44 protein-coding genes, 14 tRNA genes, 3 rRNA genes, 1 other RNA gene and 1 pseudogene (1 of these 63 running past the window's edge) are annotated in these 57,671 nt (G+C 36.9%); 58 read left to right on the top strand and 5 right to left on the bottom strand.

Going from position 1 to position 57,671, the window contains the following annotated elements; genetic code table 11:
- Positions 1-52: 52 nt before the first annotated feature.
- The 3 genes from I583_RS04700 (at position 53) to I583_RS04710 (ending at position 2,156) form a co-directional block, all read left to right on the top strand.
- Entirely contained in the window at positions 53-1,018 is a 966-nt protein-coding gene (locus tag I583_RS04700) for an aromatic acid exporter family protein (RefSeq protein WP_010763426.1), read from the top strand.
- Positions 1,019-1,274: 256 nt separating this feature from the next.
- A complete protein-coding gene (locus I583_RS16290) occupies positions 1,275-1,463 on the top strand; it encodes a hypothetical protein (protein ID WP_051094839.1) in 189 nt (62 codons plus the stop codon).
- A gap of 189 nt (positions 1,464-1,652) precedes the next feature.
- Complete coding sequence (locus I583_RS04710) at positions 1,653-2,156, top strand: HD domain-containing protein (RefSeq protein ID WP_010763427.1); 504 nt, start codon at positions 1,653-1,655, stop codon at positions 2,154-2,156.
- Positions 2,157-2,208: 52 nt separating this feature from the next.
- On the opposite strand, the pseudogene I583_RS04715 reads toward I583_RS04710, so the two are convergent.
- Positions 2,209-3,575, bottom strand: a pseudogene (locus tag I583_RS04715) (MATE family efflux transporter).
- A 319-nt stretch (positions 3,576-3,894) separates the two neighbouring features.
- On the opposite strand from I583_RS04715, the gene I583_RS04720 reads away from it, so the two are divergent.
- The 5 genes from I583_RS04720 (at position 3,895) to recQ (ending at position 10,407) form a co-directional block, all read left to right on the top strand.
- A complete protein-coding gene (locus I583_RS04720) occupies positions 3,895-5,163 on the top strand; it encodes a voltage-gated chloride channel family protein (RefSeq protein ID WP_010763429.1) in 1,269 nt (422 codons plus the stop codon).
- Positions 5,164-5,218: 55 nt separating this feature from the next.
- Entirely contained in the window at positions 5,219-5,497 is a 279-nt protein-coding gene (locus I583_RS04725; protein ID WP_010763430.1) for a UPF0223 family protein, read from the top strand.
- 1 nt (position 5,498) lies between these two features.
- Entirely contained in the window at positions 5,499-6,272 is a 774-nt protein-coding gene (locus tag I583_RS04730; RefSeq protein WP_010763431.1) for an inositol monophosphatase family protein, read from the top strand.
- Between the two features lie 246 nt (positions 6,273-6,518).
- Positions 6,519-8,345: a translational GTPase TypA gene (gene typA, locus I583_RS04735; RefSeq protein WP_010763432.1), complete on the top strand. Its 1,827-nt coding sequence runs from the start codon at positions 6,519-6,521 to the stop codon at positions 8,343-8,345.
- 274 nt (positions 8,346-8,619) lie between these two features.
- Positions 8,620-10,407, top strand: coding sequence for a DNA helicase RecQ (gene recQ / locus I583_RS04740; RefSeq protein WP_010763433.1), 1,788 nt, complete (start codon positions 8,620-8,622; stop codon positions 10,405-10,407).
- A gap of 67 nt (positions 10,408-10,474) precedes the next feature.
- On the opposite strand, the gene I583_RS04745 is transcribed toward recQ, so the two are convergent.
- A complete protein-coding gene (locus I583_RS04745; RefSeq protein WP_010763434.1) occupies positions 10,475-11,254 on the bottom strand; it encodes an ABC transporter ATP-binding protein in 780 nt (259 codons plus the stop codon).
- Between the two features lie 158 nt (positions 11,255-11,412).
- Between I583_RS04745 and I583_RS04750 the strand changes: the two genes are divergently transcribed.
- The 23 genes from I583_RS04750 to I583_RS04860 all read left to right on the top strand — a co-directional run bounded on the left by I583_RS04750 (position 11,413) and on the right by I583_RS04860 (position 25,382).
- Complete coding sequence (locus tag I583_RS04750; RefSeq protein ID WP_010763435.1) at positions 11,413-11,982, top strand: YceD family protein; 570 nt, start codon at positions 11,413-11,415, stop codon at positions 11,980-11,982.
- 56 nt (positions 11,983-12,038) lie between these two features.
- Positions 12,039-12,218: a 50S ribosomal protein L32 gene (gene rpmF, locus I583_RS04755; RefSeq protein ID WP_010763436.1), complete on the top strand. Its 180-nt coding sequence runs from the start codon at positions 12,039-12,041 to the stop codon at positions 12,216-12,218.
- 245 nt (positions 12,219-12,463) lie between these two features.
- Entirely contained in the window at positions 12,464-13,885 is a 1,422-nt protein-coding gene (gene gndA, locus I583_RS04760; protein ID WP_010763437.1) for an NADP-dependent phosphogluconate dehydrogenase, read from the top strand.
- A 148-nt stretch (positions 13,886-14,033) separates the two neighbouring features.
- The gene (locus I583_RS04765) at positions 14,034-14,720 is read left to right on the top strand and encodes a response regulator transcription factor (RefSeq protein WP_010763438.1); all 687 of its coding nucleotides are present in this window, start codon (positions 14,034-14,036) and stop codon (positions 14,718-14,720) included.
- Positions 14,721-14,731: 11 nt separating this feature from the next.
- A complete protein-coding gene (locus I583_RS04770; RefSeq protein WP_034683138.1) occupies positions 14,732-16,234 on the top strand; it encodes a HAMP domain-containing sensor histidine kinase in 1,503 nt (500 codons plus the stop codon).
- A 625-nt stretch (positions 16,235-16,859) separates the two neighbouring features.
- Positions 16,860-18,420 (top strand): 16S ribosomal RNA (locus I583_RS04775).
- An 82-nt stretch (positions 18,421-18,502) separates the two neighbouring features.
- A tRNA-Ala gene (locus I583_RS04780) sits at positions 18,503-18,575 on the top strand.
- Positions 18,576-18,762: 187 nt separating this feature from the next.
- Positions 18,763-21,674 (top strand): 23S ribosomal RNA (locus I583_RS04785).
- Between the two features lie 97 nt (positions 21,675-21,771).
- Positions 21,772-21,887 (top strand): 5S ribosomal RNA (rrf, locus tag I583_RS04790).
- The 16S, 23S and 5S rRNA genes sit together here with 14 tRNA genes alongside, the layout of an rRNA operon.
- A 7-nt stretch (positions 21,888-21,894) precedes the next feature.
- Positions 21,895-21,968 (top strand) — tRNA-Asn (locus tag I583_RS04795).
- A 47-nt stretch (positions 21,969-22,015) separates the two neighbouring features.
- Positions 22,016-22,104: transfer RNA gene (locus tag I583_RS04800), tRNA-Ser, on the top strand.
- Positions 22,105-22,118: 14 nt separating this feature from the next.
- A tRNA-Glu gene (locus tag I583_RS04805) sits at positions 22,119-22,190 on the top strand.
- Between the two features lie 12 nt (positions 22,191-22,202).
- A tRNA-Val gene (locus I583_RS04810) sits at positions 22,203-22,275 on the top strand.
- 9 nt (positions 22,276-22,284) lie between these two features.
- Positions 22,285-22,358 (top strand) — tRNA-Asp (locus tag I583_RS04815).
- 13 nt (positions 22,359-22,371) lie between these two features.
- Positions 22,372-22,444 (top strand) — tRNA-Phe (locus I583_RS04820).
- A gap of 3 nt (positions 22,445-22,447) precedes the next feature.
- Positions 22,448-22,528, top strand: a tRNA-Tyr gene (locus I583_RS04825).
- Between the two features lie 9 nt (positions 22,529-22,537).
- Positions 22,538-22,608, top strand: a tRNA-Trp gene (locus I583_RS04830).
- A 13-nt stretch (positions 22,609-22,621) separates the two neighbouring features.
- Positions 22,622-22,694 (top strand) — tRNA-His (locus I583_RS04835).
- A gap of 32 nt (positions 22,695-22,726) precedes the next feature.
- Positions 22,727-22,799, top strand: a tRNA-His gene (locus I583_RS04840).
- A 16-nt stretch (positions 22,800-22,815) separates the two neighbouring features.
- Positions 22,816-22,887 (top strand) — tRNA-Gln (locus tag I583_RS04845).
- Between the two features lie 34 nt (positions 22,888-22,921).
- Positions 22,922-22,992 (top strand) — tRNA-Cys (locus tag I583_RS04850).
- Between the two features lie 16 nt (positions 22,993-23,008).
- Positions 23,009-23,092 (top strand) — tRNA-Leu (locus I583_RS04855).
- A gap of 70 nt (positions 23,093-23,162) precedes the next feature.
- Entirely contained in the window at positions 23,163-25,382 is a 2,220-nt protein-coding gene (locus I583_RS04860) for a bacterial Ig-like domain-containing protein (RefSeq protein WP_010760237.1), read from the top strand.
- An 80-nt stretch (positions 25,383-25,462) separates the two neighbouring features.
- Here I583_RS04860 and I583_RS04865 read toward each other — a convergent pair whose 3' ends face one another.
- Positions 25,463-26,008: a PadR family transcriptional regulator gene (locus I583_RS04865; protein ID WP_010760238.1), complete on the bottom strand. Its 546-nt coding sequence runs from the start codon at positions 26,006-26,008 to the stop codon at positions 25,463-25,465.
- Positions 26,009-26,133: 125 nt separating this feature from the next.
- On the opposite strand from I583_RS04865, the gene I583_RS04870 reads away from it, so the two are divergent.
- Positions 26,134-27,339, top strand: coding sequence for an MFS transporter (locus I583_RS04870; protein ID WP_010760239.1), 1,206 nt, complete (start codon positions 26,134-26,136; stop codon positions 27,337-27,339).
- A gap of 44 nt (positions 27,340-27,383) precedes the next feature.
- On the opposite strand, the gene I583_RS04875 is transcribed toward I583_RS04870, so the two are convergent.
- The gene (locus I583_RS04875; protein WP_010760240.1) at positions 27,384-30,044 is read right to left on the bottom strand and encodes a sigma-54-dependent transcriptional regulator; all 2,661 of its coding nucleotides are present in this window, start codon (positions 30,042-30,044) and stop codon (positions 27,384-27,386) included.
- A 247-nt stretch (positions 30,045-30,291) separates the two neighbouring features.
- Between I583_RS04875 and I583_RS04880 the strand changes: the two genes are divergently transcribed.
- The 23 genes from I583_RS04880 to ssrA all read left to right on the top strand — a co-directional run bounded on the left by I583_RS04880 (position 30,292) and on the right by ssrA (position 54,741).
- Complete coding sequence (locus I583_RS04880) at positions 30,292-30,627, top strand: PTS sugar transporter subunit IIA (protein ID WP_010760241.1); 336 nt, start codon at positions 30,292-30,294, stop codon at positions 30,625-30,627.
- 22 nt (positions 30,628-30,649) lie between these two features.
- On the top strand, positions 30,650-30,952 hold the full coding sequence (locus tag I583_RS04885; RefSeq protein ID WP_010760242.1) for a PTS sugar transporter subunit IIB: 303 nt from the start codon (positions 30,650-30,652) through the stop codon (positions 30,950-30,952).
- A gap of 23 nt (positions 30,953-30,975) precedes the next feature.
- Positions 30,976-32,235, top strand: a complete 1,260-nt coding sequence (locus tag I583_RS04890; RefSeq protein ID WP_010760243.1) for a PTS sugar transporter subunit IIC — start codon at positions 30,976-30,978, stop codon at positions 32,233-32,235.
- Between the two features lie 9 nt (positions 32,236-32,244).
- Positions 32,245-33,300 carry a tyrosine-protein phosphatase gene (locus I583_RS04895; RefSeq protein WP_010760244.1) on the top strand — a complete coding sequence of 352 codons (1,056 nt, stop codon included), beginning with the start codon at positions 32,245-32,247 and terminating at the stop codon, positions 33,298-33,300.
- 269 nt (positions 33,301-33,569) lie between these two features.
- On the top strand, positions 33,570-34,406 hold the full coding sequence (gene licT / locus I583_RS04900) for a BglG family transcription antiterminator LicT (RefSeq protein ID WP_010760245.1): 837 nt from the start codon (positions 33,570-33,572) through the stop codon (positions 34,404-34,406).
- Positions 34,407-34,568: 162 nt separating this feature from the next.
- Complete coding sequence (locus tag I583_RS04905; protein ID WP_010760246.1) at positions 34,569-36,452, top strand: beta-glucoside-specific PTS transporter subunit IIABC; 1,884 nt, start codon at positions 34,569-34,571, stop codon at positions 36,450-36,452.
- 40 nt (positions 36,453-36,492) lie between these two features.
- Complete coding sequence (locus I583_RS04910; protein ID WP_010760247.1) at positions 36,493-37,923, top strand: 6-phospho-beta-glucosidase; 1,431 nt, start codon at positions 36,493-36,495, stop codon at positions 37,921-37,923.
- Between the two features lie 220 nt (positions 37,924-38,143).
- Positions 38,144-39,169 carry a putrescine carbamoyltransferase gene (ptcA, locus tag I583_RS04915; protein ID WP_034682663.1) on the top strand — a complete coding sequence of 342 codons (1,026 nt, stop codon included), beginning with the start codon at positions 38,144-38,146 and terminating at the stop codon, positions 39,167-39,169.
- Positions 39,170-39,259: 90 nt separating this feature from the next.
- Positions 39,260-40,639 carry an APC family permease gene (locus tag I583_RS04920; protein ID WP_010760249.1) on the top strand — a complete coding sequence of 460 codons (1,380 nt, stop codon included), beginning with the start codon at positions 39,260-39,262 and terminating at the stop codon, positions 40,637-40,639.
- A gap of 12 nt (positions 40,640-40,651) precedes the next feature.
- The gene (gene aguA / locus I583_RS04925) at positions 40,652-41,743 is read left to right on the top strand and encodes an agmatine deiminase (protein ID WP_010760250.1); all 1,092 of its coding nucleotides are present in this window, start codon (positions 40,652-40,654) and stop codon (positions 41,741-41,743) included.
- A gap of 10 nt (positions 41,744-41,753) precedes the next feature.
- Positions 41,754-42,692 carry a carbamate kinase gene (arcC, locus tag I583_RS04930; RefSeq protein WP_010760251.1) on the top strand — a complete coding sequence of 313 codons (939 nt, stop codon included), beginning with the start codon at positions 41,754-41,756 and terminating at the stop codon, positions 42,690-42,692.
- A 116-nt stretch (positions 42,693-42,808) separates the two neighbouring features.
- On the top strand, positions 42,809-43,906 hold the full coding sequence (aguA, locus tag I583_RS04935) for an agmatine deiminase (RefSeq protein ID WP_010760252.1): 1,098 nt from the start codon (positions 42,809-42,811) through the stop codon (positions 43,904-43,906).
- Between the two features lie 11 nt (positions 43,907-43,917).
- The gene (locus I583_RS04940; RefSeq protein ID WP_010760253.1) at positions 43,918-44,715 is read left to right on the top strand and encodes a MurR/RpiR family transcriptional regulator; all 798 of its coding nucleotides are present in this window, start codon (positions 43,918-43,920) and stop codon (positions 44,713-44,715) included.
- A 745-nt stretch (positions 44,716-45,460) separates the two neighbouring features.
- Positions 45,461-48,001, top strand: coding sequence for a choline trimethylamine-lyase (gene cutC / locus I583_RS04945; RefSeq protein ID WP_010760255.1), 2,541 nt, complete (start codon positions 45,461-45,463; stop codon positions 47,999-48,001).
- Between the two features lie 140 nt (positions 48,002-48,141).
- A complete protein-coding gene (locus tag I583_RS04950) occupies positions 48,142-49,158 on the top strand; it encodes a DMT family transporter (protein ID WP_010760256.1) in 1,017 nt (338 codons plus the stop codon).
- Complete coding sequence (locus I583_RS04955) at positions 49,158-49,436, top strand: hypothetical protein (RefSeq protein ID WP_010760257.1); 279 nt, start codon at positions 49,158-49,160, stop codon at positions 49,434-49,436. Before I583_RS04950 ends, I583_RS04955 begins: the two co-directional genes overlap by 1 nt.
- Positions 49,437-49,453: 17 nt before the next feature.
- On the top strand, positions 49,454-50,404 hold the full coding sequence (cutD, locus tag I583_RS04960) for a choline TMA-lyase-activating enzyme (RefSeq protein WP_208854724.1): 951 nt from the start codon (positions 49,454-49,456) through the stop codon (positions 50,402-50,404).
- 346 nt (positions 50,405-50,750) lie between these two features.
- Positions 50,751-51,908: a histidine kinase gene (locus I583_RS04965; protein WP_010760259.1), complete on the top strand. Its 1,158-nt coding sequence runs from the start codon at positions 50,751-50,753 to the stop codon at positions 51,906-51,908.
- Positions 51,909-51,924: 16 nt separating this feature from the next.
- Positions 51,925-52,659: a response regulator transcription factor gene (locus I583_RS04970; protein WP_010760260.1), complete on the top strand. Its 735-nt coding sequence runs from the start codon at positions 51,925-51,927 to the stop codon at positions 52,657-52,659.
- A 111-nt stretch (positions 52,660-52,770) separates the two neighbouring features.
- Positions 52,771-53,250, top strand: coding sequence for a GAF domain-containing protein (locus tag I583_RS04975; protein WP_010760261.1), 480 nt, complete (start codon positions 52,771-52,773; stop codon positions 53,248-53,250).
- Between the two features lie 75 nt (positions 53,251-53,325).
- Entirely contained in the window at positions 53,326-53,748 is a 423-nt protein-coding gene (locus I583_RS04980; protein WP_010760262.1) for a VOC family protein, read from the top strand.
- A 160-nt stretch (positions 53,749-53,908) separates the two neighbouring features.
- Complete coding sequence (locus tag I583_RS04985; protein ID WP_034683140.1) at positions 53,909-54,232, top strand: DMT family transporter; 324 nt, start codon at positions 53,909-53,911, stop codon at positions 54,230-54,232.
- 141 nt (positions 54,233-54,373) lie between these two features.
- Positions 54,374-54,741: a transfer-messenger RNA gene (gene ssrA, locus I583_RS16425) on the top strand.
- 232 nt (positions 54,742-54,973) lie between these two features.
- Here the strand turns inward: ssrA and I583_RS04990 are convergent.
- Positions 54,974-55,840 carry a LysR family transcriptional regulator gene (locus I583_RS04990; RefSeq protein ID WP_010760264.1) on the bottom strand — a complete coding sequence of 289 codons (867 nt, stop codon included), beginning with the start codon at positions 55,838-55,840 and terminating at the stop codon, positions 54,974-54,976.
- 121 nt (positions 55,841-55,961) lie between these two features.
- On the opposite strand from I583_RS04990, the gene I583_RS04995 reads away from it, so the two are divergent.
- From I583_RS04995 to I583_RS05005, 3 genes are all read left to right on the top strand, one after another.
- Positions 55,962-56,537 carry a DapH/DapD/GlmU-related protein gene (locus I583_RS04995; protein ID WP_010760265.1) on the top strand — a complete coding sequence of 192 codons (576 nt, stop codon included), beginning with the start codon at positions 55,962-55,964 and terminating at the stop codon, positions 56,535-56,537.
- A 160-nt stretch (positions 56,538-56,697) separates the two neighbouring features.
- Positions 56,698-57,036: a cyclophilin-like fold protein gene (locus tag I583_RS05000; protein WP_010760266.1), complete on the top strand. Its 339-nt coding sequence runs from the start codon at positions 56,698-56,700 to the stop codon at positions 57,034-57,036.
- Between the two features lie 22 nt (positions 57,037-57,058).
- Positions 57,059-57,671: the 5' portion of an SDR family oxidoreductase gene (locus tag I583_RS05005; RefSeq protein ID WP_010760267.1), read on the top strand. 134 nt of this gene lie beyond the right edge of the window; the window shows 613 of its 747 coding nt (coding positions 1-613); it begins with the start codon at positions 57,059-57,061; the stop codon falls past the right edge of the window.

Consider the following 57,671-nt stretch of genomic DNA (forward strand, 5'->3'; position numbering starts at 1 on the left):
AAAATTACTAGTATTAAAACAAAAGATTAATCATTTTGTGAGGAGCTGTCAAATGAAAATAGGATTACGAACAGTCAAAACTGCAGTGAGTGCAACCTTATCGATGATTGTGGCAGGAAGCTTAGGGTTATTGTATCCAGCTTCAGCAGGAATCATTTCTGTATTGAGTGTCACAAATACGAAGAAAACTTCTTTATTAACAGGGCTCTATCGATTACTTTCTCTAGCTTTGGCGACAGTAATTGCGTATTTTTGCTTTTCTATTCTAGGATTCAACCCCTGGGCATTTGGTATTTTCTTACTTTTATTTATACCTGGAGCTGTTTACTTCAAGCTTTCAGATGGTATTGTAGTAAGTTCGGTTTTAGTAACCCAGTACTTAGTCGAACAAGACTTATCTTGGTCAATTATTGGTAACGAATTCTTACTGATGACCATTGGTGTTGGGTTTGCGTTACTCATGAATTTATATATGCCTGATACAGAAAAGCGTTTGAAAGAAGACCAAGAAGTTATTGAAACGATGTTTCGTAAAATATTGAATAATATGGCAGCCTATCTAAACGAGCACAATAAGGAAAGAAACTTGTTTGAAAAATGTAATGACTTAAAATCTTTCATCCGAACAGGAGAAAATTGGGCGAAAAACCATGCAGAAAATCAGCTGATAGCTTCAAATCACTATTATATCGAATACTTTACAATGCGTCGTTTGCAAAGTAACAGTTTGAAAGACATGCTACGAATTTTGGAAAACATTACAGTTGAACCAGAACAAGTTGGAAACATCCAAGAATTACTGCAATATACAGCTGAAACTTTTGCTGAAAATAATGATGGACAAGATATCTTGGATAGAATCGCTCAAGTTTATGAAGCGTATCGCAAAAAAGAATTACCAAAAACTAGAGAAGAATTTGAGAATCGTGCCCAGCTTTTTCAATTTTTACAGGTATTTCAATCATTTATAGAAATTAAAGCGGAGTTTGCAAAACAACAGAATGAAGGAAGAAAATAAGATGAATCAAAGTCAACTTGTCTAATTAGAACATACAGATGATTTGTCTAATGATATTTGCTTATATTTAGGTGAAAGATATCAACCAGTTGCTTGTCATTTCATTGAGGTTGCTGAATCGATGTGTTTTGTGAGAAACGAAAACTGCCAATGATTATTCATCAAAAACTTTCCAAGTATATGGTACAAGAAATATTTAGCATCAATTTTGTCTGCTATAGAATACCATACAACAGTTAAAAGAGAATTTACTCAGATGGATATGATCGTCTTTTTGGCTGATAAAATCAAGTGGGATCAGCTCGCTGAACTACCCTATTTGAGTGAGTTATTGTTAGCTTTAGACACGTCTATAGAAAAAACTTCATTAGTTTATCTTGATTACTTACTAAATTCTAGTCAGCAGTTATTCATCCATGGGCGAAAGAAGCACAAGATAAACTAAGAAAACAAATGAATCAAAAAGCATAAACCAACAGATTTATAAAGGAAATATTAAAGTTTAGTTACGGAATTCAAAAATCCTAGTATTTGTAAAACCAAGATGCTATACTTTCTTCAAGTTAAAAAGACTTTTTATTAAATCAATCTAAAAATAGAAACTTAAGTCTCTAAAAAGGTGGAACCAGGATTAATGACTGAAAAATGGCGTGAAGATCAAGAATATATGTCTTATGTAGAAGATTTGTTAGAAACTGAAGAAGTACAGCGTTTAGGCAACTATACGCAGCATGTTCACTCAACTCGTTTAGATCATTCAATCAGCGTTTCTTATTATAGTTATAAACTAGCTAAAAAATGGAACGGTGATGCTAGAGCAACAGCTCGTGCTGGACTTTTACATGATTTGTTCTATTACGATTGGCGTACAACTAAGTTCGATGAAGGATCTCATGCTTATATGCATCCAAGAATTGCAGTAAAAAATGCGGAGAAACTAACTGAACTTTCAGATTTAGAACGTGATATTATTATCAAACATATGTGGGGTGCAACGATTGCACCACCAAAATACAAAGAAAGCTACATTGTTACGATGGTCGATAAATATTGTGCTGTCAAAGAAGCATCTGAGCCGATGACGAATTCGGTGAAAGCGAAATGGCGTCAATATTTCCCAAGTAAACAATCTGTATAAAAAAATCGATCGATTTTCTTTTTGAGAATCGGTCGATTTTTTTGTATTTATTTTAATCGGAAAGCTGTTGTTTCATAATTGTTTGTTCGTGCTCTAATTTCTTCAACCGCTTGATTGCCTTGAAATAAGAAGCAAGCAACACAATCACGGACCCCGCCCATGCAAGTGGCGATGCTAAAGCAGCGCCGACGAATCCTAAAGAAGCAGTTAAAATAATCGCGGCAAATGAACGCATGATCAACTCCATAATTCCAGCTATTGTGGGAATCACACTTTGTCCAAGTCCTTGCAATGTATAACGAATAATAAACAAGATTGCCAATAACCAATACATACTGCCATTGACATTAAAGTAAATCTGAGAAAGGTTGAGTACTTCTGTTTCTTTTACGCTGACGAAAAGGGTCATTAAATTTTGACCAAAGAGAATTACGATTCCACCAGCTAAAATGCTAAACCCAATACTCATCACAAGGCATTGATTAACCCCTTGTAAAATTCGTTTATATTTTTTTGCGCCATAATTTTGGGCCGTAAAGGTGGCCATTGCGATACCAAATGACATCATCGGTTGCGTCGCAAATTGTTCGAGTTTGCCCGAAGCAGCTTGAGCAGCCACAACGTCGGTTCCTAGACTATTTAGGGCAGCTTGTAAAATAATTGCGCCTATTGCAATGATTGATGATTGAAAAGCCATTGGTAAAGCGATATTTAGATGCGTGCGAAATTCACGTTTATCAATGTAAAAATCTTTTTTCCGTAATTGAAGATTAGGAATTTTCCAGCGAATATAGATTACACATAAGACACTAGATATGATTTGAGCCGTAACCGTGGCAATACCAGCTCCCGCAACGCCCATATGAAAATTAAGAATCAAAATTAGATCTAACACAACATTGATGATACTAGCAATGATCAAAAATAAAAGCGGCGTTCGACTATCACCTAAAGCTCGAATCACATTAGATAATAAATTAAATGCCATAGCAGCAAAGATTCCGACAAAAATAATGGAGATAAAGATTTGCGCATCTTCAATAATTTCTGGAGGTGTTTGCATAAGTAGCAACATAGGTCGAACAAAAATCAAACTCAACACAGTCAAAATGATCGTTACGATTCCACTGATGATGATTCCTGTGGCAAAGCTCTTTTTCACCCCACGGTAATCTTGTCCACCGAACCGTTGTGAGGTTATGATAGAAAGGCCTGCTGTCAACCCTTGAGCGAAACCAATGATCAAAAATGTAATACTTCCAGTCGAACCAACTGCTGCCAAAGCGTCTTTTCCTAGCGTTTGTCCAACGATGATCATATCAGCCATATTATAGAACTGTTGGAAAATGTTACCAATCAATAATGGAATCGTAAAAAAAAAATCAATTTCGCGGGATTTCCATGTGTTAATTCTTTCAATGAAAACATCCTTTCATTACGAGAGGACAATCCGCGGAAGATTTCCTCTACAATTCTAACGAAAATAACGGTCAAATTTGATGTAATGTATATAGTAAAATTATTGAAAATTTCCTACTTATAGTAGCACAATATTTGGCTTTTGCAAGTGCTTTATCAAACCAAATTTATTTTTAGTCTAAATGAGTGTTTTTGGCTATAAAATAATGTAGAATTGAATTATTTCTCGTTTCTTTCAAAAAAATTGCTATAATTGATCAGTAGAGATTTAAGAAGTGGTATCATAGAATAGTTGATTTATTATCCAGGAGGTGACTACGTGAAAAGTGAAATAAATAGGCTGACAAAAATTAGCATTTATATGGTTAAATGGATAAGCATCGCTTCGTTGATCGGTTTAATAATGGGCACATTGTCTGCCTTTTTTTTGAAAAGTCTAGATGTAGTAACGCAAATTAGGCTAGATAATCCCTGGCTTTTATTTATCCTACCATTTAGCGGAGCGGCTTTTGCTTTCCTATATAAAAAATATGGTGGCAATGCTATCAGAGGGAATAACTTGGTGATCGATCAAGCCAACGGTGAACAAGAAAATATTCCATTACGACTTATTCCACTGACTTTATTTGGCACGATTACAACTCATTTATTTGGTGGTTCTGTTGGTCGTGAAGGGACAGCCGTACAAATGGGCGGGACAGTAGCAAATGCAGTTGGACGAGCTTTTAGACTCGATAAAGTTGAGCGAGAAATTGTTATAATTAGTGGAATCAGCGCTGGTTTTAGTTCTGTTTTTGGGACTCCTTTGGCAGGAACAATTTTCGGCTTAGAAGTCTTAGTGATCGGACGTTTAAGATCAGATGGACTATTCCCTAGTTTTTTTGCCGCTTTTTTTGCAAATTTTGTTACGGAAGCTTTCGGCGTAAGCCATATACATTATAGTGTGGGGACGATACCTGAGTGGTCATTGCTGTTGTTTGCCAAATTAATGATCGCAGGGATTTGTTTTGGTTTAGTCGGATGGCTGTTTAGTCGTTCAATTGCCTTGCTTAAAAAAGTGTATGCAAACTGGTTTGAAAACGTTGTGTTACGAAATTTTTTTGGCGGAATCTTTGTAGTAGCTGCTGTTTTTATTTTACAGACGCAACGTTATCTTGGATTAAGTTTACCCTTGCTAAAAGATGCGTTTAATGGAGAAAATTACTGGTTTGATTTTATTGGAAAGCTGTTTTTTACTGTACTGTCATTAGGCGCAGGTTATCAAGGCGGAGAAGTGACACCTTTATTCGAAATCGGCGCAACCTTAGGGAGCACTCTAGCTATGATACTTCATCTATCAATTCCATTTTTAGCTGGATTAGGTTTTATTGGTGTTTTTTCTGGCGCGACCAATACACCAATTGCTTGTTTTATCATGGGAATCGAGCTTTTTGGAAGTGAAGCTGCTGTATTTTTCTTTATGATTTGTTTAATCAGTTATATGTGCTCAGGTAATGCTGGAATTTATTCAGCTCAAAAAGTAGAAGTAGAAAAAGGTGTCTTATTCTTACCCCTCATCACCAACTGGCAAAATAAGAAGCGAAATTAGCGTATTATAGAAAAATATTCTTAGGCTATGATAAACTAGAGAATGAGGTGAAAGCATGAAAGACTATCAATATCCATTAGATTTAGACTGGACAACAAACGAAATGGTGATTGTGACAAACTTATGGTCAGCAGTAGAACAAGCGAATGAAACCGGAATAAATACCAAAGCTTTTTTGGCTACTTATAAGGAATTTAAAACGGTGGTTAAAAGCATAGGTGAAGAAAAGCGTTTAGGAAATGAATTTCAAAAAGCATCTGGTTATTCTTTATATCGAACACTCCAACAAGCAAAAAAACAAGAGTCAGGCAGATTGAAACTAGGAGCTGATTAAAATGACAAAAGAAAAAATGATCATTGAAATCAAAGAATGGTTAAAAGAAGCAGCAGGTTACATCCGTGTTAGCCTAACCAATGAACTTAAAGTTTCTCAAAAATCGGGCAGAACTGATTTAGTAACAAATATTGATGAAGAAACGCAATCATTTCTTATTAAAAAAATAAAGCAACGCTATCCTAATGATCGAATTTTAGCTGAAGAAAAAGAGTTTAATACCATTGATTCTCTAGCAGGTCGAGTTTGGATTATCGACCCGATCGATGGCACGATGAATTTCGTGATGGAGCAGGAAAATTTTTGTATTATGATTGCTGTTTTTGAAGATGGTATTGGGCAATTAGGGTTCATTTATGATGTGATGAAAGATGAATTATATTGGGGCGGTAAAAATTATGGCGTCTTTCTTAATGAGCAAAAATTACCGCAGCCAAAAGATACTTCTTTATCAGAAGGGTTATTAGGCATGAATGCCTATATGTATGGTAAAAATATTCATTCTGCCGGAGAAATGGGACACGCAAGTATGGGCATTAGGGTCAGTGGATGTGCAGGCGTGGAACTGATTGCTATGCTTAAAGGAAATCATATTGGCTATGTTTCCAATCTTAGTCCGTGGGATTATGCGGCTGGCTTGGTTTTGCTGGATGAGTTTGGATTTAAGTACTCTAATATAGAAGGAAAACCATTAGCATTTGCTGGAAGGGAATATTTTTTAGCAGCAACGCCTACAGCTTATGTAGAAATTCAGGGGAATTTTCTTCAGAAATAGAGAGAGTGTGTTTTTGGCGTACACGAAAGAAAAACCAATAAAATTTCAAGATAAGCAGTGCTATCTTGAAAGAAAACGTTGCTTTTTTTCTGAAAATATGTTATTTTTCAAAAAAAGGCAATAAAATATGAAGTTTTCACAACTTTTGAAAGCTTTAGACTATATTTCATGAAAAAAATTTGGTATAATAAAAAGTCGGATTTAATGAACAAGTGACGTAAGGCAAAAGGATAAGGAGCAATTACATTGAAATACAGAGAAGATATTAGAAACGTGGCAATCATCGCCCACGTCGATCACGGTAAAACAACATTAGTAGATGAACTTTTAAAACAATCAGATACTTTAGATGGACACACACAATTACAAGAACGTGCAATGGATTCGAATGCGATTGAAAGCGAACGTGGGATCACGATTTTAGCTAAAAATACAGCAGTTGATTACAAAGGCACTCGCATCAACATTTTAGATACACCTGGACACGCGGATTTCGGTGGTGAAGTAGAGCGTATCATGAAAATGGTTGACGGTGTAGTTTTAGTTGTTGATGCTTATGAAGGAACAATGCCTCAAACTCGTTTCGTATTGAAAAAAGCATTGGAACAAAAAGTAACACCAATCGTTGTTGTAAATAAAATTGATAAACCTTCAGCGCGTCCAGAACACGTTGTAGATGAAGTATTAGAATTATTTATCGAATTAGGTGCGGATGATGAACAATTGGACTTCCCAGTTATTTATGCATCAGCTTTAAATGGAACTTCAAGTGATTCTGACAAACCAGAAGATCAAGAACCAACAATGGCTCCAATCTTTGATCAAATCATTGAACATGTGCCAGCGCCAATCGATAATTCAGATGAACCATTACAATTCCAAGTATCATTATTAGACTATAACGATTATGTTGGACGTATTGGTATCGGCCGTGTGTTCCGTGGAACAATGAAAGTGGGCGACCAAGTTGCCTTAATGAAATTAGATGGTAGCGTGAAGAATTTCCGTGTTACTAAAATCTTTGGTTTCTTTGGACTTCAACGTGTTGAAATCAATGAAGCGAAAGCAGGCGATTTAATTGCCGTTTCTGGTATGGAAGATATCTTCGTTGGTGAAACAGTTGCTGACGTTTCAACCCAAGAAGCATTGCCAATTCTCCATATTGACGAACCAACTTTACAAATGACATTCTTAGTTAATAACTCTCCATTTGCTGGTCGTGAAGGTAAATACGTTACTTCACGTAAAATTGAAGAGCGATTAATGGCAGAACTACAAACAGATGTATCATTACGCGTAGAGCCAATTGGTCCGGATTCATGGACGGTATCTGGTCGTGGTGAATTACATTTATCAATTTTGATTGAAAATATGCGTCGTGAAGGATATGAATTGCAAGTATCGCGTCCTGAAGTTATCGAACGTGAAATTGAAGGTGTGAAATGCGAACCTTTTGAACGTGTTCAAATTGATACTCCTGAAGAATACATGGGTAGTGTTATCGAATCATTAAGCCTACGTAAAGGTGAGATGCAAGATATGATCCACACTGGTAATGGTCAGATTCGTTTGATTTTCTTAGCACCAGCTCGTGGTTTGATTGGGTACACAACTGAGTTTCTATCAATGACTCGCGGATATGGTATCATGCATCATACATTTGACCAATATCTACCAATGATTCAAGGAACAATTGGTGGACGTCATCAAGGTGCGTTGGTTTCAATTGATACTGGTAAAGCAACGACTTACAGTATTATGAGCATTGAAGAACGAGGAACAGTCTTTGTAGAACCTACAACTGATGTATACGAAGGAATGATCATCGGTGAAAACAATCGTGATAATGACTTGACTGTAAACATCACAAGAGCAAAACAAATGACTAACGTTCGTTCTGCTAATAAAGACCAAACATCTGTAATCAAAAAAGCAAAAATCCTTACATTAGAAGAGTCATTAGAATTCTTGAATGAAGATGAATATTGTGAAGTAACACCAGAAAGTATTCGTTTGAGAAAACAGATTCTTAACAAAAACGAACGTGAAAAAGCAAGTAAAAAGAAAAAATAACCAAGTAAACTAAGATTATATAATCAAGTTTAGAAAGATAGGGCAGAACTTAATAAGTTTTGTCCTATTTTTTGTGGATAACTGCTAGTAAATAATCCTAAAAAATGCGTATCTTATTTTAGAAACCTTGATAAATAGAGGGTTTGAATTTTATTAAAAACTATACTATGTTTCACAAAGACGGAATTGTTTCACGTGCGAGAAAATCCTTCCTTGAATTGCCTTATAGTGCATGCTAAAATAACAACCAGATACAAAGAACGGAGAGAATTTCATGATTGACATCAAAGACTTGCTAAAAGAAAAATTTGGATACGACGAATTTCGTCAAGGACAAGAAGACATCATCAATCATGTTTTACATAAAGAAAATGTTTTAGGTATTATGCCAACAGGTGGCGGTAAGTCTATTTGTTACCAGCTACCAGCGCTTGTCTTAGAAAATCTGACTCTAGTGATCTCACCTTTGATTTCTTTAATGAAAGATCAGGTTGATGCCTTAAATATGATGGGGATCCCTGCAACGTTCATCAATAGTACAATTTCACAGCAGGAAATGAATAGACGAGTTCAGATGGCTGTTAATCGTGAGGTTAAGCTTTTGTATATAGCACCTGAAAGGTTGGAATCATTTGATTTCCAACAATTACTTCTACATGTCCCAATCGATCTATTAGCAGTAGATGAAGCGCATTGTATCTCTCAATGGGGGCACGATTTTCGTCCAAGTTATTTACGTTTAGCCGAAATTATTGAACAGTTCCAGCAGCAACCTTCAGTCATTGCGCTTACGGCGACTGCAACACCGCAAGTAGCTGAAGATATCCTTAAACAGTTACACATCCCAAAAGATAATCAGGTACAGACAGGTTTTGCTCGTGAGAATCTATCTTTTCAAGTCGTTAAAGATCAAAATCGAGATGTTTTTCTTTTAGAGTATTTAAAGTTGAATCAAGGACAATCAGGTATTGTTTATGCAAGTACCCGTAAAGAAGTTGAACGGATCTATCATTTGCTTCAAAGTAAAAAAATAGCTGTAGGTATGTATCATGGCGGCATGAATGAAAAGGAGCGCAATCATAATCAAGAAGAGTTTTTATTTGATAAAATCCAAGTGATGGTTGCGACGAATGCGTTTGGTATGGGGATCAATAAGAGTAATGTTCGTTTTGTGATTCATGCGCAGATCCCTGGAAATATCGAGTCTTATTATCAAGAGGCTGGACGTGCCGGACGTGATGGACTCCCAAGTGATGCCGTTTTACTTTATGCACCGCAAGATCTTCAAATTCAGCAATTCTTTATTGATCAATCAGAAATGACGATTGATTATAAACAAAAGGAGTACATGAAATTAAGAGAAATGTCTCAATACGCAAATGCTCAAATGTGTCTACAAAAATTTATATTGCGCTATTTTGGAGAGAAAGGATCTGACTGTGGTCGCTGCTCCAATTGTTTAGATGAACGGGAATTAGTAGATATCACAGTGGATGTTCAAAAAGTTCTTTCTTGCGTGAAACGAATGGGTGAAAAATTTGGTAAGGGGTTAGTTGGAAAAGTGCTAACTGGTTCTAAAGATCAAAAAATCGACCAATGGCATTTTAATCGTTTACCTACATATGGTTTAATGAAGGATCGAACGCAAAAAGAAGTGAATCAATTGATTGATTATCTAACAGCCGAAAGATATTTAAATCCGTCAGACGGTCAATATCCTTTATTATCAGTTTCACCGACAGGAGTTCAAGTCTTGTTAGGCCAACAGACAGTATTTAGAAAAGAAGATCAACGTGTGCGCAAAGTTGTTGTGAATGATGGCCTTTTTGAAACATTAAGAGAATTACGGATGGATTTAGCGCAAGAAGCAGGCGTGCCGCCATATCTCATTTTCTCAGACAGTACATTAAAAGAAATGTGTGAGAAACTCCCTAAAAACTCAATTCAATTATTGCAAGTAAAAGGTGTAGGTCAGAATAAACTGGATAAATACGGGGAAAAATTTTTGGCAGCAATCGAAGTATTTAAACAGACAGAAGAAAAAGACGTTAGTTCTCAGTAGGCATTTAGACAGGATTGACTAAAAAAAGTTAGAGCAGGACTCTAACTTTTTTTAGTATCAGTTTCTATTAGTTAGGATAAACGGCAAAACGTTCATCTTTTAATGGAATAATTTGGATCGGTTCAGCGTAAAAATCTGCGAATTTTTCTTCATTAAATAGTTCTGATCGTGTCCCTTTGGCAAAAATTTCGCCGTCTTTCAACAACATCAAATGATTAAAACACGGTAGAATTTCCTCAGTATGATGGGTAACATAAAGGAGGGTAGGATGACTTTCTTGTTCAGCAATTTGCTTGATTTGTGATAAGAGCTTTTCTCTAGCGAATAAATCTAAGCCGTTACAAGGTTCATCTAGAATCAGTAATTCAGGGTTGGTCATTAAGGCTCTAGAAATCAAAACCAATTGACGTTCTCCCTGAGATAAAACTTCATATTTTTTTCCGATAAGCGATTCACCACCAGCATTTCGTAAAATAGCTTTTGCTTGCTCTAGCTCGTCAACAGTATAGTGCTGATAAATACCAATACTAGCAAATTTGCCAGATAAAACAATTTTTTCAGCTGTTTCCCAATTTTTCATCCGATACTGCAATGCCGTACTAACCCACCCTATTCGCCTCTGCAGATCGGGTATTGAGGCCTGACCAAACACTTGATCCAAAACTACTAAGTGTCCTTTTGTTGGCCATAAATATCCGCAGATCAATTGTAAGAGCAATGTTTTGCCAGCGCCGTTCAATCCAAGGATAGCCCAATTTTCACCCGTTTCAGCCGACCAACTTACGTTATTTAACAATGTCTTTTTATCCCGAATAAATGAGACGTTTTTAAATTCAAAAGCTTTCATACTAACTCCTCCTTTGCTTTATTTTACCACTAAGAATCAAGAATAGAATAGTTGTAATTGAAAAAAATTGAAAGAAGAAAATACTGTCAAGAAAATTTCATTGACAAAGCTTTCAAACCCTTGTATAATTGCTTTTGTTGCGTTATGAGGTGATGAATATGAAATGGTCTTTACTAGAACTAAACAAATACAAAGACAAACCGTGTGAATTTTCAGAGACACTTGATTTAAAGGCGTCCTTGATGAAACGAGATAATCTGATCTTAGATGTTAGTCCTGTCAAAGCAACCGGGATATTAGCTGTAGGAAAAGAAGAGTACTTGCTGCACTATAAAATCGATGTTATTGTAACAGTTCCATCTTCACGTTCTTTAACACCTGTTCCTCTTACACTTGCCATTAATGTTGATGAGGTATTTATGACCCCTGAACAGTATCAGCAAAGAGATGAACGTTTGGCGGATGAAGAAATCATTTTGTTGGAAAAACCAACGATTGATTTAGATGAATCAGTCGAAGATAACATTCTTTTGTCTATTCCAATTCAAGTATTATCAGAAGAAGAGCAAGTAAGTCAAGATATGCCAAAAGGCAATGACTGGGAAGTTCTGTCAGAAGAAGATTATGTACAGAAAAGACAAGAAGAAGCACAACAAACAATGGATCCTCGTCTTGCTAAATTATCCGAATTATTCAGTGAAACATCTGATGAGGACGATAAGCAGTAGGATTGGAATATATCGTGCATTTTATGCACACATCTTTACAAGGAGGTGGAACACCAATGGCAGTACCAGCTAGAAGAACTTCAAAAGCTAAAAAGGGCAAACGCCGTACTCATTACAAATTAACTATCAAAGGTTTGAATGCATGTTCAAACTGTGGTGAAATGAGAAAAAGCCATCACGTATGTCCAGCATGTGGTCATTACGATGGAAAAGACGTAATCTCTAAAGAAGCATAAAAACATTTTTTTGAAAATGTTAAAATCCCCTAGGCTAACCATGGAGCCTAGGGGATTTATTTTGGTTAAAAGTAACGAATTTGAGCGACAATTCTCTTGTATTGTCCAAATTCTAAAAAATAAACAAGAATAAATCAAATTAATCGAACTATTTTGTTTTCATATCAAGCATTCTACGTTATAATAATGTAGATTATAAGAAAATTCTAATGAATTTCTTTTCAAAGACAGTGGGAGGATACAAGATGACAAAACAACAATTTGGCGTAGTCGGAATGGCCGTAATGGGAAAAAATTTGGCCTTAAACATCGAAAGTAGAGGATATTCAGTTGCTCTATTCAATCGTACAGGTTCAAAAACAACGGATGTGGTTGAAGAACATCCAGATAAGAATTTTAAAGCGACTTACACAATTGAAGAGTTTGTAGACTCTATTGAAAAACCACGTCGTATCATGTTGATGGTTCAAGCGGGTTTTGCTACAGATGCGACAATTCAAGAATTATTGCCTCATTTAGATAAAGGAGATATTTTGATTGACGGTGGGAATACATTCTTCAAAGATACGATCCGTAGAAATGAAGAGTTAGCAAACTCAGGAATCAACTTTATCGGTACTGGTGTTTCAGGTGGGGAAGAAGGTGCATTAAAAGGCCCTTCAATCATGCCGGGTGGTCAAAAAGAAGCTTATGAATTAGTTGCTCCAATTTTAGAAAAGATTTCAGCTAAAGCAGAAGATGGTGAACCATGTGTGACCTATATTGGTCCAAACGGAGCAGGTCATTATGTTAAAATGGTCCATAACGGAATCGAATATGGCGATATGCAATTGATTGCTGAGTCATATGATTTAATGAAAAATATCCTTGATGTATCTGTAGATGAGATGGCAGATATTTTCAAAGAATGGAATCAAGGAGAATTAGATAGTTATCTTGTAGAAATCACAGCAGATATTTTAACTCGTAAAGATGATGAAGGAACAGGAAAACCAATTGTTGATGTAATCATGGATGCTGCTGGTAATAAAGGAACAGGCAAATGGACAAGCCAAAGCGCTTTGGACTTAGGTGTTCCGCTACCGTTGATTACTGAATCTGTTTTTGCTCGTTTTATTTCTGCTTATAAAGATGAACGTGTGAAGGCAAGTAAAGTCCTAGCTAAACCTGAAGCACCTGCTTATCAAGGGGATAAAAAAGAATTGATTGAAAAAATTCGCGAAGCTCTTTACTTCAGTAAAATCATGAGTTACGCACAAGGATTTGCTCAATTACGTGTTGCTTCAGAAGATTATGAGTGGGACTTACCATTTGGTGAGATCGCTAAAATCTGGCGTGCAGGTTGTATCATCCGTGCGCAGTTCTTACAAAAAATTACAGATGCATATGATAAAAATCCAACAATCGAAAACTTACTATTGGATGAGTACTTTATTGATATTACAAAAAAATATCAACAATCTGTTCGTGATGTTGTATCGATCGCTGTTCAGGCAGGAGTTCCAGTTCCAACATTTGCTTCAGCTATTGCTTATTATGACTCATATCGCTCAGAACGCTTACCAGCAAATCTGATTCAAGCGCAAAGAGATTACTTTGGTGCTCATACGTATCAACGAGTTGATAAAGAAGGTACTTACCACTATAGTTGGTATAACGAACAATAATAAGTTGGAAAGCCATGGGATTCAATGATTTCTCATGGTTTTCTCCTTGCTGAATGAGTGAAATAGGTTGTTACTAGCTTTTTGGGGTAAAAGTGGGTATAATGGGTAGGCTTTAAGATAGCTTTTAAAGAGAAAGGACAAATAACCAATGAGTAATATTCTTATTATTGAAGATGAAAAGAACTTAGCGCGTTTTGTAGAATTGGAGCTTAAACATGAGGGTTACACTGCGGAGGTTCACTACAATGGACGTACTGGTTTAGAAGCGGCTTTAAATAATGATTGGGATGCTATCCTTTTAGATTTGATGTTGCCTGAATTGAACGGGCTTGAAGTTTGTCGACGTGTACGCCAAGTGAAAAATACACCAATTATCATGATGACAGCGAGAGATTCAGTGATCGATCGTGTATCTGGTTTAGATCATGGAGCGGATGATTACATTGTAAAACCATTTGCTATAGAAGAATTGCTAGCGCGCTTACGTGCATTACTTCGCCGAATTGATATCGAAGGTGACAAAAACGTTGCAAAACAAACAACGATTACCTATCGTGATTTAACGATTGAAAAAGAAAATCGTGTTGTTCGCCGTAATTCTGAAATGATCGAATTAACGAAACGTGAATACGAATTATTATTGACTTTAATGGAAAATGTAAATGTTGTATTAGCCCGTGATGTACTATTAAATAAAGTTTGGGGTTATGAGACAGAAGTCGAAACAAATGTTGTTGATGTTTATATCCGTTATCTACGTAATAAAATTGATGTTCCTGGCGAGGAAAGCTACATTCAAACTGTTCGTGGAACAGGATATGTGATGCGCTCGTGAAATCAATAAAAATGAAAAAAGCAGCAAAAAAAGAACTGAAGGGGCCTTCTTTGACAATCAAGTGGGCTTCTGCAAGTTCTTTCTTCATATTTGTTGTATTCACTATTTTCGCAGTGATTACGTATAAATCTTCCGTCAATCTTATCGTTGAAAAGGAACGCGAAAATGTAGAAAGAACAGTTGCAGAGGTTGGTAACCGTTTAGCGAACGCAAAAGGAAACTTGACTGTTTCTGATGTCTATGAAAAATTGAAGACACCTAGTGTTGAAGAAGATGATTTAGATAGTAAAAAAATTTCCGTAGAAGGATCATTGATGGAAATGGATAGTATGATTTCTGAATTAGGTCAACCGCCATTATTTCTATCTATTTACGACACAAATGGAACATTAATATTTGAGACTCAGAAAATACAAAGTAAGTTAATGAAAAAAGAGAAGCAAGCAGCTGAAATCAAAACATTAGATGACAAGACAGGTTTTTTGATTATTCAGCTAGTTTATTCAAAAGATAATAGAGAACAAGTCGGATACATACAAGCGTTTTATGAGTTATCTTCTTTTTACGATATTAGAAACCGTCTATTGTTAACATTGATTGTTTTGGAGATAATCTCATTGATTTTAAGTAGCATATTAGGATTTATCTTATCATCATACTTTTTAAAACCCTTGAAAGTTTTAAGGGATACAATGGATACGATTAGGAAAGATCCCCAGTCGGATATTCATATGCCAGATATCCATTCGAATGATGAGCTTGCCGACCTTGCGGAAATCTTTAATGAGATGTTAGATCGTATGAGACGCTATATTGAGCAACAGGAACAGTTTGTAGAAGATGTTTCCCATGAATTACGGACGCCAGTAGCGATTATTGAAGGGCATTTGAATTTGTTGAATCGATGGGGGAAAGAGGATCCAGAAGTATTGGATGAATCTTTAGAAGCTAGCTTACAAGAGATTGTCCGTATGAAGAGTCTAGTTCAAGAGATGCTAGATTTGTCTCGAGCAGAGCAAGTCGATGTCCAGTATTCAAATCATACCTCTAATGCGAAACAAGTTGTTTATCAAGTGTTTAATAACTTTAAAATTTTATATCCAGATTTTGTTATTACTTTAGATGATGATCTCTTACATGAAGTGACGCTAGGGATTTACCGTAATCATTTTGAACAACTTTTGATTATTATTCTAGACAATGCTGTCAAATATTCAACGACTCGCAAAGAAGTTCACATTTCCATTTCGAAAACATTAAGCGAATTTGAGATAGCCATTCAAGACTTTGGCGAAGGAATACCAGAAGATGATTTAGACAAGATATTTAATCGTTTTTATCGAGTGGATAAAGCGCGCGCCCGTAATAAGGGGGGGAATGGATTAGGTTTATCGATTGCCAAACAATTAGTAGAAAATTACAAAGGCAGAATCGATGCGGAAAGTGTTGTTCATCAAGGAACAATATTTAGAATTTATATTCCAATAGTAAATAAAAGTGAAATAGTAGAGTAGGGAGAAATACCCTGCTCTTTTTTTATCATTTTACCGAATGATTAATCTTTTCTGTTGTTTAATCCGACGGAAAAAGCGAATACTTAAAAGAAGTTCTTCTGATTTGTTCGCTAAGAAAAAAAAGAATCTAAAATAACTATTTTCTAGTTGCATTTTGCAATAAGTCTTGTTATATTTATACATGTTCTTGTGATTGCTAGTTACTTATTTACAAGAGAAAAAAATTATTTTTTCTTCTTGACTAATGTAAGATAATCATGATAGAATAACAAAGTCGCTGAAATAAAAGCGACTCAAACATATTGAAAAAACAGGAAAAAAGTTGTTGACAAATAACAAACAACCTGATAAACTAATGAAGTTGTCACGAAACATTCGATAACATCAAGCAGAAAAAAACTTTGAAACTTTTTTAAAAAAGTGTTGACATCGAATCGAAGATTTGATATGATATAAAAGTTGCTGCGAGGTAACACAGTAGACCTTTGAAAACTGAACAAAGTAAGACGAACCAAATGTGTAGGTTGTTTTTACAACGGTAAAAACAAACAACAATTTTTAACAAAGCGAAGCAATATGCTAGCAAACAAATGAGCTTAACAATCTTCGGATTGTGTTCAACTTTTATTATGAGAGTTTGATCCTGGCTCAGGACGAACGCTGGCGGCGTGCCTAATACATGCAAGTCGAACGCTTCTTTTCTACCGAGTGCTTGCACTCAATTGAAAAGAGGAGTGGCGGACGGGTGAGTAACACGTGGGTAACCTACCCATCAGAGGGGGATAACACTTGGAAACAGGTGCTAATACCGCATAATAGTCGACACCGCATGGTGTTGATTTGAAAGACGCTTTCGGGTGTCACTGATGGATGGACCCGCGGTGCATTAGCTAGTTGGTGAGGTAACGGCTCACCAAGGCCATGATGCATAGCCGACCTGAGAGGGTGATCGGCCACACTGGGACTGAGACACGGCCCAGACTCCTACGGGAGGCAGCAGTAGGGAATCTTCGGCAATGGACGAAAGTCTGACCGAGCAACGCCGCGTGAGTGAAGAAGGTTTTCGGATCGTAAAACTCTGTTGTTAGAGAAGAACAAGTAGGAGAGTAACTGCTCTTACCTTGACGGTATCTAACCAGAAAGCCACGGCTAACTACGTGCCAGCAGCCGCGGTAATACGTAGGTGGCAAGCGTTGTCCGGATTTATTGGGCGTAAAGCGAGCGCAGGCGGTTTCTTAAGTCTGATGTGAAAGCCCCCGGCTCAACCGGGGAGGGTCATTGGAAACTGGGAGACTTGAGTGCAGAAGAGGAGAGTGGAATTCCATGTGTAGCGGTGAAATGCGTAGATATATGGAGGAACACCAGTGGCGAAGGCGACTCTCTGGTCTGTAACTGACGCTGAGGCTCGAAAGCGTGGGGAGCAAACAGGATTAGATACCCTGGTAGTCCACGCCGTAAACGATGAGTGCTAAGTGTTGGAGGGTTTCCGCCCTTCAGTGCTGCAGCTAACGCATTAAGCACTCCGCCTGGGGAGTACGACCGCAAGGTTGAAACTCAAAGGAATTGACGGGGGCCCGCACAAGCGGTGGAGCATGTGGTTTAATTCGAAGCAACGCGAAGAACCTTACCAGGTCTTGACATCCTTTGACCACTCTAGAGATAGAGCTTTCCCTTCGGGGACAAAGTGACAGGTGGTGCATGGTTGTCGTCAGCTCGTGTCGTGAGATGTTGGGTTAAGTCCCGCAACGAGCGCAACCCTTATTGTTAGTTGCCATCATTCAGTTGGGCACTCTAGCGAGACTGCCGGTGACAAACCGGAGGAAGGTGGGGATGACGTCAAATCATCATGCCCCTTATGACCTGGGCTACACACGTGCTACAATGGGAAGTACAACGAGTCGCTAGGCCGCGAGGTCATGCAAATCTCTTAAAGCTTCTCTCAGTTCGGATTGTAGGCTGCAACTCGCCTACATGAAGCCGGAATCGCTAGTAATCGCGGATCAGCACGCCGCGGTGAATACGTTCCCGGGCCTTGTACACACCGCCCGTCACACCACGAAAGTTTGTAACACCCGAAGTCGGTGAGGTAACCCTTGTGGAGCCAGCCGCCTAAGGTGGGATAGATGATTGGGGTGAAGTCGTAACAAGGTAGCCGTATCGGAAGGTGCGGCTGGATCACCTCCTTTCTAAGGAATATTACGGAAACTTACACATTCGTCTACACTTTGTTCAGTTTTGAGAGGTTTACTCTCAAATTAATAGTACCACGGGGCCTTAGCTCAGCTGGGAGAGCGCCTGCTTTGCACGCAGGAGGTCAGCGGTTCGATCCCGCTAGGCTCCATTAGTAACCAATGGGTTACTAATATTGTTCATTGAAAACTGGATATTGAAGTAAAAAAGTAATCAAAACAAACCGAGAACACCGCGTTGAATGAGTTTTTTAATTAAAATAGTTCGAAGCTTATTTTATTGGTCACGCCTCTATCGCTAGAGAAACGAACCAAACAAAACCGATCGTAAGATCGTAAGGTTAAGTGAATAAGGGCGCACGGTGGATGCCTTGGCATTAGGAGCCGATGAAGGACGGGACTAACACCGATATGCTTTGGGGAGCTGTAAGTGAGCTATGATCCAGAGATTTCCGAATGGGGAAACCCAGCATCTTTTATAGGATGTTACTTTCCAGTGAATACATAGCTGGTTAGAGGTAGACGCAGAGAACTGAAACATCTAAGTACCTGCAGGAAGAGAAAGAAAATTCGATTCCCTGAGTAGCGGCGAGCGAAACGGGAAGAGCCCAAACCAACAAGCTTGCTTGTTGGGGTTGTAGGACTCCGTTGTGGTAGTCTGTCAAGATAGTCGAAGAACCTGGAAAGGTTCGCCAAAGTGGGTAATAGCCCCGTAGACGAAATGTTGGCAACACCTAGGAGGATCCTGAGTACGGCGGAACACGAGAAATTCCGTCGGAATCCGCGGGGACCATCCCGCAAGGCTAAATACTCCCTAATGACCGATAGTGAACCAGTACCGTGAGGGAAAGGTGAAAAGCACCCCGGAAGGGGAGTGAAATAGATCCTGAAACCGTGTGCCTACAACAAGTCAAAGCCCGTTAATGGGTAATGGCGTGCCTTTTGTAGAATGAACCGGCGAGTTACGATTGCATGCGAGGTTAAGGTGAAGAGCCGGAGCCGCAGCGAAAGCGAGTCTGAATAGGGCGAATGAGTATGTAGTCGTAGACCCGAAACCATGTGATCTACCCATGGCCAGGTTGAAGGTGTGGTAAAACGCACTGGAGGACCGAACCCACGTACGTTGAAAAGTGCGGGGATGAGCTGTGGGTAGCGGAGAAATTCCAAACGAACTTGGAGATAGCTGGTTCTCTCCGAAATAGCTTTAGGGCTAGCCTCGGAATTAAGAATGATGGAGGTAGAGCACTGTTTGGACTAGGGGCCCATCTCGGGTTACCGAATTCAGATAAACTCCGAATGCCATTCATTTATATCCGGGAGTCAGACTGCGAGTGATAAGATCCGTAGTCGAAAGGGAAACAGCCCAGACCACCAGCTAAGGTCCCAAAATATATGTTAAGTGGAAAAGGATGTGGGGTTGCACAGACAACTAGGATGTTGGCTCAGAAGCAGCCACCATTTAAAGAGTGCGTAATAGCTCACTAGTCGAGTGACCCTGCGCCGAAAATGTACCGGGGCTAAACATATTACCGAAGCTGTGGATTACACCTCTGGTGTAATGGTAGGAGAGCGTTCTAAGGGCGTTGAAGGTCGATCGTGAGGACGGCTGGAGCGCTTAGAAGTGAGAATGCCGGTATGAGTAGCGAAAGACGGGTGAGAATCCCGTCCACCGTATGACTAAGGTTTCCTGGGGAAGGCTCGTCCGCCCAGGGTTAGTCGGGACCTAAGCCGAGGCCGATAGGCGTAGGCGATGGACAACAGGTTGATATTCCTGTACCAGTTGTTTTTGTTTGAGCAATGGAGGGACGCAGGAGGCTAAGGAATGCATGCGACTGGAAGTGCATGTCCAAGCAGTAAGTCTTGAGTAGAGTCAAATGCTTTACTCTATACGGACAAGCTGTGATGGGGAGGGAAATAATAGTACCGAAGTTCCTGATGTCACACTGTCAAGAAAAGCTTCTAGTGAGAAAACAACTGCCCGTACCGTAAACCGACACAGGTAGTCGAGGAGAGTATCCTAAGGTGAGCGAGCGAACTCTCGTTAAGGAACTCGGCAAAATGACCCCGTAACTTCGGGAGAAGGGGTGCTGACTTCGGTCAGCCGCAGTGAATAGGCCCAAGCGACTGTTTATCAAAAACACAGGTCTCTGCAAAATCGAAAGATGAAGTATAGGGGCTGACGCCTGCCCGGTGCTGGAAGGTTAAGAGGATGGGTTAGCTTCGGCGAAGCTCAGAATTGAAGCCCCAGTAAACGGCGGCCGTAACTATAACGGTCCTAAGGTAGCGAAATTCCTTGTCGGGTAAGTTCCGACCCGCACGAAAGGCGTAACGATTTGGGCACTGTCTCAACGAGAGACTCGGTGAAATTTTAGTACCTGTGAAGATGCAGGTTACCCGCGACAGGACGGAAAGACCCCATGGAGCTTTACTGTAGCTTGATATTGAGTGTTTGTACCACATGTACAGGATAGGTAGGAGCCGATGAACCCGGAACGCTAGTTTCGGTGGAGGCGCTGGTGGGATACTACCCTTGTGTTATGAACCCTCTAACCCGCACCACTTATCGTGGTGGGAGACAGTGTCAGGTGGGCAGTTTGACTGGGGCGGTCGCCTCCTAAAGAGTAACGGAGGCGCCCAAAGGTTCCCTCAGAATGGTTGGAAATCATTCGCAGAGTGTAAAGGCAGAAGGGAGCTTGACTGCGAGACTTACAAGTCGAGCAGGGACGAAAGTCGGGCTTAGTGATCCGGTGGTTCCGCATGGAAGGGCCATCGCTCAACGGATAAAAGCTACCCTGGGGATAACAGGCTTATCTCCCCCAAGAGTCCACATCGACGGGGAGGTTTGGCACCTCGATGTCGGCTCGTCGCATCCTGGGGCTGTAGTCGGTCCCAAGGGTTGGGCTGTTCGCCCATTAAAGCGGCACGCGAGCTGGGTTCAGAACGTCGTGAGACAGTTCGGTCCCTATCCGTCGCGGGCGTTGGAAATTTGAGAGGAGCTGTCCTTAGTACGAGAGGACCGGGATGGACTTACCGCTGGTGTACCAGTTGTTCTGCCAAGGGCATTGCTGGGTAGCTATGTAGGGAAGGGATAAACGCTGAAAGCATCTAAGTGTGAAGCCCACCTCAAGATGAGATTTCCCATTTCTTTAAGAAAGTAAGACCCCTGAGAGATGATCAGGTAGATAGGTTGGAAGTGGAAGTGCAGTGATGTACGGAGCGGACCAATACTAATCGGTCGAGGACTTAACCAAAGAAACGAAATAAAAAAGTTTTTCGGACTGTTTGATTACATTACTTCAATCCAGTTTTGAGTGAATAATCACTCAATTGAATAGCAACAACACCCAGTGTGGTGGCGATAGCGAGAAGGATACACCTGTTCCCATGCCGAACACAGAAGTTAAGCTTCTTAGCGCCGATTGTAGTGAAGGGTTTCCCTTTGTGAGAGTAGGACGTCGCCACGCTAATTATTCCGGCATAGCTCAGTTGGTAGTAGCGCATGACTGTTAATCATGATGTCGTAGGTTCGAGTCCTACTGCCGGAGTTCCTTAATATAGGACTTATGAGTAATGTTTTGCTTCTTTTAACTTTGGAGAGTTGTCCGAGTGGCCGAAGGAGCATGATTGGAAATCATGTAGACGGTTAACGCTGTCTCAAGGGTTCGAATCCCTTACTCTCCGTATTAAGTTTTATTGGCCCGTTGGTCAAGCGGTTAAGACACCGCCCTTTCACGGCGGTATCACGGGTTCGATTCCCGTACGGGTCATTTATATTTTTTGGAGGTTTAGCTCAGCTGGGAGAGCACCTGCCTTACAAGCAGGGGGTCGGCGGTTCGATCCCGTCAACCTCCATTAAATTACGGTTTGGTAGTTCAGCTGGTTAGAATGCCTGCCTGTCACGCAGGAGGTCGCGGGTTCGAGTCCCGTCCAGACCGTTTTATAGTTTTTGGCGCAGTAGCTCAGTTGGTAGAGCAACGGATTGAAGCTCCGTGTGTCGGCAGTTCGATTCTGTCTTGCGCCATTTGGAGGAATAGCGAAGTGGCTAAACGCGACGGACTGTAAATCCGTTCCTTAGGGTTCAGTGGTTCGAATCCACTTTCCTCCATTACATAGTAGGGATATAGTTAAACGGTATAACTACGGTCTCCAAAACCGTCATTGTGGGTTCGATTCCTACTATCCCTGTTAATATTTTATGGCGATTGTGGTGAAGTGGTTAACACAGCGGATTGTGGTTCCGCCATGCGTGGGTTCGATTCCCATCAGTCGCCCTTAGCTTTAATATTATTATATTCTTTTCATGGCGATTGTGGTGAAGTGGTTAACACAGCGGATTGTGGTTCCGCCACGCGTGGGTTCGATTCCCATCAGTCGCCCTTAGCTTTAAATTATTGGGGTATAGCCAAGCGGTAAGGCAACAGGTTTTGATCCTGTCATGCGTTGGTTCGAATCCAGCTACCCCAGTTTTCTCTTTTAGAGAATCTTTAAATTATGATATGGCGGTATAGCCAAGTGGTAAGGCAGAGGTCTGCAAAACCTTCATCACCGGTTCAAATCCGGTTACCGCCTTGCAATTTTATTTCATGCCGGCGTGGCGGAATTGGCAGACGCGCTGGACTCAAAATCCAGTGCCCGCGAGGGCGTGCCGGTTCGACCCCGGCCGCCGGTATAATTGATATATTAACGTTCTCAGACGTTGGTATATCTTTTTTTTTAGTAAATTAATAGAAGAGGTTATTATGAAAAAAATAAGTATTTGTTTTTTAACTATTTTACTAATAGGCTATATTTGTCCAATTTTTGCAAGTGCAGAAGAGATGAATTACCATAAATTAGATGAGTCTGTAGAAGGAAATATTTTAGAAGATAAGTCAAAAAGTTCCATTGTAGATAGTGTAGATGAGGAAGAAATCATGGAACAGAATGAGTACATAACAGATAATTCAGAAAATAAACTTGAAGTTCCCAATGAAACTAAGCAAGAAAACTATGAAAAAAGTTTAAAGTCGATTGTAGCTTCGGGTATGTTTGGAACTAGTAAATGGCAAATTGATAATACTGGAGCTTTACATATAGCTAGTGGTGAATTCATTAATACTAAGAACAGTTCACCGTGGTTACCCTATAAAAATCAAATTAAAAAAATAGTTTTTGATGGACCTGTAAAAGCTAGCAGCAATTCTTCTCATTTGTTTTCAAATTTGAATCAAGTTATCGACATCGAGAATATTAGTCAGTTTGATACAAGTGCTGTTACGTTAATGAGAGATATGTTTTCTAATGCAAGTAGTCTAAAAACTTTAGATTTATCAAATTTTGATACGAGCCAAGTAATAGATATGGCGTTTATGTTTTCTTATATGAGTAGTTTAGTAAACTTAGATGTTTCAAGTTTTAATACAAGCCAAGTAGTTTATATGAGAAGTATGTTCTATGATACGAAAAATATAGTTAATTTAGATGTATCGAATTTTAATACAGGTCTTGTAGAAGATATGAGCGGTATGTTTACTGGCAGTGGTACAAAGAACTTAGACATGACTCATTTTGATACAAGTAGTGCAACTGATATGAGTGGTATGTTTAGCAATCTTAATTTAGATAGTTTAGATTTATCAAATTTTGACACAAGCCAAGTGAAAAGTATGGCTGCTATGTTTAGTTGGACTAAGATAAATAATCTAGATGTATCAAATTTTAATACAAGTCTTGTCAAAGATATGGGTGATATGTTTACTGGAACTGATATAAGCAGCTTGGATTTATCAAATTTTAATACAACTAGTATAACGAATATTAACAATATGTTTAGCGGTAGTAAACTGAATAGTCTTGATATATCTAATTTTGATATGAATCAAGTTGTTTATATGTATGATATGTTTGCAAGGATGAATGAGCTTAAACACATTAACCTTGGTGAAAACTTTCAATTTAAAGATGGAGTAGTTTTACCATCTCCAAGTAATTCTTTACCTTATTATGGAAAGTGGCAAAGAGATTATGAAGGAGCTGTTTATACTTCAAAAGAATTGGCAGAAACATATGATGGTCTAACAATGAAAGGAAATTATTATTGGGCAGAAAAACGACCAACCTTAGAAGTTAAAGATTCTACAATCTATGAGGGGGACTCATGGGATCCGCAAGATAATTTTGTTTCAGCGGCTGACGAAGAGGGGACTATTCTTTCTTTTGATCCAAATATGACCACAGATGTTGTTGATACAGCGATTCCAGGTATATATAAAGTTACTTATACAAATAATACTGTGTCAAAAACAATCACAGTGACAGTAAAAGAAAATTTAGAAAAGATCGACGCTAAAGATTCTGTTGTTTATACTAATGATTCATGGAAAGCAGAAGATAATTTTCTCTCTGCTACTGATAGAGATGGAAATAGTATAGAATTTAATCCTAGCATGACAGTTGATACGGTAAATACAGAAATTCCTGGAACTTATTTAGTGACGTATATAAATGGGGCATCATTGAAAAAAATTAATGTTACTGTAAAAGAGAGTCAAGCAAGTATCAAGGTGCATGATTCGTCTATTAAAGTCGGTGATCCATGGAAAGCAGAAGATAACTTTAAAAATGCAACAGACAAAGATGGAGCTCAAGTAAATTTCAAAGAGCTAACCGTGATTGGAACCGTGGATACTTCAAAAGCAGGCAGATATGAAATAACATATGCTTACGATAAAATATCTTCGACTGTAGTTGTTCTTGTTGAAGAACATAGTGATAAGAACAAGAAAGAAATTAACAGTGGTAACGACAACTTTACAGATAAAACTGATAATAGTAAAAAACAACAACGTATTCCTTCAAAAAATAAGGACCAAATACTTCCTAAAACAGGGGAACAACTTCAGGGGTTTCTTGTTATACTTGGTTTAGTTACTTCTACGTTATCAGTAATTTTGTTAAATTTACGAAAAAGATTTTTATAGCCAATAATAAGTTAAAAAGGGAGGAAAGACACTAAGTGCCTTTCCCTTCTTTTTTATTTGTAAGCAATGCGTAAATAGCATCAGCTATCTAATTCCGTTGTGAATAATTGTTCAACTTGTTCTTCAGCCCACTGACACCAAAGCAGTTCTTCTTCACATATGCGTATTCTTCTTTGGATAACGAGAAAACGTCCAAAGTTTTTTTTCTGTTCTTCCGCATTATTCAACATTTCGATTTGTTTTTGTTTTTCTTGGTTTTGTTTTAAGATTTTTAATTGGTGTTGTTTTCTTTCAAAAAGTAGACCTTTGACTGTATCTTTGTCTAAGATGGAAGCAACATACATTTTGGCTAGAAATTCGTCTTTTTGAGAGGGTTCTTTGGTTTCTTCTTGAATCCAAATATTAACGATTTCTTCTCCCTTAGTTGTTAAGTGATAGATCTTTTTTTGAGAATGTGTATCATCATTTTCTACTGATACGTAACCTTCTTTTAAAAGTTTTGCTAAGGAAGTGTAAATTTGACTATGATGTGCTTCCCAAAAAAGAGTCAGATATTGTTTTAATTCATAACCAGTACAAGGTTTTCTAACTAACATACAAAGTAAAATGTAACTAAGAGTATTCATTTGAAGCTACTCTCCTTTTCCTTATTTTCTTTATTATACCATAAAAAATATACGTATTAATATACATGTAAATATTGACACGTTTCTTTTTTTGTAGTATCTTTTTATAGAAAGAAGGGAATCAAATGGAAGAAACAGGTATTTTAGTGGAACAAGAGGAAATGTTGAATAAGGTAGGTCTTCGATCGGCATATGCAGTAGCATTTACTTGTATGATCGCATTTATGGGAATCGGTTTGGTGGATCCTATTTTAAAAACGATCGCACACCAATTAAATGCAACTCCTGCTCAAACGACATTATTATTTACAAGTTATATGTTGGTAACAGGAGTCATGATGTTATTTACAGGGTTTATTTCAAGTCGAATCGGTGCAAAAAAAACATTGATCTTTGGACTTATTATTATTATTGGGTTTTCATGTTTAGCAGGTTTTTCTGAAACAATCGAAGGATTGATCTATCTACGTGCAGGTTGGGGGCTAGGGAATGCTTTATTTATCTCAACAGCTTTATCTGCTATTGTGGGCGTGTTAGCGGGTCAAACAGAGAAAGCAATCATTATGTATGAAGCTTCTATGGGACTGGGTATGGCAATCGGACCTTTGCTTGGTGGTGTGTTAGGTAGCATGTCTTGGCGTATGCCATTTTTTGGAGTAGCCACATTAATGTTTGTAGCAACATTAGCAATTGCCTTTTTATTAGCACCAATTGCTAAACCAAAGAAAAAAGTATCTCTTTTTGCAGGAATCAAGGCTTTAAGCAATCATAAATTACGTTCAATTGGCGTCATTGCACTTTTGTATAATTTTGGCTTTTTTACATTATTAGCGTATGCACCATTTTTGCTTGAAGGCTTTTCAGAAATGCAAGTCGGCTTTGTCTTTTTTGGCTGGGGTGCATTATTAGCTGTTGCTTCTGTATTTATTGCACCTATTTTAGAGAAAAGAATAAATACGTATCGGACGATTATACTTGCGTTATTCTTTTTCTTAGCTTGTTTGAGTTTTATTGGTTTTAACGCTCAATCACCTAATTTAGTTGCTGTAGGTGTGATTATGGCAGGATTATTCCAAGGATTGATCAATACTCTTTTGACAACAATTGCGATGGAAATACCTGATATTGAAAGAAGTGTGGCATCATCTTCTTATAGTTTTATTCGTTTTTTCGGTGGAGCGATCGCTCCGTTTGTAGCTGGAAAATTAGCGGAGATTTGGAATTCTAGTGTAACATTTTACTTTGCAGCGTTTATGGTTTTGATTGGTTTGGTTTTTGTGATTGTTCATAATCAGTATTTTGCAACAGAGGAAGAATATGAACAAGCTTAAATCAACAAAAAAAGTACCTTCGAATTTTTTCGAAGGTGCTTTTTTTAAAGGAAAGATTCATTCATGAAAAAAGCCGTGATATAAAAGATTTCGTCCTTAGGTATTGTAATGGAATAATAGGCTTCTAAAAGCTGACTATTTTTTTGAACACTGATAATTTCAGTTTCATATTTTTCCTGAAATACGTTTGTTTGTGGGAAACTACTAACATTTTTTCCTTGTTTTAAGCGATCGATCATGCAAACGATATGGCAAGCCAATCCTACTTTTATTTCATATGAGATATCAGGATTGATTTCTACGGCAACTGTTTCCACCCATTCTCGAACTGAAGTGATCAGATTTTCACCGTCTTTATAGTCCAACATATTTGCAATATTGGTTCTCATTCCTTCAAAAGCAATTTCGTAATCAATAAGTAACTGAATTTTTTCTGTTTTTGTTTCATCTAATGCCTCGGTGATTGAAAAATGAGGTGAAGGGAGAGCTAACCGAAAAGTACCAATCGTACAGATAATTTTTCCAGAGTTAGTTAAATTCTTTATCATTTTATCTAGCAGCTTCTCGTCGGTTATTTGTAGGGATACAATTTCACAAACTCCTCCTCTTAAATTTAAGCGACTTCGTAACATTGTTTTAATCAGTTGAGCAGAGCCTTCACCTGTCGTACATAAAGTGAGAATATACAATTTTAATAATTTTGGTTCTTCAGAATCTTTTTTATAACTAGATAGTCCTCTAATATTCTTTGTGGATTCAAATACCTCATTCAACTCATAACCAAGAGCAGCCTTTCGACTTGCTTCCAACACATGGAGTGTACTGACTAGTTCAATACAGCGAATTTCGATATTTAAATTCTTTGCCAATTCATCACTAAAATTTATTAAAGAGCCCATATCCACAAGTAGAAGGACGCTTTTTAACTGTTCCTTTGTGGCGAGATAATTTTGGATATTTGTCAAAGTAACGAGCGGTTTCTCTTCAAGATTCATATCAAATCCGACGACTATTTGTTCACCAAGGAGTTTATTAACAACAGTTGCCATGCTTGTAGCAGTTGACTCACCATGAGCTACGACTATGACTTCAACTTTGGCTCTTTTTTTATTTTTGTTTTCGTCAGATGTAAAAAATAGTGCGATAAAGCCAGCCTCATCTTCAGGAAGTTGGATACTAAAATCAGATTCAATAACTGAAAGGCAATGTTGAGCTGTTTCAAAAAGACGAGGATGATTTTGTTTTATCTCAGTAATTCGCGGATTGCGGATAGTTTGGCCTCTTTTTACACGTTGAATTGTATTATATAAATGTAGTGCCAGTCCATAGCGGACATTATCTGATAAATAAACAGTTAGTAAACGGGAGGCTTTTTCGCATACTTTATTGGTAGTTGCGACGATTTCTGACCCAACGATCTGTTCCAAATTGGTTAAATCAACGGCTGAATCATTATTATATGACCGATAATAATTGGTTATAGTTGTATCAATGATTTCGGATGTTTGGGAAATATCTAGACCAATACGTTCCATATCATTCATTTTTTGCTCGATGATTTGATAAATATCATTTCCTTTTGTCTCTTTAGGCAAAAAAAGTGTGGTTTCTTCCTCGTTGAAATGGAAGAACCGAGCATTCATATTCGGTAAAAGTAGCCAGATTTTTTTACGATCTTCAGTATTATAAAGACCTTCGCGGATATAATGGGGGAGTTCATAACTACTGATTTTGATCGTTTTTTCTTGGCGCACAATAAATTGTGAATATGCTTTTGCGCAGAGTAGTTGGATATCTGCTTTAAGTTGACCTACGTTATTAGGACAATGATACCCTAACAAGGCTCGAATCGTATTTGTGGAGACTTCGATAGGTGTTCTTAATTTTTTAGTTTCAGCTTGGAAAAATGTTGCGATCAGGCTTAGTCGTTCTTCTAACCCACGGTCAACTAAACTAGGTATTTCGATCCTCATGGGAATTCTTCGGATAAATGTTTGTAACAAAGAAGACGTTGTATCTTCTGTAGTTGCACAAACAAGTAAAACTTGAGCTTGACGTTCACTGTTTGTTTCACCAAGTCTGCGGTATATGCCTCGATCAATGAAGGTGAATAACATTTCTTGTCCTTCTGGTGGGAGACGGTGGATTTCATCAAGGAAAAGAATTCCACCATTGGCTTTTTCTAATAATCCTACGCGATCATTATCTGCTCCAGTATAAGCACCTTTTAGAACACCAAAAATAGAGCCTACCAATAATTGTGGATTATTCGCATAGTCTGCACAGTTGAACGTAATAAAATGAGAATCCGCTTTCAATTTATGTTGTGATCTTGCATACGTATATATTAATTCAGCAAACATACTTTTTCCAACGCCAGTATCACCAGTTAATAAAATGTGCATCCCGTTTGGTGGGTATAAAACAGCTGCTTTAGCCTGTTCACCACAATGAAAAAGACTAGGGCTCTTTTTGATGAAATCTTCTAAGATATTCTTTTCACCTATTTCTTTTGTAGTTGTTGAAAAGAAATAAACAGGTTTGGTACCACTTTTATTTGCTTTACCTAATTTAACCAATTGATTTAAGTCACTACTGACATTAGCTCGTGTAATGTTCAATTGTTCCGCAATATCAGTTGCGGTGACAGGTTGTTTTTCAGAGTAGTGTTCCAGTAATTCTGCTACTTTATCGATTCTTTTCATTTTTCCCCGACCTTTGATAGATAGTGTGTTCTATGTATAAGTATAAGGTTGTGAAAGGAAATAGTCAAAGTCATGTGTTTTATTTTCAATAATGTGTTTTGTTGTATGTAAATAATGTGTTTTATTTAGTCGGAATACAAAACACATTTTTTGGAAACTGTTATTTCATCAGTGTTTTACTAGTTTGGCACAGTTATTGCTTATATAAATATGACAACGTAATTAATGTTTGAAGGGAGAAGGTCAAATGATTTCAGAGACAGATGTAATGCAGATCATTGTTTATGCTGGGAATGCAAAATCCTTAGCAATGAATGCAATCAAAGAAGCAAAAAGTGGAGAGATATCGGGTGCAAAAAAAATGTTGGAAGAAAGTAAGAGCAATCTAAAAATTGCCCATCAGTATCATACAGATATCTTACAAACATTTGCAAATAATCCGGAGGAAGTAGCAAATATGTTTTTGACCCATGCGCAAGATCACATGATGGCTGCAATCACAGCAACAGATTTTGCAAAAGAATTTATCGATTTACATGAAGCAATGCAAGAAATGCGTATCTTAATTAAACAGAACGCATAAAAAAATAGAAAAGGTGATTAGGATGAAAATTACATTAGCGTGTGCAGGTGGAATGTCAACAGGAATGTTGGTTAAGAAAATGGAGGAATATGCAAAATCACAGGGAATAGAGGCTGATATTTCAGCATGCGGGCTTAGTGAATTGGAGGAAAAAGTGACAGGTTCAGATATTATTTTATTAGGGCCGCAAGTTGGTTACCAGTTGGATGATGTAAAAAAAGAATACCCAGATATTCCAGTACTTGTGATTGAAATGATGGATTATGGCATGATGAATGGTGAACAAGTCTTTAAGAATGCTCAAGAAGTTATTGCGTCTAATTAGTGTTATTTAAAGGAGGATTACAAATGTCAGAAACGAAAAAAAGTTCATTTATTAAAGGGTTGAATGTATTTGTTAATAAGTTTTCCAATAATACATTTGTTAAGAGTATTGCTAATGGTATGATGATGACCCTGCCAATCACAATAGTAGGAAGTCTGACAACAATTATTGGGATGATTCCAGGGTTGCCTGAGATCGTCTTGAAAGCTTGCTCGTTAGGAACATCGATTTCAAGTAATCTAATTACGATTTATGTGATTATTGGTATCTCTTGTGCGATGGCAAGAGAGAAAAAAGGGGATACGATTGCGTCAATTATTCTTTCATTAGCTGCTTTTTTTGTTTTGACACCGATCACGGCTTTTGATATCGGTAAAGAAAAACCAGCTATGGCGTTTGAATTAACTTATTTAGGTTCTAAGGGGATTTTTGTGGGGATGATCGTTGCATTAGTTGTTACTTGGGTTTTCGCTAAAATGGTGCAAAAACGTATTACTTTTAGGATGCCTGAGAGTGTACCAACAGCGATTGCTAAAACCTTTGAAGCCATTGTTCCAGCTGCAATTATTTTTATTGTTGTTATCATGATCAGTACAGCTTTTGCCGAAACTAAATTTGGTAATATACATGACTTTATTTATACTAATTTGCAAACTCCGCTTGAAGCTTTGGGCGGGTCGATCTGGTCAGCACTATTTATCATGTTTTTATCAGAATTACTGTGGTTTTTCGGGATTCATGGAAGTATGGTGGTAGGCTCTGTTATTGCTGTTTTATTTACAACGCAAGCCTATGCAAATATGGAGGCTGTGGCAGCTGGAGAAGCTGCTACGAATATTATTAATTCATTTTTCTTAGATGCATTTAAAGGTCCAAGAGCCTTAGCACTAGCTGTTATCCTCGTTTGGATGAGTAGAAGCGAAAAGTTTAAATCAATTGGTAAAATCTCTTTGGTACCAAGTATTTTTGGGATTACTGAACCTATGAAATTTGGAATTCCTATGATTATGAACGCGATTATTTTTATTCCTTTGACTCTTTCAGCAGCTGTCTGTGTAGGAATCGCTTATTTAGCTACGATTATTGGTTTTCTACCCGTTATTAGTGTTAATGTACCTAAAAATCTACCAACCTTTTTATCTGGTTTTATGGCCGCTGGTTGGCAAGGATTAGTGGTTCAACTGATTCAATTTGTTGTGGTACTATTATTGTATCTACCATTTATGAAAAAATTAGATAGTCAAGGTGTTGCAGAAGAAACAGCAAATCTTGAGAGTAATTAGGAGCGTGACATGATGCAATCACTTCAAGTAAAAAGAGATGATAACGGATTAGCAATCTACATCCCTGAAACGGTGAACTTTCCTATAAAAGTATACTATGGAGCAAACAATTTTGCCGAAAATGAGTCTAACTATATAGAGTTTACTGAAAATGGTTGGCAAAACTTTGCAGATCCCATTTCTAAGGAACGCCTTTACTTTAAAACAAGAGTAAATTCAGAGATTTTTGTCGGAGCAGAGCGACGCTTACCATTAAAAAACTTGTATAATTGTCGTGATATGGGAGGCTATTTAACCAAAGAAGGTCGTTTAACAAGTTGGGGCAAAGTTTTTCGTTCAGATGCACTTCATCAAATAGATGATGTGGGGCAAGCTTATATCGAACGAATGGGCGTTAAGCGAATCATTGATTTTCGTTCACCAGAAGAAATTGCGAAAGACCCGAACAAATCAATTTTGACAAGTAAGTCATTTAATTTTAATCCTCATGCAGATGTCGCTCAACAAGCAAGTACACAATCTGTTTCTAAAAAGGATGAAGATAAAATTATTCAATTGGAAAAAATGGTTAAGACTGAAGCTGGTCGAGCTCAGTTGATTAAAAACCGAAATGTTATGATCAAGCAAATGGAACAATTAGTTGTAGGAGAAAATGCTATTAAAGCATATAAACAATTTTTTGAAATACTATTACAAAACTCAGTGACACCTTTGATTTTCCACTGTCAAGGTGGAAAAGACCGTACTGGCTGGGCAGCGGCTTTGTATTTAGGAGCACTAGGAGTAGGGAAAGAACAAATCTATCAGGATTATTTGCTGACAGATAAGATGAATGCGCCTAGAAATGCAAAAAGGATGGCTATCTACAAAAAATACACTGACAATGAAGATGTTTTAGCTTTTTTAGCCTCACTTCAGCAAACCAAAAAAGATTATCTTGATGGTGCGTACACAACGGTAGAAGAACATTATGGCACGTTAGAGAAGTACTTAAAGGAAGTGCTAGAGATAGAGGCTAGTCAGTTAGAGGTTTTAAGGAATAAATACTTGTATCCTGTAGAATAGGGAGAATCTAAAAAACGTTAGGGTGGCAAGATAGAACAACTCATCTATCTTGTCATTTATCTATTCACGATAAGTAACAAAAATAGTTGATTTGAAAATTAGTTTGATCTTAAAAACTAAGTGTTACTTTTTCCTTTGTTGACAACGCTTTATTTTCATGTTTTAATAACAAGAGAAATTAAGATTGTTACTGAATTTTCAGGCTATACTTCATTTCTTTTTATTAACATTTAATTAGCTAGCTGATCTAATCTCATTGAGGGGACAATATGGAAGTAAAAAAAGTAATCAATAATAATATTATAAAGTCTCTTGATGCGGACGGTCTTGAAGTGCTAGTAATGGGTAAAGGTATTGGCTTTAAAAAAAATATAGGGGATGTCATTGATGATGCTCTTATTGAAAAAATATATACAAGCAATGCCGATTTAAATACAAATAAACTTACTCAGTTATTAGCAAATGTCCGTTTGGAGCATTTACAGGTGGCAAATGAAATTATTGGTTTTGCTAAAGTTTCCTTAGGAAAAAAGTTAAACGAAAATATTTATCTTACATTGACCGATCATATCGATTATGCGATTGAGCGTCACAATAGTGGCTTACCTGTTAGAAATGCACTTCTTTGGGAAATCAAACGTTTTTACAATCATGAATACTTGATAGGAAAAGAAGCGTTAAATATGATTTCCAATCGTCTGGGCATTGCGTTGCCTGAAGATGAAGCGGGTTTTATTGCATTGCATATTGTTAATGCGGAACTGGATTTATCTCAAGTCAGCCAAGTCTCTGAAATGACAAAAGTCATTCAAAAAATCATCAATATTGTTAAATATCATTATAAAACAGATTTGGATGAATACACGCTAAATTATGAGCGATTTATTACGCATTTAAAGTTTTTTGCACAGCGTTTGTTTAGTGGTATAGAATTGGATAAAGATAAGGACGAAGGATTCTTATTTATGCTAAAAGAAAAATATCAAGACGAATATCTTTGTGCATTGAAGATCCGTGATTATATCAGTAAAGAATTTGGTCGTGATTTACAAGAAGATGAGATGATTTATCTCACTATTCATATTAGAAGAATAACCAACAATTAAAGGATTGTTACTGCGTTAGAGCAGGCTATACCTAAGAAAATCTCTTTGAAATAAGAGGTTTCTTAGGTATTTTTTTATTGATTTTAGTGTATTTTATGGGGCTATCACATTTCTGAGTGAAGCCAAATTCACGATTTAATTTTAAAATTTGGAGGATAAATAATGAATTATCAAGAATTAGCACAAACGATTATTGAAAAAATCGGTGGCAAACAGAACATCTCTGGTTTGACTCATTGCGCTACAAGATTACGTTTCAATTTAAAAGATGAACAAGCAGCGGAAACAGACAAACTTAAAAATACTGCTGGCGTGATGGGTGTTGTTTCAAAAGGTGGTCAATATCAAGTAATTATCGGTAGTGATGTTGGCAGTGTTTATAAGGAGATTTTAAAAGAAGTGCCTTCTTTAGATGGAGAGCAAACCGTATCTGACGAAAAAGATGACCGCGGTACTGCTTCGAAAATTATCGACACAATCACTGGTATTTTTACACCGATTTTACCAGCGATTACAGCAGCCGGGATGTTAAAAGCTGTTTTGTCACTATTGGTTGTTTTTAATGCAATCGATAAAACGGGGCAAACGTACATTATTATTGATTTTATGGCTGATTCTGCTTTTTACTTTTTACCTATTTTGCTAGCAGCATCATCTGCACAAAAGTTTAAAACCAATATGTATCTAGCAATGATGGTTGGAGGAATCTTACTGCATCCAAACTTTGTGGGAATGGTTAATGCAATCAAAGAAGCTGGAGAAGGTGGAATTCATTTATTCGGATTACCAATTTCTGCAGTAACATATGGTTCATCCGTTATTCCGATTATTTTAGCTGTTTGGTTTATGTCCTATATTGAACCGATTGCGGATAAAGTGTCACCTAAAGCAATCAAGTTTTTCAGTAAACCATTGATTACGATTGCAATTGTCGGGACAGTTTCATTAGTGGTCATTGGACCAGTTGGTTATTTTATTAGTGATGGTATTTCAAATGGGATCAAGGCATTGGAAAACTTTAGTCCATGGTTAGTTCCAACGATTATTGGTGCATTGACACCATTGTTTGTAGCGACAGGAACACACTACGGTTTAGTGCCGATTGGGATCAACAATAGAATGACAACAGGTTATGATAGTGTGATCTATCCAGGTATGTTGGCGTCAAATCTTGGGCAAGGGGCTGCTTCTTTGGCAGTTGGTGTTAAAAGTAAAGAGTCTTCAATTAAACAAGTTGCAGCTTCAGCTGGTTTAACTGGTTTATTTGGGATTACTGAGCCTGCTTTATATGGAGTCAACCTAAAATATAAAACTCCTTTATATGCTGCAATGATTGGTGGGGGTATCGGTGGTTTATTTATGGGAATCACTCGAGTGAAAAACTTTACAGGTGGTTCGCCAGGCTTGTTAACACTTCCAAGTTACATTGGGGATGATACGTTAAGACATTTATATATGGCTTGTATTGGAGCCGTTATTAGTATTGTGATTTCTTTTGTGATCTCATATATTTTATATAAAGACCCTGTAATCGAAACATCAAACGTACCAGCAAAAAAAAGTGAAGATATTCATTCTTCTGATATAAGTGCTATTACAGAAGTTGCTACACCAATCAAAGGAGAAGTAGTTGCTCTTTCAGTAGTTGAAGATGGCATGTTTTCTGAAGAAATTTTAGGTAAAGGTTTTGCAGTGAAACCAGTAGAAGGTGTTGTTTATGCACCAGTTTCAGGAATTGTAACAGCAATTTTTGATTCTAAACATGCAATTGGTTTGACCAGTGATTCAGGGGTGGAGTTATTGATTCATATCGGCATTGACACAGTTCAATTAAATGGTGATGGTTATAAGTATTTTGTTGAAAAAGGACAAAACGTTGAAATTGGGGATAAATTAATTGAATTTGACTTAGAAAAAATTGCTGAAAAAGGCTATAATATTATTACACCCGTTGTTGTAACAAATTCAGCAGATTTTGGTGATATTATTACGTTGACCAAAGCGTTGTCTGAACCAGGTGAGCAAGTAATGAAGGTTATTCGATAACAAGAATTCCTTTATTCTAATAAATTGGAGGTTGATTTGAATGGCATTTAGAAAAGATTTTTTATGGGGCGGCGCAACAGCTGCCAATCAATGTGAAGGCGGTTATAACGAAGGAGGACGAGGTTTAGCGAACGTGGACTTAGCCCCAGTTGGACCAGATCGTTTCCCAGTAATCACTGGAGAGAAAAAAATGTTTGCGTTTGATGATGAACATTTTTACCCAGCTCAAAATGCGATCGACATGTATCACCGTTATAAAGAAGATATCGCATTATTCGGCGAAATGGGCTTTAAGACTTACCGCCTATCAATTGCCTGGAGTCGTATTTTCCCTCTAGGAGACGAAACAGAGCCGAATGAAGAAGGCTTGAAGTTCTATGAAGATTTGTTCAAAGAATGCCGTAAACACAATATAGAGCCCCTTGTAACGATCACTCACTTTGATTGTCCAATGCACTTAGTGGAAAAATATGGTGCGTGGCGTAGTCGCGAGCTTGTTGGTTTTTATGAAAATCTATGTAATGTGATCTTCAACCGTTATAAAGGCTTAGTAAAATATTGGTTGACGTTTAACGAAATCAATATGATCTTACATGCACCATTTATGGGCGCGGGTCTTTACTTTGAAGAAGGCGAAAACAAAGAACAAGTCAAATATCAAGCAGCGCATCACGAATTATTGGCAAGTGCGATCGCAACGAAAATCGCTCATGAAGTCGACCCAGAAAACAAAGTCGGTTGTATGTTAGCAGCTGGTACAAACTATGCATATACATGTAAACCAGAAGATGTCTGGGCAGCACGTAAAGCCGATCGTGAGAATTTCTTCTTTATCGACGTTCAATCACGTGGCGAATACCCAGCGTATGCTCTTAAAGAATTAGAGCGTGAAGGTATCGAATTGCCAATTGAAGACGGTGATTTAGAATTATTGAAAGCACACACAGTAGACTTTATTTCATTCTCATACTACTCATCACGTGTTCAATCAACAGACCCAGCGGTTAATGAACAAACAGCTGGAAATATCTTTGCTTCAGTGAAAAACCCATATTTAGAAGCAAGTGAATGGGGCTGGCAAATCGATCCATTAGGATTACGTACAACAATGAATGATCTATATGATCGTTACCAAAAACCATTGTTTATCGTTGAAAATGGATTAGGTGCCGTCGATACACCAGACGAAAATGGCAACGTGATTGATGATTATCGTATTGACTACCTAGCTGCACACATTCAAGCAATGAAAGATGCGGTAGAGCTTGATGGCGTAGATTTACTCGGTTACACAACATGGGGCTGTATCGATTTAGTGTCAGCTGGAACAGGTGAAATGAAAAAACGTTACGGCTTCATTTATGTAGACCGTGACAATGAAGGGAATGGAACCTTAAAACGTTCGAAGAAAAAATCATTTGACTGGTATAAAAAAGTCATTGCGACTAATGGAGAAGATTTAACGAATTAGATTTTATAAATAAAAGACAAAAGCAAGTGTACCGTACTTGTTTTTGTCTTTTTTTGTAACCTGTTACGCAAAATGGAACAAAATACAAGCTGCTGTTCTCTTCATCAAGAGTTTGGAAACCGCTTTAAAAAGAGTAGACTTCGAGGTATGCTTAACTCGTCAAAAGGAAAACTCGAGGAATCCGACAATAAAAAATCAAAATGGATTGGTGGAAGAAATGATGAAAAAAAGAGACTTTGTCGATACAAATGATTTTACGAAAGCGGAAATCGATTTTATGATCCAACTAGCTTTAAAATTAAAAGAATCAATTAAGAATGGATACTATCCACCGCTTTTAAAAGATAAAACATTAGGGATGATTTTTGAGCAATCATCAACTCGTACTAGAGTATCATTTGAAACAGCCATGACACAACTAGGTGGGCATGCCCAATATTTAGCCCCAGGTCAAATTCAACTAGGTGGGCATGAATCCTTAGGGGACACTGCTCGGGTGTTATCTCGTTTGGTGGATATTTTAATGGCCCGTGTTGAACGTCATCAAACAATTGTTGATCTAGCAAAAGATGCGACGATCCCAGTTATTAATGGCATGAGTGATTATAACCACCCTACACAAGAACTAGGCGATATCATTACAATGACAGAACATTTACCAGTAGGGAAAACACTGAGTGATTGTAAAATAGTCTTTGTTGGAGATGCGACTCAAGTGTGTGTTTCCACGATGTTTATGGCAACGAAGATGGGAATGGATTTCGTTCAATTCGGGCCAAAAGGGTTCCAGATCAAAAATGAAACGTTAGCCATCGGGCAAAAAAATGCCGAACTGTCTGGCGGTAGTGTGTTGATCACTGAAAATGCAGAAGAAGCGATGAAAGATGCTGATTTTATTTATACAGATGTTTGGTATGGTTTATATGAAGCTGAACTATCAGAGGAAGAACGAATGGCGACCTTCTATCCAAAATATCAAGTAAATCAAGCCTTGATCGATATGGCGGCACCTCATGTTAAATTCTTACATTGTTTACCTGCAACGAGAGGGGAAGAAGTGACAGACGAAGTATTGGATGCTTCTTATTCAGTTGTCTTAGATGAAGCTGAAAATCGCTTAACTGCAATGCGTTCATTATTAGTTTATTTCATGAATCCATATTTGGAATATGCAAGTAAAGAGGTAGGAGATCGCTATGATGCCGAATTTGAATTAATGTTGAAAAATGCTGTAGTAGCTAAGTGATTTTAGAGAAATGAGGGGAAAGAAGTGGAGTTGTTCTCTTAAAATTTCTGCTTCTACTCCCATTTCCTTAATGAAAGGTGCGTACAAAACATGAAAGAAAAAAAGAAATTTCGTTTGTTTGACGCAGTTCTAATGGCAGTCGTCGTAATACTTGTTGTTGAATCTGCTGCTCCTGCCGCTGCAATCGGATCGTCACAATTTTTTTGGTGGGGAATTTTACTTATTTTATTCTTCTTACCATATGGGTTAATTTCAGCTGAATTGGGCACGACTTACACTGGAGATGGAGGTATTTATGATTGGGTGAAAATGGCCTTTGGTCGTCGTTGGGGAGCTCGTGTAGCGTGGTTTTATTGGATTAATTTTCCAATTTGGATGGCAAGTTTAGCCGTCCTTTTTACAGAAGTGATGACGCAGATTTTTGGCTTAACATTAGGAACGCCTACTTTAATTATACTTCAGTTAGTTTTTATCTGGGGTGTGACATTGATTAGTTGTTATCCAGTTAGTGATAGTAAATGGATTTTGAATCTCGCGGCTTTTGCGAAAGTAGCGATCATGGTCTGTTTAGGTGTATTAGGTATTTATCATGCAGTGACGAAAGGGATGGCCAATGATTTTTCTGGCAAAGCGTTATTGCCAAGCTTTGATTTGAAGAGTTTAAGTTTTATTTCAGTGATTTTGTTTAATTTTTTAGGGTTTGAAGTCGTGACGACATTGGCTAGTGATATGGAAAACCCTAAAAAGCAAATTCCTCAAGCTATCATCTGGGGGGGAATATTAATTGCATTCTTCTATTTATTTGCAGCTTTTGGTATGGGCGCTGCTGTACCGGCAGATCAATTGTCAACATCAGGTGGTTTAATTGATAGTTTTATCTTACTAGTGAGTGGAATCAATCCATTTGTGGTCGTTATTGGTTTATTGTTTATGTACACATTAGCGGCCAATCTGGTTTCTTGGGCGTTAGGCGTGAATTATGTTGCCTTTTATGCTGCTAAAAATCAAGATATGCCAAAAATATTTGCAAAAGAAAATCCTAAAAACGAAATGCCAATTGGCGCTTCTATTATTAATGGAATTGTTGGGTCAGCCTTAGTGATCGTAGCCCCATTTATCCCAAATGAAAATATTTTTTGGGCGTTCTTTGCTTTAAATGTGGTGGCATTATTAGTTTCTTATATTATGATGTTTCCCGCTTTTTTAAAATTGCGAAAAATCGATCCTGATAAAGAGCGGCCATTTAAAGTACCAGGCGGACCTGTTTTATTAAAAATTATTGCCTACATTCCAATGCTGCTATTAGTTATTACGTTGTTCTTCTCAATTGTTCCATTATCAAGCTCAGAGTTTTCAGAGAAAATTCCAATTTTGATAGGAACCATCGTTGCAACGATCATTGGTGAAATCTGTATTCGGCTAGGGGATAAAGAGTACGCTAAAAAACAAGTGGAAAAAAATCAAAATTAGGGAGTTTTGAACATGAAAACAATTGATAGTTCACCAAAAAAAGACGGTTTTCGGATGCCGGGAGAATTTGAATCTCATCAAGGCGTTTATATTTTGTGGCCGGAACGTCCTGACAATTGGCGCAATGGTGGTAAAGCGGCACAAAAAACTTTTGTAGATGTAGCAGTTGCAATCAGTGAATTTGAACTAGTAACTGTAGGGGTATCTGCAGAACAATACGATAATGCTCGTCATATGTTACCTGAAAATGTTCGTGTCGTTGAAATTGCCAATGATGATGCGTGGGTTCGCGACTGCGGACCGACTTTTGTAAAAAATGACGAAGGAGAGATTCGTGGGGTAGACTGGACCTTTAATTCTTGGGGTGGATTGGTAGACGGTCTATATTTTCCATGGGATAAAGATGATCAAGTGGCGCAAAAGATTTGTGAAATAGAGTGGTTGGACCGTTATCGTTTAAATGATTTTGTATTAGAAGGTGGTTCTATTCACGTTGACGGTGAAGGAACGTTGGTCACTACAGAAGAATGTTTACTTTCAGAAGGCAGAAATACTCAACTTTCAAAAGAACAAATAGAACAAGTTCTAAAAGAATACCTTTCGTTAGAAAAAATTATTTGGCTAAAACGTGGTATTTATTTAGATGAGACGAATGGTCATGTGGACAATATCGTTAATTTTGTCAAACCAGGAGAAGTTGTACTAGCCTGGACAGATGATAAAAATGATCCACAATATGAAATTTCCAAAGAATGTTTAGAGATTTTAGAAAATGAAACAGACGCTCACGGCCGCAAGTTAATTGTTCACAAACTATATGTGCCTAATCCAATCTTGATTACAGAAGAGGAAAGTTTAGGAGTGGATGCAGTGGCAGGGACGCTACCTAGAGAAAAAGGGGATCGTTTAGCGGCTAGTTATGCAAATTATTACACAGCAAATGGCGGAATCGTTCTTCCTTTGTTTGATGATCCGAATGATGAGAAAGCCATCACTTTGTTGCAAAAACTATATCCAGATAGAAAAATTGTTGGTGTGCCAGCAAGAGAAATTCTTTTAGGTGGCGGGAATATTCATTGTATTACCCAACAAGTGCCAAAATGAGGTGGAATAGATGAAAAAACGTATCGTAGTGGCTCTAGGAGGAAATGCTATTCTAACAACAGATCCTAGTGCTAAAGGACAACAAAAAACTTTAGCTCAAACGGCCTATTATTTAGCTGATCTTATTGAAATAGGCCACGAATTGATCATCACACATGGAAATGGTCCTCAAGTTGGTAACTTATTATTACAACAACAATTAGGTGCAACAGAACAAAATCCAGCAATGCCTATTGATACAGCAGTTGCGATGACCCAAGGTAGCATTGGTTATTGGTTGGAAAATGCCTTAGTGGACGAGTTAGAAAAAAGAAATATCTCTAAAAATGTGGCCACAATCTTAACACAAGTTGTTGTCAGCGAAACAGATCCAGCTTTTCAAGCACCAAGTAAACCGATTGGTCCCTTTTTAAGTGAATCTGAAATGGAATCGGAGAAAAAACAAACTTCAGCAACTTTTGTAGAAGATTCGGGTCGAGGCTTCCGTAAAGTTGTACCGTCACCAAAACCAATCAATATTGTAGAGTATCCTGTAATAGAGAAGTTAGTCGAAAATGGTATCATCACAATTGCAGGTGGTGGCGGAGGAATTCCAGTCGTTAGAAAAAATGATTCCTATCAAGGTATTGAAGCTGTGATCGACAAAGATTTTGCCTCTGAAAAAATAGCTGCGTTGGTTCATGCAGATATGTTAGTGATTTTGACAGGTGTCGCGCATGTAAGCATCAATTTCAATCAACCGAACCAGACTGATTTAACCAACGTCACAGTCTCGGATATTGAAAAATATATTGACGAAGATCAGTTTGCACCAGGCAGTATGCTACCTAAAGTTCAAGCAGCAATAACATTTCTTAAAGAAAATACTAATGGCAAAGCAGTCATTACCTCCTTAGAAAATATCAAAAACTTATTATCAGAAGAAACGGGTACAATTATCACTGCTTAGTTTGACAGAAAGAGTAGAAGCAAATGCTAGTTTCTGCTCTTTCTTTCTGATATATTAAAAATATATCGCTTACATATGAAAAGAGTGAGCCATTATCGAAAAGGAGCACAACATCTATGAAATTAACATCTAGCAATCCAAAAAAGGATAGCTTTTTTGCACCAGCAGAATTTGAACCACATGAAGAAGCCTATATGATTTGGCCAGAACGAGCTGATAATTGGCGCAACGGAGCCAAGCCTGCTCAAACAGCCTATATAGCAGTAGCTAAGGCTATTGCAAAGTTTGAACCTGTTACAATGTTTGTTTCTGCTAAGCAATACAAGAATGCCCGTCAGTTATTACCAGAATCCATTCGAGTAATGGAGTTGAGTAATAATGACGCTTGGATCAAAGATTATGGCCCAATTTATGTAAGGAATAAAGAGGGGGAAGTCCGTGGAGTAGACTGGCGTTTTAATGCGTGGGGTGGTTTATTAGATGGACTATATTTTCCATGGGATCAAGATGATTTGATTGCTGAAAAATTATGCGAATTCAATCGTATGGATTACTATTCTTTAAAAGAGTTTATTTTAGAAGGCTGTTCGATTCATTTAGATGGTGATGGAACACTTTACACTACAGAAGAAGTTTTACTTTCAGAAGGTAGAAATGGTAAACTTTCTAAAGGGGAAATTGAAAAAATATTAAAAGATTACTGCAATGTAGAAAAAATCATTTGGCTAAAGAAAGGCTTTTTTTTGGACGAAACGAACGGCGATATCGACAACATGCTTAATGTTGTTCGTCCTGGTGAAATTGTCCTTACATGGACGAATGATCCTGATGATCCGCAATATGAAATTTCAAAAGCGGCATATGAACAGTTAAAAAATGAAACAGATGCAAAAGGTCGAAAACTGCTCATTCACAAGATGTACATGCCAGAACCGATGTACATTACGACAGAAGAAAGCCAAGGAGTAGACCCAGTGAATGGAATGCTGCCACGATTTCCAGGCGACAGATTGACAGCAACATATGTTAGTTATTATACAGCTAATGATGGCATTGTTTATCCTTTGTTTAATGATAAAAATGATCAAGCCGCTGGATTATTGCTAAAAAAATTGTACCCAAACCGAAAAATTATTGGCATTCCTGCTCGTGAAATTTTATTAGGTGGCGGAAATATTCATTGCATTGCACAAAGTGTTCCTAAAATCAGGTAGGAGGGAAATATGTGGACTTTTTTGAAGTGGTAAACCCTCATGTTTCAGAGTTAACAAAGAATGAACATCTATTATTTGATTATGTTGTGAAAAACTTAAATGAGATTAAAAATAAAAGTATTCGTGAAGTGGCAGATGATTGTTTTGTATCGACAACAACTTTTTTAAGGTTTGTTCGAAAAATTGGTTTTTCTGGCTACAGTGAATTTACAACGGTTATCAAATATACTATTTTAAATCAGAAAAAAGAAGAAAAAGTCAGCCCTTTTGTAGTTTCTCAAAAAGATTATCGAGAGGAGTATCTTAAAAATATCAATGAATCGGTGCGTGTCATTGACAAAAATAGTTTGATAACGGTTGGAGCATACTTAAAGAAGAAGCCAATCATTTACTTATTTGCTAAAGGAATGAACAAGCAGCTGATGCAGTATGCAAAGTATTTATTTGTAGCAGCAGGTTTTTTGGTGGTATTTCCGGAAGATCAATCAATGCGGGCCGTCGTTCAAAAGCAGATAAAGTCAGATGATCTAGTTTTTATTTTGACGTATCAAGGAAAAGATGAAGAATGGATTCGATTGATGCAACGTTTAAAAAATACTGCTCATCCTCTACTTGTTTCAATTACAGGAGCGGATAATAATGTGGTTCAAAATATGAGTGATATTAATTTTTACATGTTTACAGATGAGCTCTTTTTAAATAAGATGGAAATCACGTCGCATGTTTCGATGTTGGCAATTCTTGAATTAATCTTGTATCAGTATTTGGATAATGCTGAAGAAGGTGAGTATCATTTGGTTTTTAAATAATTGATCATATTTCTATTTGAGAAGCTATTATTAAAAAATAGAATAAAAAGTTGTCTTGAACAAAAAACGTTCAAGACAACTTTTTTGCTATAGTTTGCCATAGTCGTATAAATGTTTCGATGTATATTTCAAACATGAATAGGAAGCAAGTGAAATTGCTGATAACGCTACGCCTGTAAATAATATTTTTTTCATAATCATCATTCCTTTTTTATAGTATAAAAGTCTGTGTTCAAGTGCAAAAACTGCACGTACGTGGACGGTAGGATTCGAACCTACACCTCATCGGGTCGAGAATAAACATCCGTTAGTCCTCAAAGAGTTTTAACACCACGTTCATCCACAATATTATTGGTTGTTTACTATGATTAAACTATAACCTTAATAGATTAAATCAAACATAAAAAAGCTTGAAAAAAGTGTGAATTCGTTTGAATTTGTTATGAATAGTATGAACATCTTTCCTAATAAAAAAACAAAGTTTTGATAAAATAGCTAATTCATAATCTCTCTTTATTACAATAGAAGGTCTTTATTTTAAAAAAATCTATGAATTTTACAAGTTAAACTAAGTCATGTAAACAAATTCATGTCTGAGGAGGTTATGAAGTATATAAGATGAGCTAGAAATGATAGGAGTAAAAGCTTTTTGGTAAATATAATATCGCTAGTTAATAGTCAAATGGAATGTAAGCGTGAACAGTTTGGGGAGTTTATTTGTGCGAGAATATAGGAGGAAAAGAATATGAATAATGAACTTTTAGAAAAACAATTAATTGATGCGACAAAAAATCTATCGAGTACGGATTCACAGGAGTTAGTCAAAGTATTTTCAGGTGTCATACAAGAATTAAAAGAGGACGATCCTGTAGTGGTATCAAATATCTCAACATTTCAAGGAGATGAATTAAGCAGGTTTAGTCCGCGATTAAAAAAATTAAAAGACCACTATTTAACGATTCGTCCTTCCGTAACGGCGCATCGAGCAAAAGCAGTGACCGAAATTGCAAAAAAATATTGGGGCATGCCTAAAATCATTTTACGAGCTAAAGCGTTTAAACATGCATGTGAAACAGCTCCTTTACTCATTCAAGATAATGAACTAATCGTAGGTCACCCGTGTGGCCGTCCTCGTGCTGGGGCAGTTGCTCCAGATATTGCTTGGCGTTGGGTATTGGATGAACTTGATACAATTGATTCACGTCCGCAAGATCCATTTGAAATTACTGAAGAAACAAAGAGAATGTTGCGTGAAGATATCTTCCCATTTTGGGAAACACGTTCGCTGGATGAAGTGTGTCAGTCACAATATGAAGAAGCAGGTCTTTGGGAATTTTCTGGTGAAGCGTTTGTCAGTGATTTATCCTATCATCAAATCAACGGTGGCGGTGATACTTGTCCAGGGTATGATATTTTACTAATCAAAAAAGGAATCAATAAAATTAAAGAAGAGGCAGAAACAAAACTTTCTGAATTGTTGATGAGCAACCCAGACGACATCGAAAAAATTTATTTCTACAAAGCTGAAATCGAAACATGTGACGGTATTTTAAATTACTCAAAACGTCTGTCTGATTATGCTAAAGAGTTGGCTATGGCAGAAAGTGATCCAGTTCGAAAAGCGGAACTTCTAGAAACAGCAGAAATTTTATTAGCTGTTCCAGCAAATCCGCCAAAAACCTTTAAAGAAGCATTGCAATCAATTTGGACAATGGAATCATTGTTTGTAATTGAAGAAAATCAAACAGGGATTTCATTAGGGCGTTTAGATCAGTATATTTATCCAATGTATAAAGCTGATCTTGAAGCCGGACGAATGACTGAAAAAGAAGCAATCGAATTATTAGGCTGTTTCTTTATTAAATGTTCTGAATACATGTGGCTTTCTAGTGAAGGCGGCGCAAAATTCTTTGCAGGCTATCAACCGTTTATCAACTGTACTGTTGGTGGCGTAAAACGCACAGGTGGAGATGCCACCAATGAATTGACGTATGCAATCATGGAAGCAATTCGCATAACAAAAGTGTATCAACCTTCTTTAGCTTGTCGTATTCACAACCAATCACCGCAAAAATACTTGAAAAAAATTGTTGAAGTTGTCAAAGCAGGTATGGGGTTCCCTGCATGTCATTTCGATGATTCTCATATTAAAATGATGTTGGCTAAAGGGTTTGGCATTGAAGATGCACGTGATTATTGTTTAATGGGTTGTGTAGAACCTCAAAAATCCGGCAGAATCTATCAGTGGACTTCAACTGGCTATACACAATGGCCAATTGCAATCGAGTTTGTTTTAAACCGTGGAATCATGAAATGGCATGGTTCAAAACAAGGAATCGATACAGGTGATTTAGATCAGTTTGAAACCTTTGAACAATTTGATGAGGCAGTGAAAGAACAGCTGAGAAGAATCGTTCATTTATCAGCAATCGGCACTGTAATCAGTCAGCGTGTCCATTCAGAAGTCGCTCCAAAACCGTTGATGTCATTGATGGTGGAAGGTTGTATGGATAGCGGGAAAGATGTTACACATGGAGGAGCAGTCGTCAATAATGGTCCAGGATTAGTTTGGTCCGGTTTAGGAACTTATGTAGACTCAATGGTTGTTATCAAAAAATTAGTATTTGAAGATAAAAAATATACATTAAAACAAATCAAGGAAGCGTTAGATGCTGATTTTGTTGGATATGACCAAATCAAACGTGATTGCTTAAGTGCACCAAAATATGGCAATGATGATGATTATGCTGATTCAATTGCAGCGGAAATCATTAACTGGACAGAAAGAGAACATCAGCAATATGACATGCTTTATTCGAAAATGAGTCATGGAACATTATCGATTTCCAACAATACACCATTTGGAGAAATGACCGCTGCCACACCTAACGGCAGAAATGCTTGGGTACCACTCTCTGACGGAATCTCTCCAAGTCAAGGTGCTGATAAATTCGGCCCAACAGCGATCATTAAGTCAGTCAGTAAATTAGGTGTTGAAAGTATGACGATCGGTATGGTTCATAACTTTAAACTATTAAAAGGGATTTTAGAAACGCCAGAAGGAGAAAATGGTTTAATCAACCTCTTACGCACAGCATCTATACTAGGAAATGGACAGATGCAGTTTAGTTATATCGACAACGAGTTATTACTAAAAGCCCAAGAACAACCAGAGAAACATCGTGATTTGATTATTCGTGTAGCTGGCTATAGTGCATACTTTGTTGAATTATGTAAAGAAGTGCAAGATGAAATCATCAGCCGGACTATGATCGAACATTTCTAATGGTTAGTTAAAAGGAGCGTTCTTTTTAAATAGCTTAAAATTTAAGAATGGTGAGAAAAAAGTTGTTTGGTCTATTCCAACAAATCGGGATGATTAAACAACTTTTATCTTAAATCCATTTTATAGAGGGAGGAAAAAGAATGAATAATGTAAATGACTTAAGTGGGGCTACAGTTGAACAAGCAAAAATAAAACAAGCAACTAGTTTTGAGCGAAAAGGCTTGTTAAATGGTTTGTCTTCGGGCTTACTTTTTGGGTTGAATAGTGCATTACTAGCTTTAGCAATTTCGTTGTTTCTCTTTTCAGATGAACCTAATGCCTATGCCTTACCTTTAGTTTTTGCGGGATTCAATGATTTTTTAGCCGCGATTTGGTTGATTATTTATAATGCTTATCAAGGAAGATTAAAAGAGATTTTAAGAAGTTTGAGATTATTTCCAGGAAAAATGACGTGTTTAGCTGCTTTAATGGGTGGTCCGATTGCGCAAGGTGCGTATCTTCTAGGTATTGCTTTTGCAGGACCAACTTATGCTGTGCCGATTTCAGCTTTGTGCCCAGTAGTTGGAGCGTTGCTTTCAGCTGTATTCTTAAAAGAAAAAATTACTCAGCGTGTTTGGGCAGGTATGGGGATTTGTGTAGTAGGTGCTATTGTTATTTCATATACACCTCCAGCAGGTAATGTAGAGAATTTTTATTTAGGGATTATTTGTGCAGCAATCGCTGCTTTAGGATGGGGATTGGAAGGTGTACTTTCAGCCTTCGGTGGTTCTGTTTTAGACCCTAAGGTAACGATTACGATTCGTGATATTACATCTGGTTTAACATTTTTCCTGATCGTGATGCCTTTAGTAAATGGGTTAGGCGTTTTTCAACAGGTGTTCCAATCACCAAAAACGTTAGCTGTTTTAGCTTTAGCGGCATTAGTTGCTGCGGTATCTTTTTTACAGTGGTATAACGCAAATAGTATGTGTGGTGTTGCGAAAGGGATGGCGTTAAATAGTACGTATGTTATGTGGGGAATTATTTTTTCAGCTGTTGTTTCTCAAGATTTTTCAGCGATTACATCAACTGTTATCATAGGTGCACTATTAATCACGTTTGGGGCAATCATGGTCTCAGTCAATCCACTCTCATTTTTCAAAAAGGAGGCAGCATAATGGCAGAAAATCTATTACCGTTACGTTTTCGTGTATTAAAAGAATTAGAAGAGAAAAAAATGCATTTTCAAGAATTGATGACTTGTTTGCATCCAGAATATGGTGCAGAGAAGCAATTTAATGAAGCAGCATTTTTAGATCATGTCCTTGCATTAAAGGAAAATGGGTTATTAGACGAAGCAGATGCATATATCAATAAACAAAATCAACTACTGACGACGTATCAAATAAATGAGGCTGGAAAAGAGATGCTAAGAAAATATTTACCGAAAAAATAATGAAAGTAGTGAGTAAGATGTTACCAGCCATAAAAACGGCCCGGATCTTTAATATTCAGAAGTATTCTATTTACGATGGAGATGGGATTCGTACGCTAGTCTTCTTTAAAGGCTGCCCATTACGGTGTAAATGGTGCTCAAATCCAGAAAGTGTAGAATCAGGCTTTCAAGTAATGAAACAACAATCAATATGTGATAATTGTGGTATTTGTGTAGAGCATTGCCCAAAAAATATTCATAAAATGCGTACGACGACAGATGGAAAAAAGAAACACTTTGTTGATCGAGAAATTTCTTGTAGCGGTTGCCGTATTTGTGAAGAAAGCTGTCCAAAAAATGCTTTGACAGTGATGGGGCAAGATATGACAGTTACTGAAGTGATGGATGTTATTTTACAAGATATGTTGTTTTATATGAGCTCCAATGGTGGCGTTACTCTTGGCGGTGGTGAGGTGACGTATCAAGGAGATTTTGCAGTAGAACTTTTAGCTGAATGCAAAAAGAATGGCATTCATACAGCAATTGAAACTTGTGGCTATACGAAGTGGGAAATAATGGAAAAATTTGTTGATGTGACGGATTTATTTTTATTTGATGTGAAACATTTTGATCCTGAAAGACACCGCGAACTAGTGGGGGCAAGAAATGATCGTATCATGACAAACTTGGAACAGCTGTTTCAAGCAGGAGCAACTATTTCTGTTAGAATGCCATTGATAAAAGGATTAAATGATTCTATCGAAACGTTAAAAGCAACTATTTTATATATTAAAAAAATCCAAACCAATGGTTACCTGAAAAGTATCGATATTTTACCCTATCACAAATTGGGTGTTGCAAAATATGAACAATTAGGACAAAATTATCCATTGCAAGATGTTGACATGTCGTATACAGATGAAGAACTTGAAAAAATCAGAGAATACATGGCTCAATTCGATTTACCAATTAGAGTAGTCAAACATTGAGAATTAAGTTAGCTTAAACAAAAATCAAACAAAAGTAGACTGATAGGATTGAATTGAAGCCTTTGATCTATTCTGAAAGTTATGATAAGAAGACAAATCAACAAAAAAGAGCAACTAAAACTTGATAAAAAATATCGGATAGCCTGAGTAAAAATTAGTATAGATTGAGCTGATAAAAAATTGTAGTAGCAAAAGTATTTATTGCGAATATTCATTTGTTACGCCCCTGATTTAATACATTATATAATCATTTAGTCATAGTAATTTAAAAGCTAAAATTGTAGTAAATGTTATTTATGTTATACTGTATGTATGACAAAAATTGTATTAAAAAGGAGCAATTAGTGTGGAAAATGTTTATCTCACTATCTACACCAGCTCAGAGCTTTCTCAGCAAACGATTGAGCAATCTCAAGAGCTATTGAAAAGGTTTCCGATTAAGGTCCGTCCGCATTTTCAACTTTTAACTAAAGTGAGTTCAACAAATGACAAAGCAAACCAAAGCTTCTGCAAGAGAGCGATGGATTGTTCATCTTGTCCCTCTAGCAGCGGTATTTTTAGAAAGAAGAGAAGTTCTTCCTATTGTCATCGCTGTAGTTATGGACTAAGTAAATTTATCTATCCGTTTCAATACTGTGGGAACGAACGAGGATTATTGATTTTTGGTCCATTTTTTAAAGATGAAACAGATATCAACTTGTTGATCTTATCTGATATCGATATAGCTGGTGCGAATGAAAGAATGAATATCTTAAACCTTTTTGAAGTGGAAGATTTAGAAAAAGTTGAAAATTTTGCTTCAGTGTTTGCAGCTTTTTTATCTCAAACTTTAACGATGGAAAAATTGGAAAAAGAAAAACAGAAAACGGAGAATAACCTAAAAATTTTATCTCAAAAAATAGAACATATAGAAAATCAGGATAATATCAAAGGATTGACACCTTATTTTGTATTCAATTCACTGACTACATTGGCAAGGTTAGCTCATTTTAATGAAAATCCTGATCTAGAAGAGGCTGTTTATAAGCTTTCCAGTGTTATCCGTTACAATTATCAATCACAAAATCATTGTGTTTCTTTGGAAGAAGCATTCAGCTATTTAAATGACTACTTAGAACTCAGCACAACAAGGTCTATAAAGAGATTATCGTATCAAGTCAATCTTCCCCAAGAATTGACACAATATCGAATACCTGTAATGACGTTGATTCCAATTGTAGAAAATTTACTAGAAATTAGATTACCAAAATATGGAGATGATTTTTCTCTACTATTTACAGTAACAAAAACCAATGGAAATATTATCATTACGATTCAAGAGCAAATTCACTTAGATAGAAAAAGAGAATTGGTTGTAGAGGAAGAATTTCTACATACAGTGGCCAACCGCAACAAGAAATTGATTGAATTATTAGGAGATCAAGCGCATGTTCAGGTGGTAGAAATGTCTAATAAGTTAATTGTGGAAGTTGTGATTCCAGCTTCAAAAGGATTAATAGTATGACCAGAAGGTGATGTACATGAAAAATATAATGATCGTTGAAGAGGATGAGTTGGAACGCCAATTTATAAAAGAGATTATCAAAGAAAACTATCAGAGAGAAAATTTAAATGTAGTGGAAGTCCAAAATGGAATCGAAGCACTATCTAAAGCTAGAATATTTCAACCTGAATTAGTTGTAATGGATATTGAAGTAGCTGGGATAAATGGACTAGAATTACAAAAAGAAATGCTCCAGATCAAACCAACGATTTACACAATTTGGACATCAATCTATTCTAATTTCGATTTATTGAGCCAAGGATTGACCTATAATATTCGAGGCTATTTACTAAAACCATATTCGAAAAAAGAAATGATGCAGCATCTAGATAAGTTCATGAAGCGTAAGAAGAAATACACGCTTTCTGAAAGTTACAATAAGCAATTTAGTGAAGGAGTCAATAAAGCAATTCAATTTATCAAGAAGAATTTTAAACAAAAGACAACAATTGACGATATTGCAAATCATGTTTATTTAAATCCACAGTATTTCGGCCGATTATTTCGCAAGGAGCTTGGAATCAGTGTAAATGACTATATCAATATCTTGAAAGTCGAAGAATCCTGTCGTCTGTTGCATGAAACTGATTTGCCATTATATCGAATTGCAACAGAAGTTGGTTTTGCTGATTCTTCCTATTTTACCAGAGTATTTACGAAATATCTAAAAATGACACCACATGAGTATCGTAAACAAGAAGTAGTCAAATAAGAAAATAATGGAATAAAACAATTCAAAATTTGCTAGACTAAGTCTATAATATAATAAGAAAATAATTAAACTATTTCCTATTATAAATATAGAAAAGAGTGTGAACTGAAAATGTGGAAAACAAAAGAAGAAAAGATTGCTACATATCAACTTTTAGTACAGCAACAAGCTGCAATTATTGAAATCGAACATGATAAAATCGCGAACCTCGCCAATTCTTCTGCACTATTGGCAGATGCGTTACCTAATACAGTTTTTGCCGGTTATTACTTATTTGATGAAGTAGAACTGGTATTAGGTCCGTTTCAAGGAAAAGTTTCGTGTACTCGTATTAACATGGGTAAAGGTGTGTGTGGAGAATCTGCTGAAAAACGTGAAACGTTAATTGTTGATGATGTAAAAAATCATAAAAATTATATCTCTTGTGATTCAGCTGCACGATCTGAAATTGTCGTACCAATGATCAAGGACGGAAAACTGCTTGGCGTTTTAGATCTAGATAGTTCGGTAACTCATGGTTATGATGAAACAGATCAGAAGTACTTAGAACAATTTGTTGCAGCGCTTTTAAAAGATACCAATTTTAGGTAAATATGAGCATCCCTTTCGCTTAATCTATTTTGGCATGAGATAATCATAAAAAATAGAGTGAGGGGATGACAACCAATGCTAGAAGTATATTTAAATTTTAAGAATGAAGCGGCAGAGGCAATTGCATTTTATGAAACAGTATTTGACTTAACATGTGAAGATGTTATGACGTTTGCGGATGCACCGGAAGATCCAGAACATCCAACACCAGAAGCTTGGAAAAATCTGATTATCAATGCATCAATGACAATTGAGGGTGTACCCGTGATGTTTTCTGATGTGCCGGATGGAATGGGCTTGACGTTTATTGAAGGAAATAATGTTTCTTTAGTGATAAGCACAGAAGATGAAGCGAAAATAGATCGTATTTTCGAACGTTTAACTGAAGGTGGAAAAGTAACGATGCCTTTAGGTGAAACATTCTGGTCTAAAAAATATGGTATGGTCATTGATAAATTTGGAATCAATTGGATGCTGAATTATTATATTGAGTCCTAATTTTGTAAAGAATCAGCTAAAATAAATAAGAGACCATCAATGGATTTTGAACGATTAAATCTATTGATGGTTTTTTTGATTATATAGAAAAATCTACGTTCAATTTGGGTGGAATTTTGATATAATGATTTAGTTATTAGATAAGGAGGGGAAAATTTTGATTGGGTATTTATATCTATTTATTGCCATAATAAGTGAGGTTATAGCAACAAATCTACTAAAAGCAACGGATGGATTTAGTAAGTTAGTGCCATCGGTAGAATGTTTAGTTGCTTATGTTGTCTGTTTTTATAGTTTGTCTAAAGCGATAAAATATATGCCATTAAATGTTGCATATGCATTATGGGGAGCAGTCGGAATCATCTTGATCACGATCTTTTCAGTGGTTTATTGGAAAGAACAAATCAATACACCAACCGTTATCGGTATTGGTTTTATCGTGATTGGTACGGTTTTAGTCAATACTTTTGGAACTGGACATTAATTTTTTTAGAAATGAAAAATTATTTCAAGAAGTGTTATTTCGCTATAAATAGAAAGGTGAAGAAGCAGCACCTGATCCTTTAAAAATCAAGATGAATATGTTATACTAATAAAAGCGTATATTATGCTATTTAATCTTAACGGGGACGTTACGGATTCGACAGGCATAGTTGAGCTTGAATTGCGTTTCGTAGGTTACGTCTACGTAAAAACGTTACAGTTAAATATAACTGCTAAAAACGAAAACAATACTTTCGCTCTAGCTGCGTAAAAACAGCAGGTGAAGATCCTCCCGGCATCGCCCATGTGCTCGGGTAAGGGTCTCAAATTAAGTGGGATACGCTACATTTTTCCGTCTGTAAAATGTAGAAGAGATCATCAGACTAGCGAGAGTTTGGGCCTGTTATGCGGCATGAACTTCAGCGAAGCCTTAAAATAGTATGACTATGAGCGTAGAAGTTTAAGTGGCAATGTGTTTGGACGCGGGTTCGACTCCCGCCGTCTCCATTTTTAGTAAATGTGAGACCAAAAGTTAAAACGAAAAACAGCTGTAAATGCCTTTAGTGGGTATTCATAGCTGTTTTTTATTTTTAGAAAATGAAATGATTTTTTCAAGTATTTTACATTGCCATTAAGTTTAAATAGCTTTTATCGTACTAATTTTTTTAAATCTAGCCTTTCTCAAATAAGTTAAAAAGTGTGATAAAGTATCAATCTGATTATTAATAAGTAGCAGATATAACTAAACCAATTTCAGTAGACGTAGAAATTCTTTTGAAGCACTTGAAAAGATTTGATCTTTTTTCCAAACAATGTTGATATTTGCGGTTAATAGTGGTGAACAGGGAATAAAGACTAGATTTGTATTAGCCGTATTCACAATGCCGTCAATGCAAAGGGCACTTGCGATACCTTCTTTTACCAACAATGAGGCATTATAAAGTAAATTATATGTGCCAACAACATTTAGGTGTGTTATATTTCCTCCAAACCATTCGGACAGCTGATTATCAACGAATGATTGATTTGAAATGAGCAAAGGTGTATGTTGAATATCTTTTGGCTGGACTGTTTTTTGGTTAGCTAGAGGATGTGATTTATTGACTAAAATTCCCCAGGAATCAATCAAAGGCAGGCGAATATATTCGTATTTTTGTTTTTCTACGGGGTCGATAACCAGCCCAAAATCTAACAGTCCCTTATCAATTTTTTCCAATACATCATCAGCATTTCCGCTATAAAGGTGTATGTTAATTTCTGGATAGTTGTCTCTAAGTTCATGCAGAATACGTCCAAGAAACTCAAACGCTTGCGTTTCCCCGCCACCAATAGTGATCTGTCCACTAATGACTTCATTCTTAATAAGGTTTGTTGTTGTTGACTCAACCAAAGATAGAATTTCTTTTCCTCTATTCATTAAATAGATACCATCTTCCGTTAATGTGATAAATCGATTTCCTCTAGTAAATAAGGTAACACCAAGCTCTTCTTCTAGTTCTTTTAATTGTTTTGAAAGCGTTGGCTGAGATAGATGTAAAACTTCAGCCGCTTTACTAATTGTTTTTTCTCTTGCAACAGTTAAAAAGTATGTTAATACACGAAGTTCCATTTAATACCCCTTCCTATAGTTAAAAAGAATAGTTGTGTATGATTTATTGGTATTAGTTAAGTATAAACGATTCAGGTATAATTTGGGTAGTGAAAATTTAATGAATAAGGAGGGAAAGAAAATGTCAAATATAAGTTTACAGCAGAAAATCGTAGGAAAAGAGATTTTAAAAGATTCAACCATATTTAAAGAAATTCATTTAGTTAAACAGCATAACGAGCGATTGATTATGATGATGAACGCACAATATTATTCTAATGAAGAGATTTTACAATACTTAGAAGAAATTACTAGTCAAAAAATTGATCCATCCGTAAAAATTTCGCAGCCCTTTTACACTGATTTCGGTAAGCATATCACATTTGGAAAAGATATTTTTATTAATCAAAATGTGACGTTTGTTGATTTAGGAGGGATTACGATTGAAGATCAAGTGTTGATTGGCCCAGGATCTAGATTAATTACAGTGAATCATTTGATCTCTCCTAAAAAAAGACGCGGAATTAAAGTAGAGCCGATTTATATTAAGAAGAATGCATGGCTTGGGGCAAATGTGACCATTTTACCTGGTATTACAATTGGAAAAAACTCGATTGTTGCAGCGGATTCAACAGTAACAAAAGATGTTCCTGATAATGTGATTGTTGTAGGAAGTCCAGCCAAAGTGGTTCGAAAGATTGAAGAAGATGAACTGTAAAAGAATAGCAGACTTTTTATTTCTTTTATTTATAAGCGTAATGATTTGTTCCGGGTGCACGGCAATTTCGTCCAAAAAAGATACAGTATTAAAAATTTCAAAAACGGAATATAACGATATAGGGAAATACTCACTAGAAGCAAACGGAGAAGTAACTGTTATGAACATAACTATTGAAAATAAACCGTTTCAAATTGAATTGGAATCGAATCAAACAACGAAAGAACTATTAGCTCGACTTCCAATGAATCTAAAAATGAATGATTTGCACGGAAACGAAAAGTATACTTATTTAGTAGAAACGTTACCAACACAAGTTGAACAAGTAGGCAAAATCGAAAAAGGAGCTGTCATGCTTTTTGGTTCAGATTGTCTTGTTCTATTTTATGAAACATTTCCTACTAATTATTCATATACTAAAATAGGCAAAATAAAGGAAGCTGATCAACTCGATTTTATATCAAAGAAAGTAGCAATCAATGTCATATTGACACTATAAAAATAACAAAGGAGCGAGACAAATGGCGATTAAAGATAAAGTAGTGATTATTACAGGAGCCTCATCAGGAATTGGTGAGGCAACAGCAATGCTACTAGCTGAAAAAGGAGCAAAAGTAGTATTAGCAGCACGCAGAGAAGAAAAATTACAAACAATTGTTGCAAAAATCAAAGAAAATTCAGGTGAAGCAGTATATTTAGTAACAGATGTAACTAAGCGAATCGATAATCAAAAATTAGTAGATTTTGCTATTTCTGTGTATGGAAAGGTAGATGTTATCTTTTTAAATGCTGGTATTATGCCTAATTCCCCATTATCTGCACTCAAAGAAGATGAGTGGGACCAAATGATTGATATCAATATCAAAGGAGTACTGAATGGTCTAGCAGCAGTCTTACCCAACTTTATTGAGCAAAAATCCGGACATGTACTGACAACATCATCCGTAGCTGGACTCAAAGCTTACCCAGGAGGAGCTGTTTATGGTGCAACGAAATGGGCGATTCGTGATTTGATGGAAGTATTACGAATGGAATCAGCGCAAGAAGGAACCAATATCCGTACCGCCACAATTTATCCAGCTGCAATCAATACAGAGTTACTTGATAAAATTACAGATTCAAAAACTGCTGATG

The sequence above is a fragment of the Enterococcus haemoperoxidus ATCC BAA-382 genome (genome assembly GCF_000407165.1).
Lineage (GTDB): Bacteria > Bacillota > Bacilli > Lactobacillales > Enterococcaceae > Enterococcus_L > Enterococcus_L haemoperoxidus.

Excerpts from the sequence above, each read along its gene's own strand:
- I583_RS04875 (WP_010760240.1), bottom strand. The coding sequence starts at position 30,044 with ATGAAAAGAATCGATAAAGTAGCAGAATTACTGGAACACTACTCTGAA.
- I583_RS04880 (WP_010760241.1), top strand. The coding sequence starts at position 30,292 with ATGATTTCAGAGACAGATGTAATGCAGATCATTGTTTATGCTGGGAAT.
- I583_RS04710 (WP_010763427.1), top strand. The coding sequence starts at position 1,653 with ATGACTGAAAAATGGCGTGAAGATCAAGAATATATGTCTTATGTAGAA.
- I583_RS04750 (WP_010763435.1), top strand. The coding sequence starts at position 11,413 with ATGAAATGGTCTTTACTAGAACTAAACAAATACAAAGACAAACCGTGT.
- I583_RS04950 (WP_010760256.1), top strand. The coding sequence starts at position 48,142 with ATGAATAATGTAAATGACTTAAGTGGGGCTACAGTTGAACAAGCAAAA.
- I583_RS04990 (WP_010760264.1), bottom strand. The coding sequence starts at position 55,840 with ATGGAACTTCGTGTATTAACATACTTTTTAACTGTTGCAAGAGAAAAA.
- arcC (WP_010760251.1), top strand. The coding sequence starts at position 41,754 with ATGAAAAAACGTATCGTAGTGGCTCTAGGAGGAAATGCTATTCTAACA.
- I583_RS16290 (WP_051094839.1), top strand. The coding sequence starts at position 1,275 with ATGGATATGATCGTCTTTTTGGCTGATAAAATCAAGTGGGATCAGCTC.
- I583_RS04995 (WP_010760265.1), top strand. The coding sequence starts at position 55,962 with ATGTCAAATATAAGTTTACAGCAGAAAATCGTAGGAAAAGAGATTTTA.
- I583_RS04895 (WP_010760244.1), top strand. The coding sequence starts at position 32,245 with ATGATGCAATCACTTCAAGTAAAAAGAGATGATAACGGATTAGCAATC.
- I583_RS04770 (WP_034683138.1), top strand. The coding sequence starts at position 14,732 with ATGAAAAAAGCAGCAAAAAAAGAACTGAAGGGGCCTTCTTTGACAATC.
- I583_RS04955 (WP_010760257.1), top strand. The coding sequence starts at position 49,158 with ATGGCAGAAAATCTATTACCGTTACGTTTTCGTGTATTAAAAGAATTA.
- rpmF (WP_010763436.1), top strand. The coding sequence starts at position 12,039 with ATGGCAGTACCAGCTAGAAGAACTTCAAAAGCTAAAAAGGGCAAACGC.
- I583_RS04920 (WP_010760249.1), top strand. The coding sequence starts at position 39,260 with ATGAAAGAAAAAAAGAAATTTCGTTTGTTTGACGCAGTTCTAATGGCA.
- I583_RS04745 (WP_010763434.1), bottom strand. The coding sequence starts at position 11,254 with ATGAAAGCTTTTGAATTTAAAAACGTCTCATTTATTCGGGATAAAAAG.
- I583_RS04730 (WP_010763431.1), top strand. The coding sequence starts at position 5,499 with ATGACAAAAGAAAAAATGATCATTGAAATCAAAGAATGGTTAAAAGAA.
- cutD (WP_208854724.1), top strand. The coding sequence starts at position 49,454 with ATGTTACCAGCCATAAAAACGGCCCGGATCTTTAATATTCAGAAGTAT.
- I583_RS04700 (WP_010763426.1), top strand. The coding sequence starts at position 53 with ATGAAAATAGGATTACGAACAGTCAAAACTGCAGTGAGTGCAACCTTA.
- recQ (WP_010763433.1), top strand. The coding sequence starts at position 8,620 with ATGATTGACATCAAAGACTTGCTAAAAGAAAAATTTGGATACGACGAA.
- I583_RS04970 (WP_010760260.1), top strand. The coding sequence starts at position 51,925 with ATGAAAAATATAATGATCGTTGAAGAGGATGAGTTGGAACGCCAATTT.
- I583_RS04870 (WP_010760239.1), top strand. The coding sequence starts at position 26,134 with ATGGAAGAAACAGGTATTTTAGTGGAACAAGAGGAAATGTTGAATAAG.
- gndA (WP_010763437.1), top strand. The coding sequence starts at position 12,464 with ATGACAAAACAACAATTTGGCGTAGTCGGAATGGCCGTAATGGGAAAA.
- I583_RS05000 (WP_010760266.1), top strand. The coding sequence starts at position 56,698 with ATGAACATAACTATTGAAAATAAACCGTTTCAAATTGAATTGGAATCG.
- licT (WP_010760245.1), top strand. The coding sequence starts at position 33,570 with ATGGAAGTAAAAAAAGTAATCAATAATAATATTATAAAGTCTCTTGAT.
- I583_RS04890 (WP_010760243.1), top strand. The coding sequence starts at position 30,976 with ATGTCAGAAACGAAAAAAAGTTCATTTATTAAAGGGTTGAATGTATTT.
- I583_RS04975 (WP_010760261.1), top strand. The coding sequence starts at position 52,771 with ATGTGGAAAACAAAAGAAGAAAAGATTGCTACATATCAACTTTTAGTA.
- aguA (WP_010760252.1), top strand. The coding sequence starts at position 42,809 with ATGAAATTAACATCTAGCAATCCAAAAAAGGATAGCTTTTTTGCACCA.
- I583_RS04860 (WP_010760237.1), top strand. The coding sequence starts at position 23,163 with ATGAAAAAAATAAGTATTTGTTTTTTAACTATTTTACTAATAGGCTAT.
- I583_RS04725 (WP_010763430.1), top strand. The coding sequence starts at position 5,219 with ATGAAAGACTATCAATATCCATTAGATTTAGACTGGACAACAAACGAA.
- I583_RS04865 (WP_010760238.1), bottom strand. The coding sequence starts at position 26,008 with ATGAATACTCTTAGTTACATTTTACTTTGTATGTTAGTTAGAAAACCT.
- aguA (WP_010760250.1), top strand. The coding sequence starts at position 40,652 with ATGAAAACAATTGATAGTTCACCAAAAAAAGACGGTTTTCGGATGCCG.
- I583_RS04905 (WP_010760246.1), top strand. The coding sequence starts at position 34,569 with ATGAATTATCAAGAATTAGCACAAACGATTATTGAAAAAATCGGTGGC.
- I583_RS04980 (WP_010760262.1), top strand. The coding sequence starts at position 53,326 with ATGCTAGAAGTATATTTAAATTTTAAGAATGAAGCGGCAGAGGCAATT.
- I583_RS04910 (WP_010760247.1), top strand. The coding sequence starts at position 36,493 with ATGGCATTTAGAAAAGATTTTTTATGGGGCGGCGCAACAGCTGCCAAT.
- cutC (WP_010760255.1), top strand. The coding sequence starts at position 45,461 with ATGAATAATGAACTTTTAGAAAAACAATTAATTGATGCGACAAAAAAT.
- ptcA (WP_034682663.1), top strand. The coding sequence starts at position 38,144 with ATGAAAAAAAGAGACTTTGTCGATACAAATGATTTTACGAAAGCGGAA.
- I583_RS04765 (WP_010763438.1), top strand. The coding sequence starts at position 14,034 with ATGAGTAATATTCTTATTATTGAAGATGAAAAGAACTTAGCGCGTTTT.
- I583_RS04885 (WP_010760242.1), top strand. The coding sequence starts at position 30,650 with ATGAAAATTACATTAGCGTGTGCAGGTGGAATGTCAACAGGAATGTTG.